The 56668-nt window shown below is 59.9% G+C and carries 55 protein-coding genes and 2 pseudogenes (2 of these 57 only partly in view); 16 read left to right on the top strand and 41 right to left on the bottom strand.

Features of this window, described 5'->3' with window-relative positions; all coding sequences use genetic code 11:
- The 5 genes from nirB to nasR all read right to left on the bottom strand — a co-directional run.
- Nucleotides 1–3244, bottom strand: the 5' portion of a protein-coding gene (nirB, locus tag R0140_RS09940; protein WP_110184951.1) for a nitrite reductase large subunit NirB. Its footprint begins 824 nt before the window's first position; the window shows 3244 of its 4068 coding nt (coding positions 1–3244); its start codon is at nt 3242–3244; its stop codon lies beyond the left edge, outside the window.
- A 10-nt stretch (nt 3245–3254) separates the two neighbouring features.
- The gene (locus R0140_RS09935; protein WP_004145418.1) at nt 3255–4043 is read right to left on the bottom strand and encodes an ABC transporter ATP-binding protein; all 789 of its coding nucleotides are present in this window, start codon (nt 4041–4043) and stop codon (nt 3255–3257) included.
- Nucleotides 4044–4052: 9 nt separating this feature from the next.
- The gene (ntrB, locus tag R0140_RS09930; protein ID WP_008804396.1) at nt 4053–4937 is read right to left on the bottom strand and encodes a nitrate ABC transporter permease; all 885 of its coding nucleotides are present in this window, start codon (nt 4935–4937) and stop codon (nt 4053–4055) included.
- Between the two features lies 1 nt (nt 4938).
- Nucleotides 4939–6195 carry a CmpA/NrtA family ABC transporter substrate-binding protein gene (locus tag R0140_RS09925; protein ID WP_032432117.1) on the bottom strand — a complete coding sequence of 419 codons (1257 nt, stop codon included), beginning with the start codon at nt 6193–6195 and terminating at the stop codon, nt 4939–4941.
- Between the two features lie 242 nt (nt 6196–6437).
- Nucleotides 6438–7619, bottom strand: a complete 1182-nt coding sequence (nasR, locus tag R0140_RS09920; protein WP_008804394.1) for a nitrate regulatory protein NasR — start codon at nt 7617–7619, stop codon at nt 6438–6440.
- 68 nt (nt 7620–7687) lie between these two features.
- Between nasR and R0140_RS09915 the strand changes: the two genes are divergently transcribed.
- On the top strand, nt 7688–8041 hold the full coding sequence (locus R0140_RS09915) for a DsrE/DsrF/TusD sulfur relay family protein (protein ID WP_012541343.1): 354 nt from the start codon (nt 7688–7690) through the stop codon (nt 8039–8041).
- 238 nt (nt 8042–8279) lie between these two features.
- Nucleotides 8280–8522 carry a DUF1883 domain-containing protein gene (locus R0140_RS09910; RefSeq protein WP_002910387.1) on the top strand — a complete coding sequence of 81 codons (243 nt, stop codon included), beginning with the start codon at nt 8280–8282 and terminating at the stop codon, nt 8520–8522.
- 217 nt (nt 8523–8739) lie between these two features.
- Here R0140_RS09910 and R0140_RS09905 read toward each other — a convergent pair whose 3' ends face one another.
- The gene (locus R0140_RS09905) at nt 8740–9420 is read right to left on the bottom strand and encodes a gamma-glutamylcyclotransferase (RefSeq protein ID WP_004203203.1); all 681 of its coding nucleotides are present in this window, start codon (nt 9418–9420) and stop codon (nt 8740–8742) included.
- 136 nt (nt 9421–9556) lie between these two features.
- The gene (gene chaB / locus R0140_RS09900) at nt 9557–9787 is read right to left on the bottom strand and encodes a putative cation transport regulator ChaB (protein ID WP_008804392.1); all 231 of its coding nucleotides are present in this window, start codon (nt 9785–9787) and stop codon (nt 9557–9559) included.
- A 263-nt stretch (nt 9788–10050) separates the two neighbouring features.
- On the opposite strand from chaB, the gene chaA reads away from it, so the two are divergent.
- Complete coding sequence (gene chaA, locus R0140_RS09895; protein WP_008804391.1) at nt 10051–11151, top strand: sodium-potassium/proton antiporter ChaA; 1101 nt, start codon at nt 10051–10053, stop codon at nt 11149–11151.
- Between the two features lie 87 nt (nt 11152–11238).
- Here chaA and kdsA read toward each other — a convergent pair whose 3' ends face one another.
- Genes kdsA through hemA form a run of 6 tightly spaced genes read right to left on the bottom strand, consistent with a single transcriptional unit; the run spans nt 11239 to nt 16570 of the window.
- A complete protein-coding gene (gene kdsA / locus R0140_RS09890) occupies nt 11239–12093 on the bottom strand; it encodes a 3-deoxy-8-phosphooctulonate synthase (protein WP_002910393.1) in 855 nt (284 codons plus the stop codon).
- Nucleotides 12094–12132: 39 nt separating this feature from the next.
- Nucleotides 12133–12945, bottom strand: coding sequence for an invasion regulator SirB1 (sirB1, locus tag R0140_RS09885; RefSeq protein WP_008804390.1), 813 nt, complete (start codon nt 12943–12945; stop codon nt 12133–12135).
- Between the two features lie 3 nt (nt 12946–12948).
- A complete protein-coding gene (sirB2, locus tag R0140_RS09880) occupies nt 12949–13341 on the bottom strand; it encodes an invasion regulator SirB2 (RefSeq protein ID WP_008804389.1) in 393 nt (130 codons plus the stop codon).
- Nucleotides 13341–14189: a peptide chain release factor N(5)-glutamine methyltransferase gene (gene prmC / locus R0140_RS09875; protein ID WP_012967811.1), complete on the bottom strand. Its 849-nt coding sequence runs from the start codon at nt 14187–14189 to the stop codon at nt 13341–13343. Before prmC ends, sirB2 begins: the two co-directional genes overlap by 1 nt.
- Nucleotides 14189–15271 carry a peptide chain release factor 1 gene (gene prfA / locus R0140_RS09870; protein WP_008804387.1) on the bottom strand — a complete coding sequence of 361 codons (1083 nt, stop codon included), beginning with the start codon at nt 15269–15271 and terminating at the stop codon, nt 14189–14191. Before prfA ends, prmC begins: the two co-directional genes overlap by 1 nt.
- 42 nt (nt 15272–15313) lie before the next feature.
- Nucleotides 15314–16570 (bottom strand): glutamyl-tRNA reductase, encoded by a 1257-nt coding sequence (gene hemA, locus R0140_RS09865; RefSeq protein WP_012541339.1) that lies wholly within the window; start codon nt 16568–16570, stop codon nt 15314–15316.
- A gap of 271 nt (nt 16571–16841) precedes the next feature.
- Between hemA and lolB the strand changes: the two genes are divergently transcribed.
- The 4 genes from lolB to dauA all read left to right on the top strand — a co-directional run bounded on the left by lolB (nt 16842) and on the right by dauA (nt 21362).
- Entirely contained in the window at nt 16842–17453 is a 612-nt protein-coding gene (lolB, locus tag R0140_RS09860; RefSeq protein ID WP_023340365.1) for a lipoprotein insertase outer membrane protein LolB, read from the top strand.
- Complete coding sequence (gene ispE, locus R0140_RS09855; RefSeq protein WP_012541338.1) at nt 17453–18301, top strand: 4-(cytidine 5'-diphospho)-2-C-methyl-D-erythritol kinase; 849 nt, start codon at nt 17453–17455, stop codon at nt 18299–18301. Before lolB ends, ispE begins: the two co-directional genes overlap by 1 nt.
- A gap of 183 nt (nt 18302–18484) precedes the next feature.
- Nucleotides 18485–19432, top strand: a complete 948-nt coding sequence (gene prs / locus R0140_RS09850) for a ribose-phosphate diphosphokinase (RefSeq protein ID WP_002910407.1) — start codon at nt 18485–18487, stop codon at nt 19430–19432.
- A gap of 250 nt (nt 19433–19682) precedes the next feature.
- Nucleotides 19683–21362, top strand: a complete 1680-nt coding sequence (gene dauA / locus R0140_RS09845) for a C4-dicarboxylic acid transporter DauA (protein ID WP_071787626.1) — start codon at nt 19683–19685, stop codon at nt 21360–21362.
- Here dauA and R0140_RS09840 read toward each other — a convergent pair whose 3' ends face one another.
- Nucleotides 21363–22409: a MerR family transcriptional regulator gene (locus R0140_RS09840; protein WP_012541336.1), complete on the bottom strand. Its 1047-nt coding sequence runs from the start codon at nt 22407–22409 to the stop codon at nt 21363–21365.
- A 220-nt stretch (nt 22410–22629) separates the two neighbouring features.
- Nucleotides 22630–22905, bottom strand: a complete 276-nt coding sequence (ychH, locus tag R0140_RS09835) for a stress-induced protein YchH (protein WP_002910437.1) — start codon at nt 22903–22905, stop codon at nt 22630–22632.
- 272 nt (nt 22906–23177) lie between these two features.
- Here ychH and pth point away from each other — a divergent pair, with 272 nt between their 5' ends.
- Nucleotides 23178–23762, top strand: a complete 585-nt coding sequence (gene pth, locus R0140_RS09830; RefSeq protein ID WP_032741182.1) for an aminoacyl-tRNA hydrolase — start codon at nt 23178–23180, stop codon at nt 23760–23762.
- A 117-nt stretch (nt 23763–23879) separates the two neighbouring features.
- Nucleotides 23880–24974, top strand: coding sequence for a redox-regulated ATPase YchF (gene ychF, locus R0140_RS09825; protein ID WP_008804380.1), 1095 nt, complete (start codon nt 23880–23882; stop codon nt 24972–24974).
- Between the two features lie 82 nt (nt 24975–25056).
- On the opposite strand, the gene R0140_RS09820 is transcribed toward ychF, so the two are convergent.
- The 5 genes and pseudogenes from R0140_RS09820 to R0140_RS09800 all read right to left on the bottom strand — a co-directional run.
- A complete protein-coding gene (locus R0140_RS09820) occupies nt 25057–25386 on the bottom strand; it encodes a DUF1869 domain-containing protein (protein ID WP_008804379.1) in 330 nt (109 codons plus the stop codon).
- 83 nt (nt 25387–25469) lie between these two features.
- Nucleotides 25470–26384, bottom strand: coding sequence for a sugar ABC transporter substrate-binding protein (locus tag R0140_RS09815; RefSeq protein ID WP_012541334.1), 915 nt, complete (start codon nt 26382–26384; stop codon nt 25470–25472).
- 131 nt (nt 26385–26515) lie between these two features.
- Nucleotides 26516–27918: pseudogene (locus R0140_RS09810) on the bottom strand (VasL domain-containing protein).
- A gap of 19 nt (nt 27919–27937) precedes the next feature.
- Nucleotides 27938–28381: a type VI secretion system baseplate subunit TssE gene (tssE, locus tag R0140_RS09805; RefSeq protein WP_004152261.1), complete on the bottom strand. Its 444-nt coding sequence runs from the start codon at nt 28379–28381 to the stop codon at nt 27938–27940.
- A gap of 2 nt (nt 28382–28383) precedes the next feature.
- A pseudogene (locus R0140_RS09800) lies at nt 28384–28500 on the bottom strand (type VI secretion system lipoprotein TssJ); the annotation flags it as partial.
- A 418-nt stretch (nt 28501–28918) separates the two neighbouring features.
- Here R0140_RS09800 and R0140_RS09795 point away from each other — a divergent pair.
- Nucleotides 28919–29248 (top strand): gamma-glutamylcyclotransferase family protein, encoded by a 330-nt coding sequence (locus tag R0140_RS09795; RefSeq protein WP_008804357.1) that lies wholly within the window; start codon nt 28919–28921, stop codon nt 29246–29248.
- A gap of 57 nt (nt 29249–29305) precedes the next feature.
- On the opposite strand, the gene R0140_RS09790 is transcribed toward R0140_RS09795, so the two are convergent.
- The 6 genes from R0140_RS09790 to dgoR all read right to left on the bottom strand — a co-directional run bounded on the left by R0140_RS09790 (nt 29306) and on the right by dgoR (nt 34968).
- Nucleotides 29306–30253, bottom strand: a complete 948-nt coding sequence (locus R0140_RS09790) for a 2-hydroxyacid dehydrogenase (protein ID WP_032741183.1) — start codon at nt 30251–30253, stop codon at nt 29306–29308.
- Nucleotides 30250–31563, bottom strand: coding sequence for an MFS transporter (locus R0140_RS09785; RefSeq protein ID WP_032741184.1), 1314 nt, complete (start codon nt 31561–31563; stop codon nt 30250–30252). The genes R0140_RS09790 and R0140_RS09785 overlap by 4 nt, the downstream gene beginning before the upstream one ends.
- Nucleotides 31564–31657: 94 nt before the next feature.
- Complete coding sequence (dgoD, locus tag R0140_RS09780; RefSeq protein WP_008804354.1) at nt 31658–32806, bottom strand: galactonate dehydratase; 1149 nt, start codon at nt 32804–32806, stop codon at nt 31658–31660.
- Nucleotides 32803–33420 (bottom strand): 2-dehydro-3-deoxy-6-phosphogalactonate aldolase, encoded by a 618-nt coding sequence (locus tag R0140_RS09775; RefSeq protein WP_012967806.1) that lies wholly within the window; start codon nt 33418–33420, stop codon nt 32803–32805. Before R0140_RS09775 ends, dgoD begins: the two co-directional genes overlap by 4 nt.
- The gene (locus R0140_RS09770) at nt 33365–34282 is read right to left on the bottom strand and encodes a 2-dehydro-3-deoxygalactonokinase (protein ID WP_012541312.1); all 918 of its coding nucleotides are present in this window, start codon (nt 34280–34282) and stop codon (nt 33365–33367) included. The genes R0140_RS09775 and R0140_RS09770 overlap by 56 nt, the downstream gene beginning before the upstream one ends.
- Complete coding sequence (gene dgoR / locus R0140_RS09765) at nt 34279–34968, bottom strand: D-galactonate utilization transcriptional regulator DgoR (RefSeq protein WP_022066201.1); 690 nt, start codon at nt 34966–34968, stop codon at nt 34279–34281. Before dgoR ends, R0140_RS09770 begins: the two co-directional genes overlap by 4 nt.
- A gap of 368 nt (nt 34969–35336) precedes the next feature.
- Between dgoR and R0140_RS09760 the strand changes: the two genes are divergently transcribed.
- The gene (locus tag R0140_RS09760; RefSeq protein WP_012967804.1) at nt 35337–35876 is read left to right on the top strand and encodes a DUF2058 domain-containing protein; all 540 of its coding nucleotides are present in this window, start codon (nt 35337–35339) and stop codon (nt 35874–35876) included.
- Nucleotides 35877–35900: 24 nt separating this feature from the next.
- Here R0140_RS09760 and R0140_RS09755 read toward each other — a convergent pair whose 3' ends face one another.
- A complete protein-coding gene (locus tag R0140_RS09755; protein ID WP_032741187.1) occupies nt 35901–36599 on the bottom strand; it encodes an RluA family pseudouridine synthase in 699 nt (232 codons plus the stop codon).
- 190 nt (nt 36600–36789) lie between these two features.
- Here R0140_RS09755 and R0140_RS09750 point away from each other — a divergent pair, with 190 nt between their 5' ends.
- On the top strand, nt 36790–37272 hold the full coding sequence (locus R0140_RS09750; protein ID WP_012541308.1) for a cold-shock protein: 483 nt from the start codon (nt 36790–36792) through the stop codon (nt 37270–37272).
- 112 nt (nt 37273–37384) lie between these two features.
- Nucleotides 37385–38284 (top strand): L-proline-binding transcription factor PsrA, encoded by a 900-nt coding sequence (locus R0140_RS09745; RefSeq protein ID WP_008804348.1) that lies wholly within the window; start codon nt 37385–37387, stop codon nt 38282–38284.
- On the opposite strand, the gene R0140_RS09740 is transcribed toward R0140_RS09745, so the two are convergent.
- From R0140_RS09740 to R0140_RS09730, 3 genes are all read right to left on the bottom strand, one after another.
- Nucleotides 38259–39068 (bottom strand): substrate-binding domain-containing protein, encoded by an 810-nt coding sequence (locus R0140_RS09740; RefSeq protein ID WP_162493243.1) that lies wholly within the window; start codon nt 39066–39068, stop codon nt 38259–38261. The two genes, R0140_RS09745 and R0140_RS09740, sit on opposite strands and share 26 nt — an antisense overlap.
- 11 nt (nt 39069–39079) lie before the next feature.
- Nucleotides 39080–40375: an MFS transporter gene (locus R0140_RS09735; RefSeq protein ID WP_032432118.1), complete on the bottom strand. Its 1296-nt coding sequence runs from the start codon at nt 40373–40375 to the stop codon at nt 39080–39082.
- Between the two features lie 305 nt (nt 40376–40680).
- Nucleotides 40681–41613: a LysR family transcriptional regulator gene (locus R0140_RS09730; protein ID WP_032741188.1), complete on the bottom strand. Its 933-nt coding sequence runs from the start codon at nt 41611–41613 to the stop codon at nt 40681–40683.
- Nucleotides 41614–41713: 100 nt separating this feature from the next.
- Between R0140_RS09730 and R0140_RS09725 the strand changes: the two genes are divergently transcribed.
- Complete coding sequence (locus R0140_RS09725; protein WP_012967800.1) at nt 41714–42190, top strand: GNAT family N-acetyltransferase; 477 nt, start codon at nt 41714–41716, stop codon at nt 42188–42190.
- Nucleotides 42191–42239: 49 nt separating this feature from the next.
- Here the strand turns inward: R0140_RS09725 and pckA are convergent, their stop codons facing one another.
- Nucleotides 42240–43883, bottom strand: a complete 1644-nt coding sequence (pckA, locus tag R0140_RS09720) for a phosphoenolpyruvate carboxykinase (ATP) (protein WP_012541305.1) — start codon at nt 43881–43883, stop codon at nt 42240–42242.
- A gap of 283 nt (nt 43884–44166) precedes the next feature.
- Here pckA and R0140_RS09715 point away from each other — a divergent pair, with 283 nt between their 5' ends.
- Nucleotides 44167–45060 carry a LysR substrate-binding domain-containing protein gene (locus R0140_RS09715; protein ID WP_008804342.1) on the top strand — a complete coding sequence of 298 codons (894 nt, stop codon included), beginning with the start codon at nt 44167–44169 and terminating at the stop codon, nt 45058–45060.
- Between the two features lie 5 nt (nt 45061–45065).
- Here the strand turns inward: R0140_RS09715 and R0140_RS09710 are convergent, their stop codons facing one another.
- From R0140_RS09710 to R0140_RS09690, 5 genes are all read right to left on the bottom strand, one after another.
- The gene (locus R0140_RS09710; RefSeq protein WP_023290181.1) at nt 45066–45785 is read right to left on the bottom strand and encodes an ABC transporter ATP-binding protein; all 720 of its coding nucleotides are present in this window, start codon (nt 45783–45785) and stop codon (nt 45066–45068) included.
- Nucleotides 45782–46657, bottom strand: a complete 876-nt coding sequence (locus R0140_RS09705) for an ABC transporter ATP-binding protein (RefSeq protein ID WP_032741190.1) — start codon at nt 46655–46657, stop codon at nt 45782–45784. The genes R0140_RS09710 and R0140_RS09705 overlap by 4 nt, the downstream gene beginning before the upstream one ends.
- The gene (gene livM / locus R0140_RS09700) at nt 46654–47940 is read right to left on the bottom strand and encodes a high-affinity branched-chain amino acid ABC transporter permease LivM (protein ID WP_012967797.1); all 1287 of its coding nucleotides are present in this window, start codon (nt 47938–47940) and stop codon (nt 46654–46656) included. The genes R0140_RS09705 and livM overlap by 4 nt, the downstream gene beginning before the upstream one ends.
- A gap of 9 nt (nt 47941–47949) precedes the next feature.
- Entirely contained in the window at nt 47950–48864 is a 915-nt protein-coding gene (locus R0140_RS09695) for an ABC transporter permease subunit (protein ID WP_008804338.1), read from the bottom strand.
- 109 nt (nt 48865–48973) lie between these two features.
- A complete protein-coding gene (locus tag R0140_RS09690) occupies nt 48974–50032 on the bottom strand; it encodes a branched-chain amino acid ABC transporter substrate-binding protein (RefSeq protein ID WP_174159664.1) in 1059 nt (352 codons plus the stop codon).
- A 289-nt stretch (nt 50033–50321) separates the two neighbouring features.
- Here R0140_RS09690 and R0140_RS09685 point away from each other — a divergent pair, with 289 nt between their 5' ends.
- The gene (locus tag R0140_RS09685) at nt 50322–50468 is read left to right on the top strand and encodes a hypothetical protein (RefSeq protein WP_004225356.1); all 147 of its coding nucleotides are present in this window, start codon (nt 50322–50324) and stop codon (nt 50466–50468) included.
- Nucleotides 50469–50519: 51 nt separating this feature from the next.
- On the opposite strand, the gene pflB is transcribed toward R0140_RS09685, so the two are convergent.
- From pflB to tdcA, 5 genes are all read right to left on the bottom strand, one after another.
- Complete coding sequence (pflB, locus tag R0140_RS09680; protein ID WP_012541300.1) at nt 50520–52814, bottom strand: formate C-acetyltransferase; 2295 nt, start codon at nt 52812–52814, stop codon at nt 50520–50522.
- A 28-nt stretch (nt 52815–52842) separates the two neighbouring features.
- Complete coding sequence (gene tdcD, locus R0140_RS09675; RefSeq protein ID WP_012967795.1) at nt 52843–54048, bottom strand: propionate kinase; 1206 nt, start codon at nt 54046–54048, stop codon at nt 52843–52845.
- Nucleotides 54049–54075: 27 nt separating this feature from the next.
- On the bottom strand, nt 54076–55407 hold the full coding sequence (tdcC, locus tag R0140_RS09670) for a threonine/serine transporter TdcC (RefSeq protein WP_004200322.1): 1332 nt from the start codon (nt 55405–55407) through the stop codon (nt 54076–54078).
- Between the two features lie 25 nt (nt 55408–55432).
- The gene (gene tdcB / locus R0140_RS09665) at nt 55433–56422 is read right to left on the bottom strand and encodes a bifunctional threonine ammonia-lyase/L-serine ammonia-lyase TdcB (protein WP_002910762.1); all 990 of its coding nucleotides are present in this window, start codon (nt 56420–56422) and stop codon (nt 55433–55435) included.
- 93 nt (nt 56423–56515) lie between these two features.
- Nucleotides 56516–56668, bottom strand: partial view of a transcriptional regulator TdcA gene (gene tdcA, locus R0140_RS09660; protein WP_008804334.1) — the 3' end only. It continues 786 nt past the right edge of the window; the window shows 153 of its 939 coding nt (coding positions 787–939); its start codon lies beyond the right edge, outside the window — the gene reads right to left on this strand; the stop codon is at nt 56516–56518.

Genomic DNA, 56668 nt, shown 5'->3' with positions numbered 1-56668 from the left:
CACATTCGCGGGTGCAGCCGGAGACCGCCATCTTGATTTTGTGCGGGGCGCGCAGCCCTTTATAGCGATGCTCGAGCCGCACGGCGAGCCCGGTGGAGTCCTGCACGCCGTAGCGACACCAGGTTGAGCCGACGCAGGATTTCACCGTGCGCAGCGACTTGCCGTAGGCGTGGCCGGTTTCAAACCCGGCGTCGGCCAGCTCGCGCCAGATAGCCGGCAGCTGTTCCAGCCGCGCGCCAAACAGATCGATACGCTGGCCGCCGGTCACTTTGCTGTAGAGCTGGTAACGTTTGGCGATCTGCCCGATAGCGATCAGCCCGTCCGGCGTCACTTCCCCCGCCGCCATCCGCGGCACCACCGAATAGGTTCCGTCCTTCTGAATGTTGGCGAAATAGCGGTCGTTGGTATCCTGCAGCGGCAGGTGCGCCGGCTTCAGCAGGTACTCGTTCCAGCAGGAAGCCAGCACCGAGGCCACCAGCGGTTTGCAGACATCACAGCCGTGCCCCTGGCCGTAGCGGCTAATGAGCTGCTCGAAGGTATGGATATGATTGACCCGTACCAGGTGGTAAATCTCCTGGCGCGACCACGGGAAATGCTCGCAGACGTCTTTTTTCACTTCGACGCCCTGCTCCGCCAGCTGGTACTCCATCACCTGTTTCACCAGCGCGCTGCAGCCGCCGCAGCCGGTGGCCGCTCTGGTGCAGCTTTTTATCGCCGCCATATCCCCCGCCCCATTGTTCACCGCCTGGCAGATATCGCCTTTGCTGACATTATGGCAGGAGCAGATCGGCGCGCTGTCGGGCAGCGCCGCGACGCCGAGCGCCTTCGGCGCGGCGCCCTCCAGCGCGGGCAGGATCAGGCTCTCCGGACGCGGCGGCAGCGCCATGCCGTTCAGCATCATCTGCAGCAGCGTGGCATAGTCGCTGGCCTCCCCCACCAGCACGCCGCCAAGCAGGGTTTTGCCGTCCTGACTGACGACGATTTTTTTGTACACCTGCTGCGGACCGTCGGTCCATTGATAGCTCTGGCAGCCCGGCGTGCGCCCCTGCGCATCGCCAAATGAGGCGACGTCCACCCCCAGCAGCTTCAGTTTGGTACTCATGTCGGCGCCGCTAAAGCAGGCGTCTTCTCCCGCGAGGGTGGCCGCGGCGATACGCGCCATCTGATAGCCCGGCGCCACCAGACCGTAAATTTTATTGTCCCACAGGGCGCATTCGCCTATCGCCAGCACGTCCGGGTCAGAGGTGCGGCACTGGCCGTCGATGTGAATGCCCCCGCGTTCGCCCACCTGCAGCATGCAACCGCGGGCCAGCGCGTCCTGCGGACGGATCCCCGCCGAGAAGACCACCATGTCGGTCCGCAGCGCGCCGCCGTCGGCAAAGTTCAGCCGCAGGCCGTCGGCCTCGCGCACGATGGCGGTGGTCGCTTTGCTGGTATGCACCCCCACGCCGAGGGCGACGATCTTCTCCCGCAGCATCGCCGCCCCGCCGTTATCCAGCTGGACGGCCATCAGGTTCGGGGCAAACTCCACTACGTGCGTGTCCAGCCCCAGCTGTTTCAGGGCGTTAGCCGCCTCCAGCCCGAGCAGGCCGCCGCCGATAACCACTCCGGTCTTCGCCGCGGCGGCATGGGCGGCGATACGGTCGAGATCGTCAAGAGTGCGGTAGACAAAGCACCCGTCGAGATCGTTGCCAGGGATCGGCGGAACAAAGGGATAGGAGCCGGTCGCCAGCACCAGTTTATCCCAGTGGGTTTCATGTCCCTCGGCGTCTCGCACCAGCCGCGCGTCGCGGTCGATCGTCGCCACCGCCTCGCCGAGGCGGAGTTCGATGCCGTGCTGGTGAAAGAAATCATCGGCCACCAGCGACAGCGATTGAGCGCTGCGCCCGGCGAAATATTCGGAGAGATGGACCCGGTCGTAGGCGGCGTAACGCTCTTCGCCAAACACCACGATTCGATATTGCTGATGCAGGTTGCGGCTCACGCATTGTTCGAGAAAATGGTGGCCGACCATGCCATGTCCCACCAGCACTAATACAGGTTTCGTCATCGTCATTATTCCTGCAGCCTGCGGCTGCGTTGAAGAGGGGTCAAAAAGCCAGTCCGCGGTGGCGGGCTCGTCGCTTTCCAGGCGCGCGGTGAGCGCGGCGGCGGCGGTGCAGTCGCCCATCAGCAGCACGCCGCGCAGGCGGCCGTCGCGCAGCAGCAGGCGACGGTAGTGGCGATCGATGGGGTCCCAGCTGGTATAGATGTCATCCTGTTCGCCGGCCTGCTGCTCCCCGACGCTAAAGAGTTCAATGCCGGTAACCTTCAGGCGGGTCCCGGCGTCCTGCCAGACAAAGCCCTCGCCGGGGGCGCCGCACAGGCGATCCGCCAGTACCTCGGCCTGGCGCAGGCAGGGAGCTACCAGCCCCCAGGTCTGGCCGTCAATTTCGCAACATTCCCCGACGGCGCTGATCCCCGGCAGCGAGGCGGCCATCTGGCGGTCAACCACGATCCCCCGCTGACACAGCACGCCGCTCTGCGCCGCCAGACGGCTGTTAGGCTGCACGCCGGCGGCCAGCACCACTCTGGCGGCACGGAAAGCGCGCCCGTCCGCCAGCCGCACGCCATCCTCTTCGATGGCGGCGATCCGGCATTCCAGCACACAGCGGATGCCGCGCGCTTCAAGCTGCTGCCTGAGCTCATCGGCGGCAAAAGCGTCGGTCAGCGGCGCCATTAATCCGCTGCCACGATGCAGAAGAGTGACCTCCCCGCCGTGGCGACGCAGCGCCGCCGCCGCTTCCACACCCAGAACCCCACCGCCAATCACCACCGCCGGCCCGGGTATCGCCAGAATACGTTCCACGTCCGCCAGGGTGCGGAAGGGGATAACCTGCGGACGATCACGGCCCGGCAGCGGCGGGATAAAGGGCCGCGAACCGGTGGCGAACACCAGCTCGTCCCACGGTAGCCAGGTTTCCGCGATGCGCAGCCGCCGTTGCTCAACATCGACTTCATCGACCGCCTCGCCGGACCGCAGGCACACCCCGTGCCGGGTGTACCACTCCGCCGGCAGCAACGGGAGCTGCGCCGCCGTTTTTTCGCCAGCCAGCAGCGGCGAGAGCTGAATGCGGTTATAGGCCGGATGCGGCTCGTCGCCGACGACAGTAATGGCAAACTGCGCGGGGTCGCGCTCAACCAGTCGCTGCACCAGTCGGGTGGCCGCCATGCCGTTACCGATCACCACCAGTCGCCGCGTCATGACCGCCTCCTCACGCCGCTTTCGGCTGTTTTTCATACAAAAAATGCAGAATCTGCTGGCGCAGATGGTGATACCGGCTGTCGTCCGCCAGCTGAACGCGGTGACGCGGACGCGGCAGATCGACCGCGAGGATCTCGCCCACCGTCGCCGCCGGACCGTTGGTCATCATCAGCACCCGATCCGAGAGCAGCACCGCTTCATCAACGTCGTGGGTGATCATGACGATGGTGGTATTAAGCTCCTGCTGAATATGCATCACCGTGTCCTGGAGGTGGGCGCGGGTCAGCGCGTCCAGGGCGCCGAAGGGCTCATCAAGCAACAGCACCTTCGGCTTCATCGCCAGCGCCCGGGCGATACCTACCCGCTGCTTCATACCGCCGGAGATCTCCCCGGGACGTTTGTGCAGCGCATGCCCCATCTGCACGCGCGCCAGGTTGTGTTCGATCCACTCCCGGCGCTCACTCTTGCTCATGGTGCGACGGAACACCTGATCCACCGCCAGCGCCACATTATCGAAACAGCTCAGCCACGGCAGTAGCGAGTGGTTCTGGAAAACCACCGCCCGCTCCGGCCCGGGCCCGGCGATTTCCCGGTTATCGCACAGCAGTCCGCCCTCGGTGGGCGTCGTGATCCCGGCGATCAGATTCAGCAGGGTCGATTTTCCGCAGCCCGAGTGGCCGATCAGACTGATGGTCTCCCCTTCGACGATATCGAAGGAAACATTCTGCAGCGCCAGGAACTCGCCGCTGGCGGTGTTAAAGCGCTGGCTGACGGCCTGCACCTGAATTAATGGTTTCATGTTGGCTCCTTATTTGTCCTGCCAGCTAAAGCGGCGGGCGAGCAGCATCAGACCCTGCTCCAGCAGCAGGCCGACGACGCCGATAATGACGATGGCGATGATGATGTTTTCCACATTGAGGTTGTTCCACTCGTTCCAGATCCAGAAGCCGATCCCCAACCCGCCGGTGAGCATTTCCGCCGCCACGATCACCAGCCAGGCGATGCCGATGGAGAGACGCACGCCGGTGAGCACCGCCGGCAGCACCGCCGGAAAGAGAATTTTGCGCATCACCGTCCACTCTGAGAGCTGGAGGACGCGGGCGACGTTGAGATAGTCCTGCGGGATCCGCCGCACGCCTTCCGCGGTGTTGATCACCATCGGCCAGATGGAGCAGATAAAAATGGTCCAGCTGGAGGCCGGCTCCGCCTTCTGGAACAGCAGCAGGCCAATCGGCAGCCAGGCCAGCGGGCTGACCGGGCGCAGCAGGGCAATCAGCGGATTAAACATGCGGGCGAAGAACAGCGAACGGCCGATCAAAAACCCCAGCGGAATGCCCGCCAGCGCCGCCAGGCCGAAGCCCACCGCCACGCGCTGCAGGGAGGCCAGCACGTTCCAGCCGATGCCCATGTCATTGGGCCCGTCCTGATAGAACGGATCGGCAAACAGCGTCAGCGCCGAGTCCAGCGTGCTCAGCGGCGTGGGAAAACCTTTGCTGTGCATCGCCGCCAGCTGCCAGGCCAGCAGCAGCACCCCCAACCCCAACAGCGGGGGCAGCAGGCGCTGAATGAGCTCACGCAGCCAGCGCGTGACGGTTGGCGTGGTGCGCCGGACCTGCACCGGCGGCAGGATAATCACTTCGCCAGGCGCGTTCTCCACGCTGACGACCGGTTGCTTACGTTGTGCCTGCTTCATCTCATGCCCCCTTACGTTGAATGGCAAAATGGCGGGCGTAGCCTTCCGGGTCAGACCCGTTCCAGACCGTACCGTCCATCAGTGTGCTGTTACGCATCGTGGCTGCCGGGGTGCTGATCCCGCCGACCGCCTGGGCGGCAGCCTGCCAGACGTCGATGCGGTTAATGCGCGACGCCACCGCGAGGTAATCCGGAGCCTGCTTCAGCAACCCCCAGCGGCGGAACTGGGTGAGGAACCACATTCCGTCCGACAGCCAGGGGAAACTCACCTCGCCCCCGGCCCAGAAGCGCATCGGATGGGCATCCTGCCAGCGGCGGCCGAGACCGTTGTCATACTCCCCAAGCATCCGGCCGGTGAGGTACTGTTCCTTGGTATTGAGCCAGCCGCGTCTGGCGAGCAGGCGGGCCGTCTCCTGAGTGTTCTCCGGCGAGGCGGCGATCCAGCGCTGCGCCTCCATCAGGGCCGCCACCAGCGCGCGGGCGGTGTTCGGGTTGCGTTCCACCCAGTCGCGACGGGTGCCCAGCACCTTTTCCGGATGCTCGGGCCAGATATCCTGGGAAGTGGCCGCGGTGAAGCCAATGCGGTCGTTAATGGCGCGCGCGTTCCACGGCTCGCCGACGCAAAAGCCGCTCATATTGCCGATGCGCATGTTCATCACCATCTGCGGCGGCGGCACCACGACGGTGCGCACATCGTTAAAGGGATCGATGCCGGCGCTCGCCAGCCAGTAGTAGAGCCACATGGCATGGGTGCCGGTGGGAAAGGTATGGGCGAAGGTGTAGCTGCCCGGCGCGCTGCGGTCGATCAGCCGTTTCAGCCCGCCGAGGTCGGTTACCCCTTTCTCCTGCAATTCACCGGAGAGGGTGATGGCCTGACCATTGCGGTTGAGGGTCATCAGATTAGCCATCGCCTGCGGCTTGCTGGCGATCCCCAGTTCAAGACCGTACAGCAGGCCGTAGAGAATATGCGCCGCGTCCAGCTCGCCGGCCACCAGCTTGTCGCGCACCGCCGCCCAGCTGGCTTCCTTACTCGCCACCAGGGTGATGCCATACTTTTTGTCAAACCCCTTCGCCGCGGCGATAGCCAGCGGCGCGCAATCGGTCAGCGGAATAAATCCGACCCGCACGCGGGTTTGCTCCGGTTTGTCCGATCCGCCGGCCCATGCGGCCTGCATCACCCCCGGCAGCAGCATCGCGCCGCCCAGCGCGGCCCCTGCCTGCAGCAAGCGCCGCCGGGAAATTGAAAACTTGTCGCTCATATCCGCTCCACCACGCGCAAAAAAAAAGCGTCCGACAGTGCATACGCACTGCAGGACGCCTTTATCCACGGACACCCGAACCGCCATTGGTTCGTTGTCCGGACTTTTATTCACTCAATAAGTAATGCAAACGGGATGCCAGCTTTGGCAATGGCGCGCTGGCGGGCTTTTTCCCAACGTTGGCCGGTTTTTCACGTAAAAGTGCACCGCCGGCAGGCAGAGAATGCCCATCGATTGTGCATCTACTCCTTTGGTGTTAGCGGCCAAATCGCCTTCACCATCAGCAGCGCGCGGGCTATCTCAACCATGCGCTGGTTTTTGTCCATGGCCATCTTGCGCAGCGTCTGCCAGGCCTGCTCCTCCTGCATTCCCTGGTGCGTCATCAGCAGGCTTTTCGCTTTTTCGATCAGCTTGCGTTCTTCGAGCGCGTCTTTCAGCGAGGCCAGCTGGCTGGAGAGCTGCTGTAGCTCATAGGCCTGCTGGCGCACCAGCGGCAGCAGCTGTTTATCCAGATGCGGCGTCAGAGTATCGACCTCCTCGCCGGCCAGCCAGCCAGGCGCGTCGTCCACTAACAGCGCGTCGGTGGCGTTCAGTAGATCGTCGATCAATTGCTCTTCCACTTCGCGCAGGTGTTCAAGCCGCTGGGTTTGCAGGCCAAACCAGCGCAGCGCCGTTTCCCCGCCGTCGGCGGCCGGCTGGCGGGTGCAGGCGATCCGCCGCAGCTGCTCAATGTCCAGGCCGGCCTGGCATTGGGTGATAAACAGCTGGACGGTCGCCGGGCTGCCCAGCGCCTGAAAGCTGTCGAAGCAGGGCTGCTGACCGTCAATACGGTCCACCAGCTGCTGGCGCAGGCTGTCGCTGAACTCGCCGCGGGTAAAGCCCAGAGCGCCCAGCGCGCGCTCCTGACCCACCAGCTCTTTACCCTGCATAAAGCTGTACAGCGCGACCATGCGGCCGGCCACCGGCGGATCGTCAATGCTGTCATTGAGCTGCGGGACGATATTCAGCAGATGGCGGATGACACGGCTGAACTGCTCCGTCGCGGCTTCCGCGGCAATCTGCCGGCGGGCGATCTGCTCACGCAGCGCCGGAAGCTGCAGCAGATCGCCAACCGCCCTGGCAATGCGCCAGCACAGCGCGCTGCCGGCGACCGTACGTGCCCGTTCGAGGCTGGCATAGAACAGCGCTAACCGCTCATCAACCAGCGCCCCGCCCGCCCGACACTCCGCCGCATACAGTTGGCCGCCCGAGCAAAGAAAAATATTCGACGCCCCGCGCTCACACTGCAGCATATGCACCAGCGCGCTGAGCTGGCTGGCCAGTTCTCCCAGTTGGCTAAGCTGCTGAAGCTGTTGTTTTTGCAGGCGACGCGCCAGCTGCAGCCAGGCCGTCTCATCGTGCGCGTGACCAGTCGTATTATTCATACCCCTCCTCCGGGTTAACGCTTTATACTGCGGTAAAGCAATAACCGTGCCTTTAAGAAGGAGTTTGTATGCAACGTATTGTGATTATCGCCAACGGCGCCGCCTATGGCAGCGAATCCCTGTTCAACAGCCTGCGCCTGGCCATTGCCCTGCGCGAGCAACAGTCCGACCTCGATCTCAAGCTGTTTCTGATGTCCGACGCCGTCACCGCCGGGCTGCGCGGGCAGAAGCCGGCGGAAGGATACAATGTGCAGCAGATGCTGGAGATCCTCACCGCCCAGCAGGTGCCGGTGAAGTTGTGCAAAACCTGCGCGGACGGCCGCGGCGTCAGCGCGCTACCGCTGATTGACGGCGTGGAGGTCGGTACTCTGGTTGAGCTGGCCCAGTGGACGCTGGCGGCAGATAAAGTGCTGACCTTCTGAATGTAGGCCGTCGAACGGGATGAAATGTCACGTATTGGCGCTTGAAGAGACAAAAAAAACGTTAGCTGAATGCTTTCAGGAACAACGTCATTTTTGTTTAATCTTTATCCCTTTTTTTGATCAAAATCAGCATCCCGGCCCGCGCCGTTTGGTGTGATGCACAGAGCAAAGTGTGAACAATATCACGCGAGGACTGGGTGGGCAGGATGCTGTAGCGGGACAGAAACGGGGTACAAAAATGGCGATGGTTAAAGCAAGTTTGACGTTATTTGGTGGTGACACACTGGTGGTGCGGTGTTCAGAGCGCTGCCATATTCATCTAATGAGCGCGAAGGTCCCGGGCGATAGCCATGCGGATATTCTGAGCGTGCAGGATCGGGATAGCGCCTATCTGACGGTGCCCTACAGCGGCACCTGGAACGTGCTTATCGACAGTCACAGCCAGTCACTGGAGCACTCCATCAGCTACGTGCCAGCCTGACAGTTACTATCAGAACATACGCCCGGCCGTGCCGGGCGTGAGATTCATGACAAACCTCATGCAATCATTGTGCTTGCAGATTGCACCAGAAAAATAACAGGGAAAATCAATTTATTGATTATCGGCTGATAACCACCAGTAAGGAAAAACCACGCTTTTTCCTTACTGGTCAGCAATCGGACGCCCGGCCATGCCGGGCGTTTTCTTTTGCGCGCGCTCAGGCCAGGCCCGGCGTCGGACTCTCGCCCAACAGCGCGCGTACGCTGGCCACCAGGTCATCGAGACTGGCGTCGTGCATCCCCAACTTGCTTAGCGCCTGTTCCAGCGAAAACAGATACTGGGCGTTGGTGCCGAGCGGCCCGCTGGCCCGGGCGATCAGCGGGGCGATAACCTGGGCGCTGGTATCCGGTTCAAACAGTGGGTGGCGCGGATCCATAATAAACACCAGGGCATTCACCGTCCGTCCGTCATCCAGCTCCAGCTTGCACCAGGTAGGCAGATAGCAGCCGGTGATCATCTCCCGCTTCCACAGCAGGGTCAGTTCTTCTTCCAGCGTGTCGTCAGGCAAACGATAGGCGACGCCGGTGGTTCGGCCGCCCTCTTTGAGAGCCAGCATGCGGCCCGGCTGGCAGGCGCTACCGCGCCCGGCGGTCAACCGCAGGCAAAACGCACGATGCCAGCCCGGCAGCGTCCCGGTGCAGGATTCGCGATAATTGAGCGCCGGGTTCCAGATAAGCGAACCGTAGCCAAAGATCCATACTGAGCCATCATCCGGGCGGCAGGCCAGCGTCGCCGCCAGCGAGGCTGCACGTTGTTCTGCCGACCAGAGTAGCGATTCCTCAATAGCGCCAAACGCTGTCTTACAATCCGCATTCATTAAGAAATCACGAGTTAACACTGTTTACTACCTCCGCCACTGCCCGCTTCCCGGCGTTCGTCTCATGCATCCGTCAATATTGCTGAAATATTATCCAGCTTTATCCTTCAATAAGCAATCAGCGGGGCGCTGGCAAGCATAAAAGCGGCGTCAGCAATTATTTTTTCTTATGCCACTTATCATCATCGCCTTTCTCGTAACTGTTCTTCACCGCCGCCCAGGCGACTTTGTGCGCCGTCTCTTCGCGGCTGGCGTCATCGCGCCGCTCATCTTTATCTTTATATTGATCCCAGGCGCTGTTAAACGCTTCTTTATAAATTTCCTGCGCATGAGCAGGCAGAACATGCTGAACGCTGTCGGGGAGTTCTTGTTTATTGCGATAGGGCATACTGACCTCCTGTTTGAGCATTAAATTTAAGTCTGGTACGCAAGCGGCTGGCTATCAAGGTCAAAATGAGTAGAAAAATTATTTTAGTAATTATCTGAATAGTAAGAACTAAATAGTGGTAAACATAAATTATAATAAACTAATCAAGATATCACTCGATACCCGTAAATTTAAGTAAAAAACCAGCGGTAATTTATCAAAATCTGTTACTTTACCGCCCTACGTTTTTATAATTATAACACCTGCATAAATGGAGATGGTTCATGACCCATGCACATGAGGCGGTAAAAACCCGCCATAAGGAGTCTTCCCTCGTCTTTCCGGTGCTGGCGCTGGCGGTGCTGTTTTTCTGGGGCAGCAGCCAGTCACTGCCAGTGGTTATCGCAATTAATATCCTCGCGCTGGTCGGTATTTTAAGCAGCGCCTTCAGCGTGGTCCGCCACGCCGACGTCCTCGCCCACCGCCTGGGCGAACCCTATGGCTCCCTGATCCTCAGTCTGTCGGTGGTTATCCTTGAGGTCAGTCTGATCTCCGCCTTAATGGCCACCGGCGACGCCGCGCCGACCCTGATGCGTGATACGCTCTACTCCATTATTATGATCGTCACCGGCGGTCTGGTCGGTTTCTCTCTGCTGCTGGGCGGGCGTAAATTTGCCACCCAATATATGAATCTGTTCGGCATTAAGCAGTATCTTATCGCCCTGTTTCCGCTGGCGATTATCGTGCTGGTGTTTCCGATGGCCCTGCCGGGCGCAAACTTCAGCACCGGGCAATCGCTGCTGGTGGCGGTGATCTCGGCGGCCATGTACGGCGTTTTCCTGCTGATTCAAACCAAAACCCATCAGAGTCTGTTTGTTTATGAGCATGAAGACGACAGCGACGATGACGACCCGCACCACGGTAAACCGTCTGCCCACAGCAGCGGGTGGCATACCGCCTGGCTGCTGGTGCACCTGGTGGCAGTGATCGCGGTCACCAAAATGAACGCCAATCCGCTGGAAACGCTGTTGACCAGCATGAACGCCCCGGTGGCCTTTACCGGCTTCCTGGTGGCCCTGCTGATCCTGTCGCCGGAAGGCCTTGGCGCCCTCAAAGCGGTGCTCAACAATCAGGTACAGCGGGCGATGAACCTGTTTTTCGGCTCCGTACTGGCCACCATCTCGCTGACGGTCCCGGTGGTCACCCTCATCGCCTTCCTGACCGGCAATGAGCTGCGCTTTGGCCTTGGCGCCCCGGAGATGGTGGTGATGGTCGCCTCGCTGGTGCTGTGCCATATCTCCTTCTCCACCGGGCGCACCAATGTGCTGAACGGCGCGGCCCACCTGGCGCTGTTCGCCGCCTATCTGATGACCATTTTCGCCTGACCCCGCTTACCCGCCCGGCGGAGTCCGGGCGAAAAAAAAGCCTGCCGGTGTTAACACCGGCAGGCTTTTTCAGTGATGCGGTCAGGCTTACTTGCTGGTATCCAGCTCGTCGAAGCTTTTCACCAGATCGTCAATCGCTTTCATCTGCTTGAGGAACGGCTCCAGTTTATCCAGCGGCAGCGCGGACGGGCCGTCGCATTTCGCGTGGTCCGGATCCGGATGCGCTTCGATAAACAGACCGGCGATACCTACCGCCATACCGGCGCGGGCCAGCTCGCTCACCTGCGCGCGGCGACCGCCGGAGGCAGCGCCAAACGGGTCGCGGCACTGCAGCGCGTGGGTGACGTCGAAGATAACCGGCGAGTTGTTGGAGGCTTTCTTCATCACGCCGAAGCCGAGCATATCCACGACCAGGTTGTCGTAACCGAAGTTAGCGCCGCGGTCGCAGAGGATCACTTTGTCGTTACCGCCTTCGATAAACTTATCGACGATATTGCCCATCTGACCCGGGCTGACGAACTGCGGCTTCTTGACGTTGATCACCGCCCCGGTTTTGGCCATCGCTTCCACCAGGTCAGTCTGGCGCGCGAGGAAGGCCGGAAGCTGGATCACGTCCACCACGTCAGCCACCGGCTGCGCCTGGCTGGCTTCATGAACGTCGGTGATGATTTTCACGCCAAAGGTCTGCTTCAGCTCCTGGAAAATCTTCATCCCTTCTTCCAGACCCGGACCACGATAGGAGTGGATGGAGGAACGGTTGGCTTTATCAAAGGAGGCTTTGAAGACGTAGGGGATGCCAAGCTTCTGCGTAACGGTGACGTAATGTTCACAGATGCGCATCGCCAGATCGCGCGACTCCAGCACGTTCATCCCGCCGAACAGCACGAACGGCAGGTCGTTCGCTACGTTGATATCACCAATGCTAACCACTTTTTGTTTCATAAGTTCGCCTTATCAGGGTGTAACCGGAATGGTTCCAGACTAATGCAATGTAATTTGTTTGTGCGAAATCGTGTTGATCTGCGCGCGGATCATCTCACTGATCGGATCCTCCGGGCACTGCTCAACGAAATAGCTCAGATCCAACAGCGCCACGTGATCGCAGTCCAACTGGGCGTATATCAGCCCGCGGTCGCGGATCTCATACGGATCTTCCGGGTTAAACTGCAGCAGCGCTTCGCTGGCGCGCAGAGCCAGCTCCATCTGCCGCTCTTCCATCAGCGCCGACTTCAGGGTGTCCAGCAGCTTGCGGATCACCTCGGCGTTATCCGCTTCGTCGAGATCTTCATTAAACAGTTCCGCCACCGGCCCGATGTTGCCCTTCAGCCATACCTCCAGGGTATGTTCGTCGAGGGTCTCGCCGTTAAACGGATTAATCAGCCACATCTCTTCGCTGGTTTCCGGATCCGCACGCAACAGCATTTGGGTCGGGAAGATCACCGGCACCACCGGCAGCGCCAGGCGCTGGGCGATCCACAGCAGGATCGCGCCTAACGACACCGCGCTCCCCTGACGGTTGACCAGCACTTTATCCAGCCATAACGCGTCGGAAAGACGATAAATGCCCTGCGACGCGCCAAAGCCCCACTCGTCGTAAAACAGCGCCAGCAGGCGTTCTATCTGGCGTTCCTGGTCCCACGACGGCGCAATCTCCTCCTGCGCGAGGCGCAGCAGCCGCTGCAGCTCTTCCTCGACAAAACGCGACGGAAAATCGTCGCGGACCTGTTCAGAAATGAGGACCATGCCATCACACAATGGCGCTTTGTTAAATTCGAAATCCGCTAATGACCCCATGCCCTACCCCAGTATCGGTATTCTTGTGATGGCGAGTTGAATGATAATAAACAACACCACCAGCGCCAGCAGGAACGCGATAAAACGGCTCTGCTGGCTGCGCGGACGACGGCGGCCCAGCGCGATAAAACCTAATGCGATGTAAATGATAACGCCAAACAGCTTTTCAGTCAGCCATGCGCCGTCTTCGGTGAACGGCAGGTAGTGCGTTATCGCCATTAAACCCGCACCGCTGAGAAACAGCAGCGTATCGCTGCAGTGCGGCGCAATTCGCACCCACCGCTGGTTCAGCAGCGGGCTCTGATGATACATCCACCAGTAACGTAAAACGAACAATCCTACCGACACCACCACGCTGGCGATGTGCAGGTAGAGGACAGCCGTGAATAAGTTCATCAGCCAACGTTCTCCATGTCGGGTAAACGTCCGAGAGTCAGACGTTCATTGTCGCCATAGTCGCGACAGGTCGCGACGTCGAGATAGCCCGCTTCGCGGAACAGGGCGCGAACCGCCTCGCCCTGGGTCCAGCCATGCTCCAGCAGCATCCAGCCGCCGGGCAGCAGATACTGCCGTCCCTCGCGGATAATCTGCGCCAGATCCGCCAGCCCCTGATCGGCAGCGACCAGCGCCGTCAACGGCTCAAAGCGCACATCGCCCTCGGCGAGATGCGGGTCGGCGGCGTCGATATAGGGTGGATTACTGACGATCATGGCAAAACGCTGCCCGGCCAGCGCGCTAAACCAGTCGCTTTGCCGTATCGTCACGTTAGCGATGTCCAGATGAGCGGCATTGCGCAATGCCAGCGCCACGGCGTCCGGCATCACATCCACCGCGGTGACCTCGCAATCCGGACGCTCGCTGGCCAGCGCCAGAGCAATGGCGCCGGTCCCGGTGCCGAGGTCGAGAATACGGCACGGCACGGCAGGCAGTCGCGCCAGCGCCTGCTCCACCAGACACTCGGTATCCGGTCGGGGGATCAGCGTCGCCGGGGAGACGAACAGCGGCAGCGACCAGAACTCACGCTGCCCAACCAGGTGGGCAATGGGTTCTCCGCGCTGACGTCGCTGCAGGAGCGCCTCCAGCGTCGTCGCCTCGTCAGCGGACAGCGTCGTTTCGCCGAAGGCCAAAATCCAGGTGCGCGCCCGGCCGGTAACATGTCCCAGCAGGATCTCGGCATCGCGTCGCGGGCTGTCGCTTTCACGCAGTCGGGCGATCGCCTGCTGCAGCCAGGCCTGAAAGGTCATCATTCCTGCTCGGACAGCGCCGCCAGCTGATCGGCCTGATATTCCTGAACAATTGGCTCAATCAGCATATCGAGTTTGCCTTCCATGGTTTCATCCAGACGATAAAGCGTCAGGTTGATGCGGTGGTCGGTCACGCGCCCCTGTGGGAAATTGTAAGTGCGGTTACGGTCGCTACGATCGCCGCTGCCCAGCAGGTTACGGCGCGTGGAGGCTTCCGCCTGCTGACGCTTGGCCACTTCGGCGGCGCGGATACGCGCCCCCAGCACTGACAACGCCTTGGCTTTGTTTTTATGTTGGGAACGTTCGTCCTGACACTCCACCACGATGCCGGTCGGCAGGTGAGTAATACGGATAGCCGAGTCGGTGGTGTTGACGTGCTGACCGCCCGCGCCGGAGGAGCGGAAAGTATCGATGCGCAGATCCGCCGGGTTAATGTCCGGCATTTCGGCTTCCGGCAGCTCCGGCATCACCGCCACGGTGCAGGCGGAGGTATGAATACGCCCCTGCGATTCGGTGGCCGGCACACGCTGCACGCGATGGCCGCCGGATTCAAATTTCAGCCGACCGTAAACGCCGTCGCCGCTGAATTTGGCGATCACCTCTTTGAAACCGCCGTGTTCACCTTCGTTGGCGCTGAGGATCTCCACCTGCCAGCGACGCGATTCCGCATAGCGGCTGTACATGCGGAACAGATCGCCGGCAAACAGCGCCGCTTCGTCACCGCCGGTTCCGGCGCGCACTTCCACGAAAGCGTTACGCTCGTCATCGGGATCTTTCGGCAACAGCAGCACCTGCAGCTGTTGCTCCAGCTGGTCGCCTTTTTCTTTGGCGTCACGCAGCTCTTCCTGCGCCATTTCGCGCATCTCCGGATCGTCGAGCATCATCTGCGCAGTTTCGATATCCTCCTGCACCTGACGCCAGTCGGTATAGCAGCGCGCCACATCGCTCAGTTGAGCATATTCCCGCGACAGCGCGCGGAATTTATCCTGATCGGCAATCGTCGCGGCATCGCCGAGCAGCGCCTGCACTTCTTCATGGCGCTCGTACAACGCTTCCAGTTTGGCAACAATAGAAGACTTCATAGGCGTGAATTCACCCTGTCCTGAAAATAAGAGAAAGGTGCGCTATTCCAGCCCGAGGCTGTTGCGCAGAATATGCAGGCGTTCGTCGTCCCCGTCACGGGCGGCCTGCTGAAGAGATTTGGTTGGCGCGTGGATCAGGCGGTTGGTCAGCTTGCGGGCCAGATCCTGCATAATTTCCTGGGCATCACCGCCCTGCTCCAGCGCGGCCAGCGCCTTCGCGGTCAGCTCCTCACGGACCTGCTCAGACTGAGAACGGTATTCGCGAATCGTCTCGCTGGCGCTCTGCGCGCGCAGCCAGGCCATAAATTCGCTGGTCTCCTGCTCGACGATCGATTCCGCCTGCACCGCCGCGGCTTTACGCTGCGCCAGGTTATGCTGAATGATGTTTTGCAGATCGTCGACGCTGTAGAGGTAGGCGTTGGCCAGCTTGCCGACCTCCGGTTCGACATCGCGCGGGACGGCGATATCCACCAGCAGCATCGGCTGGTTACGCCGCGCCTTGAGCGCGCGCTCCACCATACCTTTGCCGATAATCGGCAGCGGACTGGCGGTGGAGCTGATAATAATGTCGGCCTCTTTCAGCCGTTCGTCGATATCGCTGAGGGCAATCACCTCGGCGCCCACTTCGTCCGCAAGCGCCTGGGCGCGTTCGCGGGTGCGGTTGGCAATCACCATTTTGCGCACGTGATGTTCGCGAAGATGGCGCGCCACCAGTTCGATGGTTTCACCGGCGCCGACCAGTAACACGGTGACGCTGGAGAGCGATTCAAAGATTTGCCGCGCCAGGGTACAGGCGGCGAACGCGACGGAAACGGCGCTGGCGCCGATATCGGTTTCGGTACGCACACGCTTTGCCACCGAGAACGACTTCTGGAACATCCGCTCCAGTTCGCTGACGTTCAGATGACCGCGGCTGGAATCAGCAAACGCTTTTTTCACCTGGCCGAGGATCTGCGGCTCGCCCAGCACCAGCGAATCGAGGCCGCTGGCGACGCGCATCAGATGGCTGACGGCGTCATTATCCTGGTGCCAGTAGAGGCTCTTACGCAGGTCTTCTTCGTTGAGGCCGTGATAGTTGCACAGCCAGCGGATCAGCGCTTCCTGCAGATTGTCCTGCTCTTCGACGCTGAGATAGAGTTCCGTGCGGTTGCAGGTCGACAGCACTACCCCACCCTGCACCATCGGCTGAGCCAGCAAGCTCTCCAGCGCCTGATCGAGCGTTTCCGGCGAAAACGTCACGCGTTCTCGCAGGTCGACCGGCGCTGTTTTGTGATTGATGCCAAGAGCTAAAAGGGTCATTGTGAGGGAGTAGTACCAGCGTTGCTAAGGTTAGTCTGAGTGCATCATACAGGATGCGCGTAATCAATAAAAGAGAGGCTCCCCTTTTGGAGTAATAGCCAAAGCAAGACCGCCATTAACGTTAATTTTTTGATTTCAGACAACTTGAACGTAGACGCTATCACCCGGCGACGCTAGCATTAAGGGTTATAAATGTAACCTGCTACACAAATCGGCCCGCTATTCCCCTGCCGCCGTTTTTCCCTGTAGACATCAAGGATTTGTCATCATTATGAATCGACTGTTCCGCTTGCTGCCGCTGGCCAGCCTCGTCCTCACCGCCTGTTCTCTTCATACGCCGCAAGGGCCTGGCAAAAGCCCGGATTCGCCGCAGTGGCGTCAGCACCAGCAGGCTGTTCGCAGCCTCAACCAGTTCCAGACTCGCGGGGCGTTTGCCTATCTTTCCGATGAGCAAAAAGTCTATGCTCGCTTCTTCTGGCAACAGACCGGCCAGGACCGCTATCGCCTGCTGCTGACCAACCCGCTGGGCAGCACCGAGCTGTCGCTGACCGCGCAGCCAGGCAGCGTGCAGCTGATCGATAACAAAGGCCAGACCTACACCGCCTCCGATGCCGAAGAGATGATCGGCCGCCTGACCGGGATGCCGATCCCGCTGAACAGCCTGCGCCAGTGGATCATCGGCCTGCCGGGCGACGCCACCGACTATTCGCTGGACGATCAGTACCGTCTGCGTGAACTTAACTACACGCAAAATGGCAAAACCTGGCACGTCACCTACGGCGGCTACACCAGCGATACCCAGCCAGCCCTGCCGTCTAATGTCGAGCTGAACAATGGCGCTCAGCGCATCAAGCTGAAGATGGATAACTGGATCGTGAAATGATGAGCCGCTGGCCCTCTCCTGCAAAACTGAATCTGTTTTTATATATCACCGGCCAGCGGGCCGATGGTTACCATACCCTGCAGACGCTGTTTCAGTTTCTCGACTATGGCGACACCTTGACCATCGAACCGCGAACTGACGGTCAACTGCGCCTGCTGACGCCGGTGGCCGGCGTGCCGGACGAGGAGAACCTGATCGTTCGCGCCGCGCGTCTGCTGATGCGTGCCGCCAGCGAAAGCGACCGCCTTCCGGCGGGTAGCGGCGCCGATATCAGTGTCGACAAGCGCCTGCCGATGGGCGGCGGCCTGGGCGGCGGCTCATCCAATGCCGCCACCGTGCTGGTGGCGCTCAACCATCTCTGGGGCTGCGGTCTCTCGGAAGAGGAGCTGGCGACCCTGGGCCTTCAGCTGGGGGCCGATGTGCCGGTCTTCGTGCGCGGTCATGCCGCCTTTGCCGAAGGGGTCGGCGAAATTCTGACGCCGGTGGAGCCCGAGGAAAAATGGTACCTGGTGGCGCACCCGGGGGTCAGTATTCCGACGCCAGTCATTTTTCGCGATCCGGAGCTACCACGAAATACCCCGCGCCGGTCAATTAATACGTTATTAAATTGTGAATTCAGCAACGATTGCGAGCTTATCGCAAGAAAACGTTTTCGCGAGGTTGATGCAGCGCTTTCCTGGCTGTTAGAATATGCGCCGTCACGCCTGACCGGCACAGGGGCCTGTGTGTTTGCTGAATTTAACACCGAATCCGCTGCCCGTCAGGTGCTGGACACTGCCCCGGCATGGCTAAACGGCTTTGTGGCGCGCGGAGTTAACCTTTCGCCGCTCAAGCAGGCCCTGCTCTGAATCCTGCGCCGTGATGGCGCAACGATGACGAGTCAACCGGGGAAATTGAGTTACGGTGACAACGTCACCCTGTTCCAGACGTTGCATCGTGCTCTTTAAATACACCGACTGGATCGAATGGCGCCAGCCCGCACATTATTGGCCCACTCATCCACCACTGGACGCATGCCTGAGGTTCTTCTCGTGCCTGATATGAAGCTTTTTGCTGGTAACGCCACCCCGGAACTAGCACAACGTATTGCCAACCGCCTGTACACTTCTCTTGGCGACGCCGCTGTAGGTCGTTTTAGCGACGGCGAAGTCAGCGTACAAATCAATGAAAACGTACGCGGTGGTGATATTTTCATCATCCAGTCCACTTGTGCTCCCACCAATGACAACCTGATGGAACTGGTTGTTATGGTTGATGCTCTGCGTCGTGCTTCGGCAGGTCGTATCACCGCCGTTATCCCTTACTTCGGTTATGCTCGCCAGGACCGTCGTGTTCGTTCTGCTCGTGTGCCAATCACCGCGAAAGTGGTGGCAGATTTCCTGTCCAGCGTCGGCGTTGACCGCGTGCTGACCGTTGACCTGCACGCAGAACAGATCCAGGGCTTCTTCGATGTGCCAGTTGATAACGTGTTCGGCAGCCCAATCCTGCTGGAAGATATGCTGCAGCTGAACCTGGACAACCCGATTGTGGTTTCTCCGGACATCGGCGGCGTCGTGCGTGCCCGCGCTATCGCTAAACTGCTGAATGATACCGATATGGCTATCATCGACAAGCGCCGTCCGCGCGCCAACGTCTCCCAGGTGATGCATATCATCGGCGACGTGGCTGGTCGTGACTGCGTGATGGTCGACGATATGATCGACACCGGCGGCACCCTGTGTAAAGCGGCAGAAGCGCTGAAAGAGCGTGGCGCGAAACGCGTATTCGCTTACGCAACGCACCCGATCTTCTCCGGTAACGCTATCCAGAACATCAAAAACTCTGTGATTGATGAATTTGTCGTTTGCGATACCATTCCGCTGGCACCCGAAATTAAAGCGCTGGATAAAGTGCGTACTCTGACGCTCTCCGGTATGCTGGCTGAAGCTATTCGCCGTATCAGCAATGAAGAATCTATCTCTGCTATGTTCGAACATTAATCGAGCCGAGCATAAAAACCCGCTGCGGCGGGTTTTTTTGTCTCTGAATTTTTAATTCTTCCACAAAATCATTCGGCATGCGTCAAGGCGGCAAGTGAATGAATCCCCGGGAGCGTACAGGCAGTACGTGACCGGGGTAAATGAACGCAGCCAACACAGAGGCATCCCGAAGGATGACGTGGAAATGACCAATGCCTCCTTCACCTGCCATTTAGTTGACAGATGATGCGCTCATGGATGAAACATTATTGTGAACAGATTATTTTCCTCACATGTGATGCCTTTCCGCGCCCTCATCGACGCTTGTTGGAAAGAAAAGTACACCACCGCCCGCTTTACCCGCGATCTGATCGCCGGGATCACCGTCGGGATCATTGCGATTCCGCTGGCGATGGCGCTGGCGATTGGCAGCGGTGTGCCGCCGCAGTACGGCCTCTATACCTCAGCGGTGGCAGGGATTGTGATCGCCTTAACCGGCGGGTCGCGCTTTAGCGTTTCCGGCCCGACCGCTGCCTTTGTGGTGATCCTCTATCCGGTTTCCCAGCAGTTTGGTCTGGCGGGGCTACTGGTGGCGACGCTGATGTCGGGGATCTTTTTAATTCTCTTTGGTCTGGCGCGCTTTGGCCGTCTGATCGAATATATCCCGCTGTCGGTCACCCTCGGTTTCACCTCCGGGATCGGTATCACCATCGGTACCATGCAGATTAAAGATTTCCTCGGCCTGCAGATGCCCCATGTGCCGGAGCATTACCTGCAGAAAGTGGCGGCGCTGGCGATGGCCCTGCCAACGATTAACCCCGGCGATGCCGCCATCGGCGTCGTCACCCTTGGCACCTTGATCCTCTGGCCGCGGCTGGGTATCCGTCTGCCGGGCCACCTTCCGGCGCTGCTGGCTGGCTGCGCGGTGATGCTGGTGGTTAATTTGCTCGGCGGCGATGTCGCCACAATTGGCTCGCAGTTCCACTATCAGCTGGCAGACGGCACTCAGGGCAACGGTATTCCACAGCTGCTGCCGCAGCTGGTACTCCCCTGGGATATGCCGGGCTCAAACTTTACCCTGAGCTGGGCCTCGCTGCAGGCCCTGCTGCCTGCCGCCTTCTCCATGGCGATGCTCGGCGCCATTGAGTCTCTGCTGTGCGCGGTGGTGCTCGATGGCATGACCGGTACCAAGCATAAAGCCAATAGCGAGCTGATTGGCCAGGGGCTGGGCAACATCGTTGCGCCGTTCTTCGGCGGGATCACTGCCACCGCGGCGATTGCCCGCTCGGCGGCGAACGTCCGCGCCGGCGCCACATCGCCGGTTGCCGCCGTGATCCACGCCCTGCTGGTGATCCTGGCGCTGCTGATCCTCGCCCCGCTGCTCTCCTGGCTGCCGCTGTCGGCGATGGCCGCCCTGCTGCTGATGGTGGCATGGAATATGAGCGAGGCGCATAAAGTGATCAACCTGCTGCGCCACGCACCGAAAGACGACATCGTGGTGATGCTGATGTGCATGTCGCTGACGGTGCTGTTTGATATGGTGATTGCCATCAGCGTCGGGATCGTGCTGGCCTCGCTGTTGTTTATGCGCCGTATCGCGCGCATGACCCATCTGGCGCCGGTCAACGTCGAGGTGCCAGACGATGTGCTGGTGCTGCGGGTGATTGGGCCGCTGTTCTTTGCCGCCGCCGAAGGCTTGTTCAACGACCTGGAGACCCGGATCGCCGGCAAGCGCATCGTGGTGCTGAAATGGGACGCGGTGCCGGTTCTCGACGCCGGTGGTCTGGATGCCTTCCAGCGCTTTGTGAACAAGCTGCCGGAAGGCTGTGAATTGCGCGTATCTAACCTCGAGTTTCAGCCGCTGCGCACGTTAGCGCGCGCCGGCGTCAAGCCGCTGCCCGGACGCCTGAGCTTCTACCCCGATCGTCAGGCCGCGCTGGCTGACCTGTGATCACCCGGCGGCAGGCCCCTGCGCCTGCCGCATCAAGGCTCCGGTCGCCTGCTGCAGCCAGCTCAGCACCGCCGGCGTCATCCAGGTGCCCTTCATCAAATGCGGCTCCTGCTCCATTGCCCGACGAAACTTCTGCAACGTCTGCGGCCGGGTACCGGCATAGGACTGAAACAGTTCAAGCCACGCCCGGGCCAGCGCCTGACCCGACGCCGAGTCCGGCGCTACGCCCTCCCGGCACGCCTGATGCAGCTTCGCCACCAGCGCAGGCCACTCCTGTAGCCGGTCGAAATAGTGCCGGCGGGTGAACGCCATCTCCTCGTCGTCGAGGTAACGCGCCCAGATGGCCAGTTTGCTTTCGGCAAAGGCCTCGGTGATAAAGGCGATGATGGCCGGGGTGACGCCAGTCTGTTCAACCATTTGCGGCTCGGCGGCATGCATCTCGTTCAGGCGGGTCAGAAACTCCGGGCGCCCTGCCGTATCCTGCTCCAGGCGCTCCATCCAGCGCGTCGCCAGACTCATCGCCTGCGGGCTGTCCGTCGGGCAGCCGCTCGCCATCAGCGTCTGCACCTCCTCTGTTAGCTCGCGCCACGCCTGCGCGCGCTGTTCATCCTGTGCCGCAAACGGCAGCGCGGCTAACTCCTGTTGACTAAACCAACGATCGTACATTTTCATTAACTCCAGCGTCTGTAGCCAGGACTCCAGATCGGGTTCATTGCCGCCCGCCAGCGCCTCGCGCAGCACCAACAGCCGGTCGCGCAGCCTGCCGACATCGCGCAATTGGGCGTTGAGCGTCTCTATCTGCTGCGTCAGCAGCTCGGGTAGCGACAGCGTTTGCCGATCGAGATAGTCCTTGATGGTGGCGAGCGTCAGCCCGGCCTGCGCCAGCGCCTTTATCATATGCAGGCGCTGAACCGCGGACAGGTTATAGAGCCGATAGCCCGCCTCGCTTCTGGCCGAAGGCGTTAACAGCCCCGTCTGTTCATAATGATGCAGCGTACGCACCGTCATTCCGGCGCGCTTCGCCAGCTCTCCCACCTGAATTAACATGACTGCTCCTCTCTGTGGCCAGGTCCGCTACTCTGCTGCCTCACGTAACGTTAGGGTCAAGCGAAAACCTCATTTGCTATTCATTTTGGCAGCAACCTTAGCAGCACGGAGGTCAGGACGGAATGGGGTCGTATGGTGATGGGGAAAAGAGGAGGAAATAACGAGAGTCACAGGAAAACGCATCGGCCTTCAGGGGCCGATGCGGGAAATCATGCTACGGTTAGCTGTGGCGATGCTGATTACGACGGCAGCGTTTATCATAGTGGCGCACCCACCAGTAGCGGTCGCTGACCTGCTCGTGGCCGCCAATACGGGCACCGGCCAGCCAGAGCACGGCGCCAACGAAGATGCTTAAGATTGCGCCATGTGCAAAGAATTGCGGCAGGTTAAGCTGCGGAAGCTGGTTCAGAATGGAGTAACCTACCCCCACAACCATCACCACCAACCCTAACCCCATGAGTACGTTACCGAGTAACGAAGCGTTTTTGCGTTTCATGTGTCACCTCCGGACTTTGGGTTGCCAGGGAATATCCCCAAATCTTATAGGTGTAGTATAGACAGGGTCCCTGCCCTAGAGTGCGCCCACGATCACATTAGTGAACACCGATTAGACAAATATTTACAAATAAGCCTCTGAACAATATCAAATTCTAATGATTCAGGTGGGTAATCATCAATGCTGGTATTGTCTCGTGGGCAGAACTTTGTCAAGCGCGCCCGCAGACAGTACACTACGCGGCAGAGAATGCCCCATGCAGGAAAGAAAACGTGACCATTAAACTGATTGTCGGCCTGGCCAACCCCGGTGCGGAATATGCCGCCACCCGGCACAACGCTGGCGCCTGGTATGTAGATTTACTGGCGGATCGCCATCGTGCGCCGCTGCGCGAAGAGAGCAAGTTCTTCGGCTACACCTCGCGCATCAATCTGGCGGGCGAAGACGTTCGCCTGCTGGTTCCTACGACGTTTATGAACCTCAGCGGTAAAGCAGTGGCTGCAATGGCGACCTTTTATCGCATTAACCCGGATGAAATTCTGGTCGCCCATGATGAGCTGGATTTGCCGCCCGGGGTGGCGAAATTCAAGCTTGGCGGTGGCCATGGCGGCCACAACGGCCTGAAGGACATCATCAGTAAGCTCGGCAATAACCCGAACTTTCACCGCTTACGCGTCGGGATCGGCCATCCGGGTGACAAAAACAAGGTTGTCGGCTTTGTACTCGGCAAACCGCCGGCCAGCGAGCAGAAACTGATTGATGATGCTGTCGACGAAGCGGCGCGCTGCACCGAAATCTGGTTAAAGGACGGGCTGACCAAAGCCACCAACCGCTTACATTCCTTTAAGGCGCAATAAGCCGTTGTCGTGCGGCATTTTTGCCGCGCACCGTGTATAATAGGCAAAGCTATTCAATTTTCTGCAATCTGTTGCTTATAACAGATTGATTATCCAAAGATTAAGGTGATTTAAATCATGGGATTCAAATGCGGTATCGTCGGTTTGCCCAACGTCGGCAAATCCACCCTGTTCAATGCGCTCACCAAAGCGGGTATTGAAGCGGCCAACTTCCCCTTCTGTACCATTGAGCCGAACACCGGTGTCGTACCGATGCCCGATCCGCGTCTGGACAAGCTGGCTGAAATCGTCAAACCGCAGCGCATCCTGCCGACGACGATGGAATTCGTTGATATCGCGGGCCTGGTGAAAGGCGCGTCCAAAGGTGAAGGTCTCGGCAACCAGTTTCTGACCAACATCCGTGAAACCGAAGCCATCGGCCACGTAGTTCGCTGCTTTGAAAATGACAACATTATCCACGTTAACAACAAAGTGGATCCGGCTGACGACATCGACGTTATCAACACCGAGCTGGCACTCTCCGATCTGGACACCTGCGAGCGCGCTATCCACCGTGTGCAGAAGAAAGCTAAAGGCGGCGATAAAGACGCTAAAGCTGAGCTGGCGGCGCTGGAAAAATGCCTGCCGCAGCTGGAAAATGCCGGCATGCTGCGTTCACTGAAAAACCTGACCGACGAAGACAAAGCAGCGATTAAATACCTCAGTTTCCTGACGCTGAAGCCGACCATGTATATCGCCAACGTCAATGAAGACGGTTTTGAGAATAACCCTTATCTCGATAAAGTCCGTGAAATTGCCGCCGCCGAAGGTTCTGTGGTCGTCGCCGTTTGCGCCGCCGTTGAGTCCGATATTGCCGAGCTGGACGACGCTGACCGCGACGAGTTTATGGCCGAGCTGGGTCTCGAAGAGCCAGGCCTCAACCGCGTGATCCGCGCCGGTTACGAGCTGCTGAATCTGCAGACCTACTTCACCGCTGGGGTGAAGGAAGTTCGCGCATGGACCATCCCGGTCGGGGCAACCGCGCCGCAGGCAGCCGGTAAGATCCACACTGACTTCGAAAAAGGTTTTATCCGCGCGCAGACCATCGCCTATGAAGACTTTATTACCTACAAAGGCGAACAGGGTGCAAAAGAAGCCGGTAAAATGCGTGCTGAAGGTAAAGACTACATCGTGAAAGATGGCGATGTGATGAACTTCCTGTTCAACGTCTGATCCCGCTGGCTGGCGTTTTCGCCACCATCGCGCCATAAAAAATCCACGCAGCGGCGTGGATTTTTTTTACCCGGACGACACGCTACTCCACAATATGGGTCTCTTCAGCCGCCTCATAGCCATCAACGATCTGCACAATTTTCTTTAATTCGCCCTCGATGAAAGCCGGGGTGGCGCTTTCCCCTGAGGCCGGGTGATGAAGCTCGACCGAGATGCCGCTGGCGGCATTGGTCAGTGACAGGCTGATCTCCTGCTGGCTCGCTGCGGACGATGGTCGCCCGATTTGCTGCACGATGGCCGCCGCCGCCGCGCGCGTATCAACGTCTGCGAGATGCCCCCACCTCATTTCAACATGTCCCTGCTGCCCTGCCTTTATCACCTGCAGCGTATAGCCGCTTCTTGCCGTTGCCATGTCTTTTCCTCCGGTTTCGTTGCCCGGGCGTCACATTATCAGCCCGGTTTTATCAGCAAAGTTCGTTCACGTGCGCCTTGCCGTTAATGACTCTTTTCCACATAGGTCTGCATGTTTTCTTTGGTCACTAACTCAAACGGGATCCAGACATGAGACTCGACCTTTTCTCCTTTAATCAGCTTCAGCGCTACCGCTAAGGCCGTTTTGCCCTGACCGACGGCGTCCTGGAAGACCGTCACCTGGATCTTATCGCTGGCCAGGGCTTTCAGCCCGTCCGGCGTGGCGTCGATCCCACCGATCAACAGCTTCTTCTGGCTCTTCTCCAGCGCCATCGCCGCGCCAATCGCCATCTCGTCGTTGTTCGCCGCCACAATATCAATCGCTTCCCCGTTGCCTGTCCAGTTCTGCATCAGATCCATTCCCTCGCTGCGGGAATAGTTGGCCGGCTGTTTCTGCACCACTTTCATTGCCGGATACTTGGCCACCACCTGCTCCACGTCTTTGGTGCGCTGCAGCGCGCCGGCGTCAGTGAGATTGCCGATCATGATGGCGACATTGCCTTTGTAGTTCGCCAGCTTCGCCAGCGCCTCCATCTGCAATGTGCCGGACTCCCGCTCGTCCGAACCGACAAACACCACGCCAGGCGGTAACGTTTTATCCCCCGGCGTCCGGTTCACATACACCAGCGGCATTTTGGCCTGCTGTGCCATCTTCGTCAGCTGCGGGGTGCTGGCGGAGTCCACCGGGTCGACGATGATCGCGTCCACGCCGGAGGCGATAAAGCTCTGCACCTGATCGGCCTGACGTCCGGTGTCGCCGCGGGCGTCTTCAAACTGCACGTCGACGTGGCGGGCTTGAGCTTCTTTCTCAATGGACTGGCGGATAATGGTGAGAAAGTTTTGATCGAAGTAGGCCATTGAGACGCCGATCTTCTCCGCCAAAGCCGAGGCGGAACAGGCCAGTAACCCCACTAACAGGATGATTTTACAGTGCTTCATAGCATGCCCTCAGAGGTTGAAATAAAATTTTCAATATAAACACAAATGGTATATTTAAATCATTTTCAGACTACGAAGGGCGTTCGGTTCTTGCAATCATGATGTAAAGAAAATGTTGCCATGCGCACACTTTATTTCACCGCCTCACTCACTGAGGGCTTACCGGTAGGGGGATCTCAGCGGGCGGCGACTGCTTTCGCTTCAGCAGGGCATACTCCACGATCAGTTGTTGCAGATGCAGCTCCGCGAGGCTTCCCCGGGCGGCGGGCCAGGGTTGCTCAACGGGAAGCACGGCCAGCTGGCGTAGCTCCTCCTCCAGCGGAACGGCGCGGTTAAACGACTGCATGATGGCAAACACTGCGGTTTTCAGTTCGCTCACCGTGAGGTATCTCCCCTTCTGCTCGTCGAGGGCATTGAGCTGGCCGGCGAGCCGCTGCAGCTGCTGCATTCCCTCGGACCAGCCGGTGAGGTTTTCCGCGGGCAGTGCGGCAGCGCTCAACTGCTGCCGCCACTGCTGCGCCAGCGGTTGTGCTTGATCCGGCCAGCGACTCAGGGCCTGCCGGACCAGCTGGTCGCCGTAGCTTACCGCCCAGTCCGGCGCCAGGCGGGCGAGCTCGCCAAGCTGGCGCTGCGTCTGAGGCAGATCCACCGGCATCAGGGGAGATGCCCCCGGCAGGCCCGGTATCACATTTTGGGTCACCGAAATGGGCGGTAAATCGGACTGACGCAACGCCAGCCATCCACCGACGGCGATGCCCGTCACCGCCAGCATGGTGACCATCCCGGCGACAAACGGCTTCCAGCGCGGCGCGGTTGCCGGAGAAGACGCCACCACTGGCGCGGGCCGCTTTGCAGGTAAAGGCGGCGCCAGCGGCTCAGCCTTTGGTCTACGTTTTAGTTCTGGCACTGGTTCAACCTTCGCCGCATCCTCTTCGCTGACCAGAGCGCCGGGAAGTTCCGCGTCAGACACCGCCACCGGCGGCGCGGTGGGGAGCGCTGGCGCAGGGTCGAGATTCTCGAAGCGGCTTACCGTGCTGTGCAACAGCGCCCGCAGGTCGCTCAGCGAGTTTTCAGGCGCGATCTCAAGGCGCTGGAGCACTGCGTCGAAGCTTTGCAGCGAACGTTCAGCCTGACCAAGCGATTCGAGATCCGCCGGGGCGAGACTCAGAGTGCGGATCACCTGCCGCAGCCGCTTGCTCAGGGTGCGGAAGATCTCTGTCCGGGCCGGGAGCGCCTGCGGCCACAGGTTTTTACCCTGGTGGGCCAGCAGCGACTCCATTAGCGACAGCCCCTCGTGGATCCCTGCCAGCCCGCCCAGCCTGGCGCGGGCCAGCGTATACCAGGCGACAGTCTGCAGATCCGCGCCGTGATGCTCCAGCAGCGAGCGGGCAAGCTGCTCGGCATACGGCCAGTTAATATCCGGCCGCGCCGGGTGGCTGAGCTTGTTCATTTCCGCACGCAGGGCAATAAAATCAGCCAGCGTGCGCGGGTCGCCACCGGTTTTATAGTGGCGTTCGTCGTGTGTTGTCATCATGATGTCTTTCAGCGAGAGTTTAGAGGGCGGAGCGGGCGTCAAGATACTGCTGGCGTTTGAGGTGGCGGATCAACACCCTGCCCTCGGGCATAAACTCTGTGCCGTAACGCACCAGGCCAATATCCTTCAGCTCCGCATCAATGGCATAGCGCAGTTCGCCGGGCGCATGCTGATCGAGCATCACCACCGCGATCCGCTGCAGGCGCGGTTCGTATTTCAGCAACACCGCCGATAACGTGCTCATCAGCTGATGCGCCGACGCCGGCATCCCCTGGAGGATAGCGGTCATATCCGGCAGGCCGTAGTCCGGCAGATGCGCCAGCGTTCCAGCCCGACAGTTGAGGATGCGCTGCATGTTATCGAGCACCGACAGGATGACCTGATCCGTTTCGCTGACAGTATTCAGGTCAAGCCCGCCGGCGAAGTTGCCGTACAGGATGTCATACAGGGAGGGACGAGGCATTTTCACTTCTCCTTAAGCGGGTGCAGCGTCAGTTGATTTTGGCTGGCTTCGATAATGCGCGGCCTCGCCGGGTCATGATCGTCCCGGGTGAGTACCAGCCGCCAGCTGTTTTGCGTCAGATGGAAACATCATGTTATTTTTCACTGGCTACTTATCATAAAGGGAAAAATTAGGAGCTGGTAATATCCAGGGGTAAATAATATCTGAATTCAAATCTTACCGTCGTTCATTACCCACGAGAAGGCTGCTAAAAAGAAAATTCATCATATCCTCTCTTTTAATTCCCCATTGAATTTAATTAGCAAATTAATCCCTCCGTCAGGCTTATTTATATTGATCTTAAATATAAATAATAATAAAAATATCATCGCAATCGATATACCTTCATTAGCGCCGAGGCCAAAGCCTCCCCCGGCATCAGAGAGATGCCCGGAGGAGTGCCCCGCCCCACCCGGCCATTGCCAGGCGCTGAATTACCCCGTATTTTGGTTTTCCGCTCCGCTGTGGGCGGGTATCAGGGCGAACGAGAGAGAGAAAATGAAACCGCTATTTGTCTATGGGACGCTCTGTCCCGGTCGCAGCAATGCGCACATTCTGGAGGCGATCGGGGGCGAGTGGCGTCCCGGCTACGTCACTGGCACCTTTTACGCGCGCGGCTGGGGCGCAGCCGCCGATTTTCCGGGGATCGTCCTCAACGCTCACGGCCCACGGGTCAACGGCTATCTGTTCCTGTCCGATCGTCTGGCGGCGCACTGGCCCATGCTGGACGACTTTGAGGAGGGGTACGATCGGGTGCCGGTGGAGGTGACCACCGACGATGGACAACAGGTCAGCGCCTGGATTTATCAGCTTCAGCCCCGGGAGTAATCCCCGCCGCGAACGCGCTGTACAATACAGCAGCCCAGCGCGTTCACGGCTTTGCGGTCAGTCCGCCAGGCTTTCCGCCACTGGAGTCACCAGCGCCTTCTTCTCAGCCCAGCAGGCAACGTTATCGAGCACCAGTTGCGCCATCGCCGCGCGGGTACTCCAGGTGGCGCTGGCCATATGCGGTGTGACGACCACATTACTGCGCTGCAGCAGCCCGGCCGGTACCGCCGGTTCATGGCTGAAGACATCCAGCCCCGCCCCGGCGATAATCCCGCTCTCCAGCGCGGCAACCAGCGCGGGCTCATCAATCACGCTGCCGCGCGAGATATTGATGAGGATCCCTTTCTCCCCCAGCGCCGCCAGCACCGGCTGGTTAATGAGCCCCTGGTTTGCCGCCGTTCCCGGCGTGCAGATAACCAGAAAATCACTCTCCGCGGCCAGGGTCAGCAGATCTTCCCGCCAGGCATAATTTAGCGCCGGGAGACGCTTGCGGTCATGATAAGCAATCTGCATGGCGAACCCCTCGCAGCGCCGGGCGATGGCCTGGCCGATGCGCCCCATGCCCACGATGCCGACCCGCGAACCGGAGACTTTTTGCGTCCACGGAAAACCGCCCGCCGCCCACTCGCCCGCTTCGATAAACTTGTGGGCGGCGACGATCTGCCGCGAGGTCGCCAGCATCAGGCCCAGCGCCAGATCCGCCACATCGTCGGTTAACACCCCCGGCGTATGGCTGACCCGCACCTGGTGCTCAGCGGCCGCCTGCACATCCACGCCGTCATAGCCGACGCCAAAGACGGCGATCAGCTCCAGCGCGGGCAGGCTGGCGATCAGCTCTCGCGTCACGGTGGCTTCGCCGTTGGTGATGAGCATGGTAAAGGTGCCAGCCAGCGCGCGAAAGTCGGCATCGGTGAGTGCGGTCAGCTCCACGAGGTGATAGCGTCGCGCCAGTTCCGCAGTCAGGGCATCCGGGAGCGAAGCCTGTTTTAACACGTTCAGTTTCATAGCTTATCTTCTTTCAGAGTGTGGAAGGCGGAGGGTTTCTGGCCGCTCCGGGAGACGATGATGCCGATAATCCCGCCAAGGGCCAGCGCCACGGCGACGATCAGCAGTCCGGAGTGATAGCTGTTGGTCAGGTCCTTAATCTTCCCGAGCAGCGGCGGCAAGCCTAAGCCGACAAAATTGGCGATGGTGTTGATAAATGCAATGGAGGCCGCGGCCGCCACGCCCGCCAGCTTCTCGGTGGTCACCGCCCAGAACACCGGCGTTAGCGCGAAATTAAAGCCCACGGTGAGCACCAGCAGCAGATAGGCAACCAGCAGGTTGCCGGCATAGATGGCGACAGCCAGCGAGAGACCGGCCAGAATCAGCGGCAATCCCATATGCCATGCCCGCTCGCCGGTCAGATCCGAATGACGGCCATTGAGGTACATAAACAGGCAGGCGAAAATAAACGGCACCGCGGACAGCAGACTAATAATCACATCGCTCTGCTCGCTGACCATACTTTTGAGGATCAGCGGTAAGAAAAGCGTGATGCCGATGGAGCCGAACGCCTGCAGAAACCAGACCAGACTCAGCAGGAGTACCACTTTATTTTTCAGCGCACTGAACCAGGAGGCGTGTTGATTGACTACCGCGCCGCGGTTATCAGCGGCAATCTGCGCCGTCAGCCAGCCTTTCTCCGCCTCAGAGAGCCATGCCGCCTTTTGCGGGCTGGAAGGTAGCAGCCAGAGCACCAGCGCCCCCAGCACGATGGCGGGAACCCCTTCAATGGCGAACAACCAGCGCCAGCCGGCGACATCGGCAATGCCATGCATATTTAAAATCAGCCCCGAGACGGGCAGCCCGATGATCGACGCCAGCACCGATCCCATATAAAAGAACGACATCGCCCGCGCCCGGTTGCGCTTCGGAAACCAGCAGGAGATATAGTAAATAATCCCTGGGGTGAATCCCGCCTCCGCCATGCCGAGTAAAAAACGCATAATATAGAGCTGGGTCGGCGTCTGGACGAACGCCATGCCGGCGCTCACCATTCCCCAGGTGATCATTATTCTGGCGATCCAGATCCGCGCCCCCACCCGGGTCATGATCAGGTTGCTGGGAATTTCGAAAATAATATAGGAAATATAAAACATGCCGACCCCAAGGCCGTACATGCTGGCCGTTAATCCCAGATCGGCGTTCATTTGCAGCGCGGCAATGGAAATATTGGTTTTATCAAGATTGGCGACAAAATAGCAGATAATAATAAAGGGGATGATTTTGCTGTTTAGCTTTTTTAATGTAGAAGTACAGAGTTCAATGCTCATAATAATAACCCCATGACTTTGCCTCGGGCAGGGGAAGACCGCCCGCGCCAGGCAAAGATTGATATTAAGAATCGCAGCAGGTATTAACCGGGGACTACCACTCGGCGACCACGCCATCGGCAAGGCGCCAGACGGGGTTCCGCCAGTCAGGAGCGCGTCGGCTCATCTCAATCACTTTCTCTTCGTCGATATCGACCCCCAGCCCCGGCTTCATTAACGGCTTAAAGTACCCCCCCTCCATATTGAAATCGGCTTTGTTTTTCACGAAGTCGAGTAACTCGGCGCCCTGGTTATAGTGGATCCCCATGCTCTGCTCCTGGAAGACAGCGTTGTAGGAAACAAAGTCCACGTGCAGACAGGCGGCCAGCGCGATGGGGCCTAACGGGCAGTGCGGAGCCAGCGACACGTCCGCCGCTTCCGCCATACCGGCGATTTTGAAGCATTCGGTGATGCCGCCAGCGTGAGAGAGATCGGGCTGCAGAATAGCCAGGCCGCCGGCCTCCAGCACCCGCTTGAACTCAAAGCGCGAGAACATGCGCTCGCCGGCGGCCAGCGGGATCGCGGTTTGCGCCGCCAGCCGCGGGTAGTACTCCGCCTGCTCGGCCAGCACCGGCTCTTCGATAAACAGCGGCCGATAGGGTTCCAGCTCTTTAATCAGCAGTTTCGCCATCGGCGCGCTGACGCGGCCATGAAAATCGAGGCCAAATTCAATGTCGTTGCCAAATGCTTCGCGGATCTGCGCCACCGTGTTCACCGCCGCATCCACCGTGCGCGAACTGTCAATCATCCCCATTTCCTGACAGCCGTTGAGTTTGAAGGTATCAAACCCCATACCGCGCAGCGTGTTAATCCCGGCAATGACCTCGGCAGGTCTGTCTCCTCCCACCCAGCTGTAGGCTTTGATTTTATCGCGCACCAGGCCGCCCAGCAGCTGCCAGACCGGCGCATTCAACGCCTTCCCTTTGATGTCCCACAGCGCCTGGTCAATACCGGCGATCGCGCTCATCAGGATCGGCCCGCCGCGATAAAAGCCGGCGCGGTACATGACCTGCCACAGATCGTTGATCCGCGCCGGATCCTGGCCAATCAGATAGTCCCCCAGCTCATGTACCGCCGCCTCCACGGTGCGCGCCCGGCCTTCGACAATCGGCTCGCCCCAGCCGACTATCCCCTCGTCGGTTTCAATCTTGAGGAACATCCAGCGCGGGGGTAAACGCCAGGTGGTCAGTTTGGTTATTTTCATTTCACAGCCTCTTGATACGCCCTAACAAATGCGGCGGCCTGCTCTGCGGTCCGCGCTACCGGCTGACCGGCGCGATAGAGATCGCTGCCCAGCCCTGCGCCCGCACAACCGGCCTCGATCCATTGCGCCAGGTTTTCCGGCGTGACGCCGCCGACGGCAAATACCGGCACCGACGCGGGCAAAACCGCTTTCAGCGCCCTGATGTAGTCGGGGCCAAACGCCGAAGAGGGAAAAATCTTCAGCGCCTGCGCCCCGGCTTCCAGCGCGGTAAACGCCTCGCTTGCCGTCGCGCAGCCGGCGCAGACGGTCATCCCGTGCCCGACGGCCCGGCGGATCACCGCCGGCTGCACATTGGGGGTCACCACCAGCCGCGCCCCAAGCTGCGCCAGCCGATCGACCTGCGCTTCCTGCAGCACCGTTCCGGCGCCAATCAGCGCCTGCGCGCCGTAGGCCCCGACCACGGCCGGGATGCTCTGCTGCCATTGCGGTGAATTGAGCGGGATCTCCACGGTGTCGAACCCGGCGGCGATCGCCGCGCCGACGTGCGCCAGCGCCTCGTCAGGGGTGATGCCGCGCAGAATAGCGATCAGCGGAAGTGAGGTTTGCCACTGCATGTACGATGCTCCTTATACCAGCCAGAAAGGCATCGTCGCCCGACACTGTCGTCACCTGGCGGCCCAGCAGCTGAAATGCCTGCTGATAGCGCGCGGAGAGGGACGGGCCGGCAACGATCGCGATAGCCTGTTCGTCGGCAATGAAGGCGCGCATGCTGGCCACCTCCGCGCCAATTAACAGGCCGGATAGATACTCGCTCACCTGCTCCCGGGCCAGCGCCCCCAACAGGTGCGCGGCGCGGGTCTCAAAAAGCTGTGGCAACACCGCGGGCGCGGCCAGGCCGCGCGCCAGCCCGGCGTGAAACGCCGCCGGCGCAGCCTGCTGCTCGGGTAATCCCGCACCGATCAGGGAGTGCGTCAGCAGCAGATGGTGCAGTTCGCCGGTCATCACCGTGCGAAAGTCCTCAATCCGCCGGCCGTCGGTTTTGACCCATTTGCAATGGGTGCCGGGCATGACGTACACCGCCGCAGGGGCCAGCAGGCGTGCGCCGAGGAGCTGTGTCTCTTCGCCGCGCATGACGTTGTGGTGGTCTTCGCGGGAAGTGCAAAGCCCGGGGACAATCCAGATCCCTTCATCTACGGCGGTCAACTGGTTGCCAATGGCCGTGAAATCGGCGGGAAGCGGTAAATAGGGCGCGTTCTTCCAGCCCACGTTGCTGCCTACCATTCCCGCCATGACCACTGGGGTACGCCCCTCGCGCCAGCCATGGATTTGTGTCGCTAACACCGCTGCCGGCGATTGACCGTTCAGGCGGGCGATCCCCGCCGCCGACTGTCGGCTGTCGAGGCAGCGTTCGCCCTCAAACAGCCAGGCGCGAAAATTGGTCGATCCCCAGTCAACAGCGATGTAGCGAGATGTCATGTGATTTCCTTCAGTCTTCGTGTCGAGCTGGCGATCATGGTGAGCGCCGCCTGCTCTGCCGCGTTGCTGTCCTGATGGCGAATCGCATCGAACAGCGCTTTATGTTCCTGGAGCGTTTGCGGCATGTTGGCCTCATCCCCCATCCAGGTCCGTTCAAATATCGCGCGCTGCAGCGAGCTAATCGCCACGCTGAGCTGCTGCAGCACCGGGTTATGCACTGACGCCAGCACCGCTTCGTGATAGCGAATGTCGGCTTCATTAAAGGCATCGCGCTGCTGGTTGTTGGCGATCATGTCATTCAGCGCCGCCTCAATCTGCGCCAGATCGCTGGAGGTGGCCCGCTCTGCCGCCCAGCGGGCTATCGCCGGCTCCACCAGATTACGCACTTCGCTCATCGCCGCGATGAGCCCCGGGTCTTCATCCTGTTCCAGCGCCCATTGCAATACGTCGCTGTCGAGGAAATTCCACTGGCTGCGCGGCGCGACGAAGGCGCCGCGATAGCGTTTCATCTCAATCAAGCGCTTCGCCTCCAGCGAGCGAAAGACTTCGCGGATGATGTTGCGGGAGGTGGCAAACTCCTCGCACAGGTCAGCCTCCGCCGGCAGCGCCGCGCCGGGAAGATATTTGCCGCTCACAATCTGGCGGCCCAGGGTCACCATCAGCCGATCGGTTTTAGTCAGGTTCATAGCGTGTCCTTAACGGGGTTATGCCCGGTTACTTTACTCCGTTCAGCGCGTTTCCACCCAGTCTGGTAGTACAAACGTGAACCTGTTCATCCTTGCCTGTGACACATAGTAGTACTATTAATAAAAATTGTACTACAATCCAGATCACAAAAAAGACAATCCATCACAAAAAAGGATCGTCGACATGCCAAAAATGGTGGCGACGATCCTTCGCCGGGGACGGGAAAGATGGGCCTGCGAGGCTGGGTTAACGCGGCTTCGGCGGGGGGCTGTCAGGCTAATCGGGGTAACGAACAGTGGGTAGTCTGGCGTCGTTTCGGCCAATGCAGGTATACTGGGCAGATGTTTCCTCAGTTTCAGACACGCAGATGACAAAACTCACCTTACAAGAGCAGATGCTCAAAGCCGGCCTGGTCAGCAGCAAAAAAATGGCTAAAGTCCAGAGGACGGCAAAAAAATCCCGCGTTCAGGCCCGTGAGGCCCGGGAAGCGGTGGAAGAAAATAAAAAAGCTCAGCTGGAGCGCGATAAGCAGCTCAGCGAGCAGCAAAAGCAGGCGGTGCTGGCGAAAGAGTATAAAGCCCAGGTGAAGCAGCTGATCGAGATGAACCGCATTACGGTCGCCCGGGGCGATATCGGCTTTAACTTCACCGATAATAATCTGATCAAAAAAATCATGGTCGACAAGACCACCCAGACCCAGCTGATTAACGGCCGTCTGGCGATTGCCCGCCTGGCGGTGGATAACAAGCCCGAAGGTGAATATGCGATTATTCCGGCGGTGGTGGCCGAGAAAATCGCCCAGCGCGACGCCAGCAGCATCGTGTTGCACAGCGCCCTGAGTCAGGATGAGCAGGATGAAGACGATCCGTACGCCGACTTTAAGGTGCCCGACGATCTGATGTGGTAACCCCGGTTCTCTCGCCGCGGGCAATCAAAACGGGCTCGCCTGCTGGATATGCATCGGCTCATGGCTGACGGGGTGGACAAAGCGCAGTTCGCTGGCGTGCAGCATCAGCCGCGGAGCCTGTTCCGTGCCGGGCAGCTCCCGGCCACCGTACAGATCGCAGCCAAAGATCGGATAGCCCAGCAGCTGGCAGTGAATACGCAGCTGATGGGTGCGCCCGGTCTCCGGGGTGAGCGCCACCCGGGTTAACGCCAGCGCCCTCTCCCCATCCCGTGACTGATACAGGCGGTCAATGACCCGATAGCGCGAACGCGCCGGTTTGCCGTGCCGGGCGCAGAGCGACATGCGCGGGAAACGGGCCGGATCTTTGGCGATTGCCGCCTCCACTATCCCCTCATCTTCCGCCAGGTGGCCGCACAGCAGCGCCGTATAGACCTTTGCCACCGTGCGCTGGCTGAACTGTTGGCACAGCAAGGCGTTAACGTCTTTGTTGCGGGCTACCACCATCAGACCGGAGGTACCGAAGTCCAGGCGGTGCACCAGGGTGCAGCCCGGAAAGCGCTGAACCAGCCGGTGATGCACGGAGTCAAGGTTGCGCGGATCTTTGCCCGACAGGCTCAGCAGCCCGGCGGGTTTATTGATCAACAGCAGGTGTTCGTCCTGATACAAGAGGGTGATCTGTTCGCGGCACGGCGGCGCGACAAAGGTATCGATAATGGTGGACATCAGGCGGCCCGAAGAAGGAGTGGCTGGCGATAGTACCCCATTTTGGCCGCCGGCACGATGCTGGCGCACAATCCGCCCTCGCGGCGGCGTCATTTATCACCCACACTTATCGCAAAGGCATGGCCTGCACAGGCAATGTGCTTTACACTGCGCGCTGCAAAATTTGTGTTAACCAACGAGTAATACGGTAATGGCGATGAACGGAACAATCACAACGTGGTTTAAAGATAAAGGTTTTGGATTTATCAAAGATGAAAACGGCGAAAATCGTTATTTTCACGTGATTAAGGTCGCCAATCCTGATCTTATCAAGAAAGACGCGGCGGTGACTTTCGAACCTACCACCAACAATAAAGGGCTGTCGGCCTACGCGGTGAAGGTCATTCCGGAGAGCAAATATATCTATATTGCCGGCGAGCGGCTGAAGCTGACCTCCATTAAATCCTATGTGGTGTACCATGAGGAGGAGCCGGTCGAGACCCGCGTCGATAAAGAAAACGCGGTGCTGTCGGTCGGGCTGCTGATGAACAGCATCCGGCCAAAATCCACAGTGCAGCCGGGAGAGATGCGTTCGGTGAAAAAGCTGGCGATCACCACCTTTCAGGGGACAACCCTGATCTTCTCGGAAGACGAAATCGATATCGATGCCACGGTAAAACTGCTTAAGGTGTAAGCCCCGGCGCGCGGTTTCCCGCGCGCCCGAAGACCTGCCCGATAGACTACCCGCCATCGCCCCTCGCCGGACGGGGCGATGGCGCCAGACAGCCGATAAGGATGCCGCCGCCATGCCCGTAAATTTTGACTTCAACGATCTCTACGCCTTTCGCGCCCTGATGGAATATGGCAGTTTTCGGCTGGCCGCTGAATCCATCTGCCTGTCGCAGTCGGCCCTTAGCCGACGCATCGAAAAGCTGGAGACGGCGCTGGGCAACCGGCTGTTCGAACGTACCACCCGGCGGGTGACCCTCACGCTGTATGGGCAAAATTTTGCCGAACGTTCGGAGCAACTGCTGGCCCATGTCGAGACGGTGCTGGCGGATATCAGCCAGGTCAGCAAGGCGCGCACCGGGCTGGTGACGGTGGCGACGGTGCCCTCCGCCGCCTACTACTTTATGCCGGAAATCATCCGCAGCTTTCAGGCGCGTTATCCCCAGGTGCGCATCCGGTTGATTGACAGCAGCGTCGGGAATGTGATCGAGGCGGTCAGCAGCGGACAGGCTGACTTTGGCCTCTGTTTTGCCAAAAACCTGCCAGCCAGTCTCGAATTCACGCCTCTTGCCGACGACCGCTATGTGGCCGCCTGTCGGTACGATCATCCGCTGGCGCGCAAGACGCACCTCAGCTGGCAGGCGTATTTTGAACAGGATTATATTGGCCTGGATCGGGTCTCGGGCAACCGGACGCTGCTCGACCGGGAGCTGGCGCATCTGACGCCGGCGCGGCCAAGTATCTGCGAAACCCGCCACGTCACCACGATGCTGGGGATGGTGGAAGCGGGCATCGGCATTGCCGCCGTGCCCGCGATGTCGATGCCCGCCGGGGAGCATTCCGTTCTCCGCGCTGTGCCGCTCACCGACCCGGTGGTCACGCGTACGGTAGGCCTGATCCGCCTCAGCGGCCGTATTCAGTCCTACGTGGCGGCAGAGCTGGAGAAGCTGATTATTGAACAGTATCCTTCTGGCTGACCGGCGTGGTGGCGGCCACGCTTCGCATGCCGGTGGCGTGGATAGTCTCCTGCGCCGCCGGTGAGGCCAGATACGCCAGCAGCGCCTTGCCTTCCTGCGGGTGGTCGGCGCTGATAGTCACCGCCCCGGCAAAGCGGGTGATGTACTGCAGGTTATCCGGCAGTTCGCCAACGAAGGTCACGCCGGGTACCGGCAGCAGTTCGCTCACCTGCTGAAAACCGATCGCATACCGTCCCTTCGCCACTTCCGAGGCTACCGGAATGCGCTCCACCATCTGCGCTTTGCTCTGCATCGCGTCATCAATGCCCAGGGTGTGGAACAGCGTCGAGCTAACATAGCGTCCGCTGGCGCTGTCGGAGTACGCGACCGACGGCGCCGCCAGCAGCGTCGCCCGCAGCTGGTCTGCGCTATGGATAGCCGGCAGCGGCGCCCCCGCCTTCACCACCACGCCGATCGGCGAGTCGGCCAGCTCCCGACGCGAACCCGGTTGCGTACGGCCCGCTTTTTCGAGGCTGGTTAGCGCATCCCCGACCATAATCACCACGTCCGCGTGTTCGCCCCGCGCCAGGCGGTTAGGGATCGCCTGCGGCGTTTTCCCCATCGACGGGCCGGGGATCACCACGAGGTGGTTGCCAGTTTGTTTTTCCCACGCCGGGGCCAGCTTTTCCAGCGCCGCTTTGAAGCCGCCGGAGATCATCACGGTGACCTCTGCGGCCAGCGCGCTGCCGCCGCTGGCGGCCAGCAGCAGCGTGGCCAGCAGGGTTCCTGTCGTTTTACGCATCATCTTCTCCCTGATTAACGTGCCGTCTGCAGCGCAACGGCGCTACGGCGATAGAGGTAGCAAGTGGCCAGCAGGCCGCAGATGGCGGCAAAGCTCATCCAGTAGCCGGGAGACGCTTTATCACCGGTATACTCGATCAGCGCCGTGGAAATCACCGGCGTGAAGCCGCCAAATACCGCGGTCGCCAGGCTGTAGGCCAGCGAGAAACCTGCCACGCGCACTTCGGCAGGCATAATTTCGGTCAGCGCCGGGATCATCGCCCCGTTGTACATGCCGTAGATAAACGACAGCCACAGCAGCACGCTCAGCATCATCAAAAAGCTCGGCGCGTTCGCCAGCAGGGTCAGTGCAGGCCAGGCGGTAGCCAGCGCCAGCAGGGTCATGGCAATCAGCACCGGTCGGCGGCCAAAGCGGTCAGACAGCGCCCCGCCCACCGGCAGCCAGAAGAAGTTGGAAATCGCCACCAGCAGCGTAACCAGCAGGCTGTCAGAGGCGCTGAGCATCAGCACCTTTTTACCAAAGGTCGGCGCATAGACGGTGATCAGGTAGAACGCGGTGGTGGTCATCGCCACCATCATCATCCCGGCGATAACCACCTGCCAGTTCGCCAGCAGCGTGGCGAACACCTGGCGCATCGCCAGATGATGGCGGCGGGCGGTAAACTCCTGGGTCTCCTCCAGCTTACGGCGCAGGATGAAAATGAACGGAACGATCAGGCAGCCGAAGACGAACGGAATGCGCCAGCCCCAGTCGCTGATGGCGCTCTGCTCCAGCACCGCGTTGAGGGCAAAGCCCATCGCGGCCGCCACCATGATGGCAACCTGCTGACTGCCCGACTGCCAGCTAGTGTAAAAGCCTTTGCGGCCCGGCGTGGCGATCTCGGCCAGATAGACCGACACCCCGCCCAGCTCGGCGCCAGCGGAAAAGCCCTGCAGCAGACGGCCGATCAGCACCAGCAGCGGCGCCCACAGGCCAATAGTCTGGTAAGAGGGGATCAGCACGATCAGGAAGGTGCCGGTGGCCATGATCGACAGGGTGACGATCAGCCCCTTGCGCCGCCCCACCTTGTCGATGTAGGCGCCAAGCACGATAGCGCCGATGGGGCGCATCAAAAAGCCGGCGCCAAAGACCGCGAAGGTCATCATCAGCGAGGCGAATTCACTGCTCGCCGGAAAAAAGGTATGTGCGATGTAGGTGGCATAGAACCCGAACAGGAAAAAGTCGAACTGTTCGAGAAAGTTACCGGACGTGACGCGCAGGATGGCGCCGATCCGGTCACGGGTACTCATCAGTGAGGTTGTCGAATGCATGCAGGTCTCCAGTTTGTTATCCACGCGTTGTCGCGCGCCTGTTGCTGAAGACTGAAACAGAACCGGGAACGAAATAAGCGTAATAAACGCATCCATTAATGCATTTTACGCATGAATAACATTTAACTAATTAACATTACTTTTGCATACAATCATTTAACACATACCGTGCTAACCACGCTGCGGGTGACGGCGAAAAAGTCAGTTTTCCGTTTTGTGACCGAGGCCAGGGTACGTCGCCGTGGGTTGACGGCATAAAAACCCTGGCCTGGGGTGAGGATACACGCTGCCGGCCGCAAAGCGCGTCAGGAAGCGGAAGCGGCGGACTCCCCCACCAGCCTCTGCAACAGAGCGATCAGCCAGCGGGTAGCCTCGCGTTTCCCGCTGCGTTGGTGGGCGTAAATCTTGACGTCAAACGGCGGAACCGGAAACGGCAGCGGGAAAATGGTCAGCCGGGCGGCGCGGGCCATCGTCTCCGCCGCTCGCCGGGGCAGCGCCATCAACAGGTCGCTCTGCTCAATAATGAAGGGCGCGCTCAGCATCGAGGGGGTTTTCATCGCCACCTGCCGCGAATAGCCCTGCCGCTCCAGCTCACAGTCCAGCACCCCCTGCTGCTCATTCCACGGGGTCACCACCAGATGACGGGCAGCAAGGTAGGCGTCCAGGGTCAGCGCCGTCCGGTCGGCCTGGCTGATGACCACATATTCGTCCCGCAGCCAGTTAATCTCCTCAAGATCGGGATGGGCTGGCTCGTCAGGGGTATTGAACCCGAGGGCCAGGTCGACCTCGCCCGCCAGCAGCTCGGTCAGCGCCGGGCTGTGGGGCAGATAACGGAGTTCAAACCGCAGCCCGGGCGCCTCACGCTGCAGGTGGTGCATCAGCGTCGGAAAGACGCAGAACGCGGTGAAATCGGTGATCGCAATCTGCATGCAGTCGGTGCTGGCGGCCGGCACAAACGCCGCCGGCGGCGTCAGCTCCTGGTTGAGAAACTTCAGCGCCGAAGCAATAGAGGGCGCCAGCTGGCTGGCATAGACGCTGGGGCACATCCGGTGCCCTTCGCGATAGAACAGCGGATCGTTGAGGGCGCTGCGCAGCCGGGAAAGCGCATGGCTCAGCGCCGAGGTGCTCATTGCCAGCTCTTCCGCCGCCAGGCGCACCGAGCGGGAGCGATAGACCGCGTCAAAGACCGGCAGCAGGTTGAGATCAATCCGGCGCAGGACAGGATGCATAATATTCATCGTTTGCTGATTTCATTGCACTTAATTCTTTTCACAATACCGCTTATCCTCTGGGTCAGCAATTTTGCTCTCTCTTTTGACTATTGATACAGGACGCCCCATGAGCATCACGATCCGCCAGGCCACCCCGGACGACGCCACCGCTATTTACGATATGATTTATGAACTCGCGGTCTACGAGAAAGCCCCCGAAGAGGTGGTGACGACGGCAGAGGAGATCAGAGAGACGCTGTTTGGCAACGGCAGCAAAACCGAAGCGCTGATCTGCGAGGTGGCGGGCAAAGCGGTGGGCTACGCGGTGTTCTTCACCAGCTACTCCACCTGGCTTGGACGCAATGGTATCTATATGGAGGATCTGTACGTGACCCCCGACTATCGCGGGATCGGCGCCGGAAAAGCGCTGCTGAAAACCATCGCGCAATATGCTGTACAGCGTCAGTGCGGGCGTCTGGAGTGGAGCGTGCTCGACTGGAACCAGCCGGCGATTGATTTCTATCTGAGCATTGGCGCGCAGCCGCAGGATGAGTGGGTGCGTTATCGCCTCACGGGCGATGCGCTGCGGGCCTTTGCGGAGTAAAGCGGCTCGCCAGCAGGTCGGCGCAAGGCGTCGACCTGCTGGCCGCGGATCAGGCTTCGACCGCGCTATTCTGCAGCTGCGGACCGGCCAGCGCCAGACGCGCGCCCGCTTCGGTATCGCTGTACTGCTTAAAGTTATCCATAAACAGCTGAGCCAGGCTCTCGGCCTTCTCCTGCCACTTATCCGCTGAGCTCCAGCCATTACGCGGATCCAACACCGCGCTGTCTACCCCTGGAATGCTCTGCGGGATCGCAAGACCGAACACCGGGATGGCCTCATCGCGCAGCGGGCCGGTAGTGCCGTTGAGGATCGCGCTAATGATGCTGCGGGTATCGCGCAGCGACAGGCGTTTGCCCTCGCCGTTCCAGCCGGTGTTGACCAGCCAGGCTTCCGCACCGGATTCCGCCATCTTCGCCGCCAGGACGCTGGCGTACTGGGTCGGGTGAAGCAGCAGGAACGCCGCGCCATAGCAGGCGGAGAAGGTCGGCGTCGGCTGGGTAATGCCGCGCTCGGTGCCCGCCAGCTTCGAGGTGAAACCCGACAGGAAATGGTACTGCATCTGCTCGGTGGTCAGACGGGAGACCGGCGGCAGGACGCCAAACGCGTCGGCGGCAAGGAAAATCACCTTCGACGGATGGCCCGCACGGGACACCGGCTTGACGATATTGTCGATATGCGACAGCGGATAGGAGACGCGGGTGTTTTCGGTTTTGCTGCCGTCGGCATAATCCACGCTGCCGTCAGCGCGCACCACCACATTTTCCAGCAGCGCATTGCGGCGGATGGCGCCATAAATCTCCGGCTCCGCCTGCGGGTCGAGATTGATGGTCTTGGCGTAGCAGCCGCCTTCAAAGTTAAACACGCCGTCATCGTCCCAGCCGTGCTCGTCATCGCCAATCAGCTGACGATGCGGATCGGTCGACAGGGTGGTTTTACCGGTACCGGAGAGGCCGAAGAACAGCGCCACATCCCCTGCTTCGCCACGGTTGGCCGAGCAGTGCATCGACGCGATGCCTTTCTGCGGCAGCAGGTAGTTCATGACCGAGAACAGCCCTTTCTTCATTTCGCCGCCGTACCAGGTGCCGCCGATGAGCTGAATACGCTCGCTGAGATTAAAGGCGACGAAGTTCTCGGAGTTCATCCCCTGCGCCTGCCAGTTGGCATTGGTGCAGCCCGCGCCGTTGAGCACCACGAAGTCTGGCGTAAAGCTGGCCAGCTCGTCGGCGCTCGGCACGATAAACATGTTCTTGACAAAGTGGGCCTGCCACGCCACCTCGGTGACGAAGCGTACGCCAAGACGGGTGTCCGGGCTGGCGCCGCACCAGGCGTCGATGACGTACAGTTTTTTGCCGCTCAGCTGGCCCGCGACCAGGCTTTTCAGGCTGCGCCACACGTCTGGCGATAACGGTTTGTTGTCATTGCGGCCGAGGCCGGAGTCTGCCCACCAGACGGTATCACGCGTCTGTTCGTCGCGGACGATGTATTTATCGCGCGGTGAACGGCCGGTGAAGATCCCGGTATCAACAGCCACAGCGCCAGAGTCGGTCATCACGCCGCGGGCCGCGCCGGTCAGTTCAGGAGCGGTTTCATGTGCAATAAGCAAATCGTAATCAGGGTTGTAAAAGAATTCGCCGCTTGCATTAATCCCCAGCTCCTGCAGAGCCATTTTAACTGATTCAATTTGTTGTGACATGGAACTCCTGACAAACTATTTAAGGTAAGAGGCCTGGGTTATTCATTGCTTTCGTCATCGTCGCCGGCGATTTAATAAGATAAGTCCTGGACAATAAAATAAAGCAATAAATAACCGTGAGTCGCGATTTCATATCGTGCTCATGTAGGGTCGCCGATATGCATTCATAAATCTCAACTTTCCAAAAAATGTTAACACCTGTCGATAATTATGTTAATTGCATAGTTTCTATGCGCTATGCTAAAATTGCATAGCCTTTATTGCGTTTTTGAGGACTGGATCGGTGTTGGCAAATCTGGAAGTAAAATGGCTGTATGATGTGATTGCCCTTGAGGAGTCGCGCAGCTTTACCCTGGCGGCTAAAGCCCGCAACATCTCTCAGTCCTCGTTCAGTCGACGCATCCAGTCGCTGGAGGCCTCCCTCGGATTCAGCATCTTCGATCGTAGCGCCAACCCCCTGCAATTGACCAACCGCGGGAAAATTTTTGTCGGCTATGCGCGAAATATGCTCGATGACATGGATTTTCAGATCAGTCGTATTAAGGGTTTAAATAACACGACCCAGAAAATAAGAATCGACGCGGCCCCTTCGCTGTCGGTGTTATTACTGCCGGAAATCATCGCCGGTTACACCGACCGTAAAAATAAGACTTTTCATGTTGAATCGATTAACGTCAACGACGCCGTATTTAACCTGAAAGAGGGAAAAAGCGATTTTATCCTCTCCTTCTATAATGAAGAATTAATGAACTATCCGTTTATTAATCATAAAATTTTTGATTCTTACCTGCACCTGGTCTCCCCCTGCGACGAACATGGCCGCCCGCTGTTTCATTTACATCGCGGCGTGCTGCCGCTGATGAAATACGCCAACGACAGCTATATGGGGCGCCAGGTAAACCAGGTGATCGACCGTACGCCGGAGATCACCTTCTCCCTTACGTTTGTCTCTTCCATGAGCGAGTTGCTCAAGCGCATGATCCTCAATGGCGACGGCGTGGGCTGGCTGCCGCAATACTCTATTCAGCGCGAGCTGGACGAAGGCCGACTGACGATCCTCGATGACCGCCTGTCGCTGCCGATCGGCGCCTGGCTCTACCGCTCCGGCTCGCGGCTTAACCAGGCCGCCGAACGTTTCTGGCAGCACATTAAAACCCGTAACGAACCGCGGGAATAACCCCCTCAGCCGCTGATCCCCAGATATGCCTTACGCACCTCCGGGTCGTTGAGCAGCGCCTGGCCGCTGCCGCTCAGGCGGATCTGGCCGTTCACCATCACATAGGCGCGGTCCGACAGGTTAAGGGCATGGCGGGCATTCTGCTCCACCAGAAACAGCGTCATCCCCTGGGCCGTCAGCTCGCGCAGGATCTGAAAAATCTGCTTCACCACCAGCGGCGCCAGCCCCAGGCTTGGCTCATCCAGCAGCAGCAGGCGCGGTCGGCTCATCAGCGCCCGGGCGATGGCCAGCATCTGCTGCTCGCCGCCGGAGAGGGTCATCGCCCGCTGTCCCCGCCGTTCTTCCAGCCGGGGGAACAGCTGATACATCCGCGCCTTGTCTTCGGCCTGATAGCGGTTGCCAATAGCAATGGTCCCCATCAGCAGGTTCTCTTCGACGGTCATATCGGGAAAGATGCGCCGCCCTTCCGGGGCCTGGGCGATGCCGTTGCTGGCGATAAAGTGGGTCGATTTCCGGCTGATCGCCTCCCCGCGATAGAAAATCTCCCCGCCGGCAATGCGCGGCTGGCCGAAGACCGACATCAGCAGCGTTGATTTACCGGCGCCGTTGGCGCCGATCAGCGCCACCGTCTCCCCCTCGTTGACGGTGAGGGAGACCTGCTTCAGGGCCTGGATCGGCCCATAGAAGACATCCACCTCATCAAAGGCAAGCAATGGCTGGCTCATCGGCGCGTCTCCTCTTCCTCAGCGCCAAGATAGGCGGCAATCACGCTGGAGTTGGCCTGGATCGCCTGCGGCGCGCCGCGGGCGATGACGTCCCCGTGATCGAGGACGATGATATGATCCGAAATCTCCATCACCATCCCCATATCATGCTCGATCAGTAGCACCGTGATGCCGTGCTGCTGGCGCAGAAAGCGAATAATCCGGCTCAGCGCCTGGGTTTCCACCGGGTTGAGGCCGGCGGCCGGCTCGTCCAGACAGATCATCTCCGGGCGGGTACACATGGCGCGGGCGATCTCCAGCCGCCGCTGCTGTCCATAGGAGAGGGTCCCCGCCAGACGGTTGGCGCAGTCCACCATCTCCACCACCTCCAGCCAGTAAAAAGCGCGATCCAGCGCCTGACTCTCCGCCTGCCGATACCCACGAGTATTGAGGATCCCGGCCAGCAGATGGCGGTTAACCTGGGTATGCTGGGCCACCAGCAGGTTCTCAATCACCGACATCTCGCGGAATAAACGTATATTCTGGAAGGTGCGCGCCAGGCCAGCGCGGTTCACCAGATGGGTGCCACCGAACATCTTGTAATAGATCCGCCGCCCCAGCTGCGCCGGGTGGAGAAAATCGTCCGGGTGAAGCTTCTGCCCCAGCACCTGAATGACATCGGTAACCTTTTCCCGCGCCCGCAGCACGATGCTCCCCCCCGTCGCCCGGTAAAAACCGGTCAGGCAGTTAAACACCGTGGTCTTGCCCGCGCCGTTGGGGCCGATCAGGGCGGTGATCGACCCCCGCTCCACCTCCAGATTGACATCATTCAGCGCTTTGATGCCGCCGAAATGCATCATCAGATGCTCAACGCGTAAGATGCTGTCGGTCATGGCGCGACTCCTTTTCGCAACGCAACCCCGCTGCGGCTGGTGCGCACCAGGCCGCGCGGCCGCCAGATCATCATCACCACCATCAGCACGCCGAACAGCAGCACCCGATATTCGTCAAAACCGCGCAGCAGCTCCGGGGTGACCGTCAGGACAAACGCCGCCAGCACCACTCCCAGGGTGGAGCCCATTCCCCCGAGCACCACAATCGCCAGGATCAGCGCCGACTCAAAAAAGGTGAACGACGTCGGGTTAACAAACCCCTGATAGCTGGCGAAGAACACCCCGGCGATGCCGGCGGTCGACGCGCCGAGCATAAACGCCGAGAGCTTCACCAGCACGTGGTTGAGCCCCATCGCCCGACAGGCGATCTCATCCTCGCGCAGCGCCTCCCAGGCGCGGCCGATGGGCATCCGCGTCAGACGATGTTTCACCAGCAGCACCAGCATCACCACCAGGCACAGCACGGCGTAGAGAAAGATGAATTTCAGGTTGGGGTTGTAGCTGACGTGGAAAAACTCATGGATGGGGATGCCGCCATCCCTGGCCCGGCGGGTAAACTCGAGGCCAAACAGCGTGGGCGACGGCACCGGTACGCCGTTGGGCCCCCCGGTGAAGCTCACCCAGTTGTTAAGCACCAGGCGAATGATTTCGCCAAAGCCGAGGGTGACGATGGCCAGGTAGTCGCCATGCATGCGCAGCACCGGAAAGCCCAGCAACGCCCCGGCGAGGGCCGCCATCACCGCCCCCAGCGGCAGCATCGCCCAGAAGCCGAGGCCCAAGTACTGGTAGCCCAGCGCCAGGCCGTAGGCGCCGATGGCGTAGAACGCCACATAGCCCAGATCGAGCAGGCCCGCGAGGCCCACCACAATGTTCAGCCCCAGGCCGAGCAGAACGTAGATCAGGCCGAGGATCGCCACGGTCAGCAGGTATTTGCTGGCGAGAAATGGAAAGGCAATGGCCAGGACCGCCAGCAGCGGCATTATCCAGCGCAGCCGCGAGCGGTATCCCGGCGGCCGGACGTACACCCCGTCATCCGCCCCCTCAAAGCGGGCAATAAAGGCTTTTCCCCGACGGCTCTGCAGCAGCAGGCTGAGCGCCAGCCTGCCGGCCATCACCACCGCCACGAGGATCGCCACCCGCGCGGGCGCGAGGGTAAAACCATACCCTTTGAGCACCACGCCGACGATCGGGCCAAAGACAATTAACGCGCAAAGACCGGCCAGCACGCTGTCGATCAGCGCGCTTTTGATATCCCGCGCAGGCTGGCGCGTAAATTCACCCATAAAGCCTCCTTAGACCTTGGCCACCAGCGGACGTCCCAGCAGCCCCTGCGGGCGAAAAATCAGGATCGCCACCAGCAGCGCAAAGGAAAAGACATCTTTGTAATCCGAATTCACCAGCCCGGCGAACTGGGCTTCGGCCACCCCGAGCAGCAGTCCGCCCAGCATCGCGCCAGGCAGCGAGCCGATCCCGCCCAGCACCGCGGCGGTGAAGGCTTTGATGCCGATAATAAATCCGATATAGAAGTCGAAGGTGCCGTAGTTCATGGTCACCAGCACGCCGGCCAGACCGGCCATCGCCGCGCCGATGACAAACACCAGGGAGATCACCCGGTCGGTATTGATGCCAAGGATCGCCGCCATACGCCGGTCCTGCTGGGTAGCGCGACAGATGCGCCCCAGCCGGGTGTACTGGATAATCCAGGTCAGGGTCAGCATCCCCACCAGCGCCGCGACGAGAATAAACACTTTGGTCCAGGTGATCTGCACCACCCCATCGCCCACCGTCATGCGCAGCGCGCCGCTGAGCAGCGTCGGGATCCCCTGCTGGTTCGGCCCCTGGCTCAGCTGGACATAGTTCTGCAGGATCAGCGACATCCCGATAGCCGAGATCAGCGGCGCCAGTCGCGTCGAGTTGCGCAGCGGCCGGTAGGCGATGCGCTCGATCGCCCAGCCATATACGCCAGTGACCACGATGGTGAACACCAGGGTGGCGAAAATCAGCAGCGGAAAGGAGTGGATCCCGAAGAAAGAGAGCAGCGCCAGGCCGATGGCGCACAGATAGGCGGAGACCATATACACCTCGCCGTGGGCGAAGTTGATCATGCCGATGATCCCATACACCATGGTGTAGCCGATGGCGATTAAGCCGTACACTGCGCCCAGCGTCAGCCCATTGATCAGTTGTTGCAGAAAAAACGCCGTCATAGCCCCTCCAGCCGCCAGGCAGACGGCCGCCGGGTTCCGTTCCCGGTCGACCGCCGTGATGTGACGATTCGCAAGTCAAAAGGACAGAGCGTCCTCAGGTCGTGGCCGATCAGAGCTGATGATATTTGCCCTTGTCGTCCCACTGATAGACCACGTAGTCGGACACCTTGAGGTCGCCTTTGCCATCCCAGGCTTTCTTACCCATTACCGTATCGACGTCGTGGCTCTTCAGCCAGTCGCTGGCGACGGCGTTATCGGTACCCACGGCGTTCCAGGCCGCGGCAATGGCCTGAATGGAGGCGTAGGCGTAGAGGGTATAGCCTTCTGGTTCAAAGCCGCTGGCGCGGAACTTCTCGATCACCGCTTTGCCTTCCGGGAGAGTGCGCGGGTCCTGACCAAAGGTCATCAGCACGCCGTTGGTGAACTGCGGCCCGCCGGCGGCCGTCACCAGCTCCTCGGTGACGATACAGTCGCCGGAGAAGAATTTAGCCTGCACCCCCTGCTCGCGCATCTGACGCACCAGCGGGCCCGCTTCCGGATGACAGCCGCCAAAGTAGACCACGTCCGGCTTGAGGGCGCCGATCTTGGTCACCAGGGCGTTAAAGTCTTTTTCACCGCGGGAGAGGCCTTCGTACAACACTTCTTTGGTGCCCCGCTTCGCCAGCGCCGCGCGGGTGGCATCGGCCAGCCCCTGACCATAGGTGTCTTTATCGTGGATGACGGCAATTTTCTTCGCCTTCAGCACGTCCAGCATATAGTTGGCGGCAATCGCCCCCTGCTGATCGTCACGACCACACATGCGGAAAAGGTCCTTCATGCCGCGCTCGGTGATCTGCGGGTTGGTCGAGCCGGGGGTAATGGTCAGGATCCCGGCTTCGTCATATACCTCGGAGGCCGGCATCGTTGAGGAAGAGCAAAAGTGCCCCACCACGGCGGAGACTTTCGCTTCATCCACCAGCCGGTTGGCCACCGCCACCGCCTGCTTCGGTTCGCACGCGTCATCCCCCTGCACCAGCACAATCTTTTCGCCTTTGATACCGCCGGCGGCATTGATATCGGCCACCGCCTGTGAAGCCCCTTTCCAGTACTGGGCGCCGTAGGTGGCGTTGGGTCCGGTAAAGGGCCCGGCGACGCCGATCTTCACGTCTGCCTGGGCGTAAAAGGCCATGCTCATACAACCTGCTATCACAACATGAAGCGTCATTGTTTTCAGTTTCAAAGACATTCGGATATTCCTCAGCGATGTAAAGCCTGGCGTCATGGAATGACGCAGAAAATATCACTTACCGTGTGGTGCCGACGTTGGCGCAGCGCCAGGACGGCCAGGGTGGAAGAAGCAAAAATCCCGCCAGGTAGAGAGGTCGCGCCAGAGAGCGGACGCCCCGGTCAGTGCGCACGCGACGGCAACCCGTGCCGCATCCGGCAAGGGCGCATTCCCTTTCAGGTCAGGAGATCGGTTGCCATCACGTGGCGAGCCGGACAACGCGGTATCCGTACCGGCCCGTGAGCTAAACATAGATGCAGTTAGCGGTCGCTGCGCGCCAGCGTGGTGCAAAAATGCGAATATGATCAACAGTGGTGATTATTTTGTTGCGGTAATGTGAAGATGATAACAGGAGAGCCCGTTAAAGGCTCTCCCGTGGCCTGGCGGCCGCTCAGAGTTGGCTGGTGAACGTTCGGGAGATCACATCCTGCTGCTGCTCGCGGGTCAGCGCGTTAAAGCGGACCGCATAGCCGGAGACGCGGATCGTCAGATTCGGATACTGCTCCGGGTGTTCTATCGCATCGAGCAGCTTTTCCCGGTTCAGTACATTGACGTTGAGATGCTGTCCCCCCTCCACCGTCTCCTCGTGATGGAAGTAGCCGTCCAGCAGCCCCACCAGGTTGTTTTCCTGCGCCGACGGGGCTTTGCCGAGGGCCGCCGGCACGATGGAGAAGGTATACGAGATGCCATCTTTGGCGTAGGTAAACGGCAGTTTCGCCACCGAGGTCAGCGACGCCACCGCCCCTTTGCGGTCGCGGCCATGCATCGGATTGGCCCCCGGGGCGAACGGCGTCCCCGCCCGACGTCCGTCCGGCGTATTGCCGGTTTTCTGTCCGTATACCACGTTGGAGGTGATGGTCAGGATCGACTGGGTCGGCACCGCCTGGCGCCAGGTGGGGAGCGCCTGAATTTTGCGCATAAAGCGCTCCACCAGGTCGCAGGCGATGGCATCGACCCGATCGTCGTTGTTGCCGTACTGCGGATAATCGCCCTCAATGACAAAGTCCACCGCCAGCCCGTGGTGATCGCGCACCGGCTTCACCCGGGCGTACTTTATCGCCGACAGCGAATCCGCCGCCACCGACAGGCCGGCGATGCCGCAGGCCATCGTGCGGTAGACGTCGCGGTCGTGCAGGGCCATCAGCGCCGCCTCGTAGCTGTACTTATCATGCATACAATGGATGATGTTCAGCGCGCTGATGTACTGCACCGCCAGCCAGTCCATAAAGTGGTCGAGGCTGGCCATCACGGTGTCATAGTCCAGCACCTCATCACGCAGAGGGTCGGTTTTCGGCCCCACCTGGATCTTCAGTTTCTCATCCACCCCGCCGTTAATCGCGTAGAGCAGCGTTTTGGCGAGATTGGCGCGGGCGCCGAAGAACTGCATCTGCTTGCCGATCACCATCGGGCTAACGCAGCAGGCGATGGCGTAGTCGTCGCTGTGAAAATCGCTGCGCATCAGATCGTCGTTCTCATACTGCAGCGACGAGGTGGCGATAGAGACCCGGGCGGCATATTTTTTAAACGCCACCGGCAGCGCCTGCGACCAGAGCACGGTCAGGTTCGGCTCCGGCGCCGGTCCCATGGTGTGCAGGGTATGCAGGTAACGGAAGGTGGTTTTACTGACCAGGGTGCGGCCATCCAGCCCCATACCGCCCAGCACCTCCGTCGCCCAGATGGGATCCCCGGAGAACAGCGTGTCAAATTCCGGGGTGCGCAGGAAACGCACCATGCGGATCTTCATGATGAAGTGGTCAATGAGCTCCTGGGCCTGCTGTTCATTGAGCCGACCCGCCCGCAGATCGCGTTCGATATAGATGTCGAGGAAGGTGGCCGTGCGCCCCAGCGACATGGCACCGCCGTTCTGCGACTTCACCGCCGCCAGGTAGGCGAAGTACAGCCACTGCACCGCCTCCCGGGCAGTGCGCGCCGGGTGGGCGATATCGCAGCCGTAGCGGGCCGCCATCTCCTGCATCTGCTGCAGCGCGCGCCGCTGTTCGGCCAGCTCTTCGCGCAGGCGCAGGGTGGCCTCCAGCGCCTCGCCGCGCTCAAGGGCTGGCTGCAGGTCGGCAAACTGCAGCTCACGTTCGCGAACCAGATAGCGGATGCCGTACAGCGCGACGCGGCGGTAATCGCCGATGATCCGTCCGCGACCATAGCCGTCCGGCAGCCCGGTCAGCACCCCCGACTTGCGACAGCGCAGCATATCCGGGGAATAGACGTCAAATACCCCCTGATTGTGGGTCTTGCGCAGCGCCGTAAACTGATACTCAAAGGCGGGATCCATTTCGCGGCCATAGGCCTCGAAGGCGCTTTTGATCATATTGATGCCGCCAAAAGGATGCAGGGCGCGCTTCAGCGGCTGGTCCGTTTGCAGGCCGACGATCTTTTCCAGCGGCTGGTTGATATAGCCCGCCGCGTGGGCGGTGATGGAGGTGGCGACATTGGTGTCGAAATCCACCGGCGCATGGGTGGCGTTCTCGACGCGGATCCCGGCCATCACCTGCTCCCAGAGGGCGGTGGTCGCTGGCGTCGCGTCGGCGAGGAAAGACTCATCGCCCTCGTAAGGGGTGTAGTTATGCTGAATAAAGTCGCGGACGTCGATCTGCGTTTGCCACGCCGTACCGCGAAAGCCCTGCCAGGCCTCGGCGTATCGTACATCCTGGGTATCGATATCTACTTTCATGAACATCGTCTCTCTACAGAATAAAAAGTCAGGCCAGCGCCGCCGTGTGGATCCGCCCTAAGCGGATCGCATCTAGGGCAATCATGCGCTCTTCATTGGTAGGTATAACCGCGCAGCGCACCCGGCTGGCGTCGGCGGAGATCAGGCGTTCGCCGACCGAATTCGGCTGTTGGTTGCGGGCGACGTCCATCTCAAGGCCAAAGACCGCCAGCCGCTCGCTCACCAGCCGACGGATTAGCACCGAGTTCTCGCCAATCCCGCCGGTGAAAATAATGCCGTCGAGACGCTGCAGCGCCGCGGCGTGACCGGCAATATGACGGGCGATGCGATGGACAAAGGTTTTAATTGCCAGGCGGGCGCGGGCATGGCCCTCATGCCACGCCTGCTCCAGCACCCGCAGGTCGGAGGAAAGGCCGGAGATCCCCAGCAGGCCGGAGGCGGTGTTGGCCACCCGCTCCAGGTCGCTGAGGGTCTGCCGGGTCTCCCCGGCAATCCACGCCATGGCGCCGAAGTCGACATCGCCGCTGCGGGTGCCCATCATCAGCCCCTCCAGCGGCGTCATTCCCATCGAGGTGTCCACGCTGCGGCCGTTGCGCACCGCGCAGATCGAGGCGCCATTGCCCAGGTGGGCGATCACCAGGCCGCTCTCCTGCTCCGGCAACCCGAGCAGCGCCAGGGCGCGCCGGGACACATAGCGGTGCGAGGTACCGTGGAAACCGTAGCGGCGTACCCCGAGGTTCTGGTAATACTCCCACGGCAGACCATAGAGAAAAGCTTCCGGGGCCAGGGTCTGGTGAAAGCTGGTATCAAAGACCGCCACCTGCATCACTTGCGGGAACAACCGCTGCGCCGAGGCGATGCCGCTGAGACTGGCGTAGTTATGCAGCGGGGCCAGGGACGATACCTGGCGAATGTTATTGATAACCTCCTCGCTAATAATGACCGACTCGGTGAAGAGGTCGCCGCCGTGGGCAACGCGGTGGCCAATCAGGGCCACGCTGTCGATGAGGTCGCGTTGGGCTAATGCCCCGGCAATCGCCTGCAGGGCGCCTTCATAGCCGCGCTGCGCCAGCGCCACCGGCTCGCCGCCGTTGAGCGAGAGAAACGCCCGTTCCGCGTTGATGCCCTCGGCCACGCCGTTCAGCAGGCAGTCGCAGCTGGCGGCGTCCAGGACGGAAAATTTGATCGACGACGAGCCGCAGTTGATCACCAGTACTACCGGAAATTCAGTCATGTTGTACTCCGCGTGGCCTGAGCCGGATTAGAACAGTTTGTAAACGATGTTGAGGATGGTCAGCAGACCAATGGCGGTCACAAAGAGGTTATCGAGACGTCCACGGTATTTGGCCAGCGAAGGCGCTTTACGAATGGCGTACATCGGCAGCAGGCACAGCAGCGAGGCGATAATCGGCGCGCCCATGGCCTCAATCAGGTCGAGGATATTGGGGTTGGCATACGCCACCACCCAGGTCGAGCCCATGATGAACACCATGCTCAGGGTATTGAGCTTGCCGCTGGAGACCCGGGTTTTATCCCCTTTATAGCCGAAGCGCAGGATCAGACCGTTCAGCCCCTCGAGGGTGCCGAGATAGTGGCCGAAGAACGATTTGAAGATGGCCACCAGGGCGATGATCGACGCGCCATACTCCAGCAGGGTGGCAAACGTGGATTTGGTGCCCGACATCGAGGCAAAGTGGTTCGCCAGATAGGAGAGCACCGGGATATTTTGCGCCTTGGCGTCCGCCATGTTCTGCGGCGAGAGGGTAAACAGGCAGCTGAAGGCGAAGAACATCACCACCGCCACCATCAGCATGCTGGCCCGGGAGATGATCTGTGAGCATTTGCGTTCGGTATACTCCCGGCCAAACTGCGCTTCATACTCTTCGCGTTTGGAGACCACAAATGAGGAGACGATCGGCGAGAAGTTAAAGGAGAACACCATGATGGAGATGCCCAGCCATACCGTCACCAGAATGCCGTCGTGACCGGTTAAGGCGATATCGCTGAGGTTGACCTGGTCAATCACCGCGCTATTCCAGTAAGGGATCAGGGACAGGGAGATCACCACCAGGCTGGCGATAAACGGCCACACCAGATAGCTCATCACCTTGACCATCAGGTCTTTACCAAACCAGATGACAAACGCCATCAGCAGCAGCAGGAGCAGCGCCACCACCCCGCGGTTGAGGGCCGGCATCTGCAGCTGGTTCTCCCAGAAGGTCATGAAGGTATTGGTGATCGTGACGCCATAAATCCACAGCAGCGGGCAGATGGCGAAGAAGTACAGAAAGGTGATCACCACCCCGCCGGTTTTGCCAAAATGCTCTTCCACCGTTTCGGTGATATTGCCGGAGGGGTTAGCCCCCGACAGGCATAGCCGGGCCAGCGCCCGATGGCAATAGAAGGCGATGGGATAGGCCAGCACCAGCATCACCAGGATCGGGATCAGCCCGCCGAAGCCGGCGCGGATCGGGAAAAACAGCACCCCGGCGCCGATAGCGGTGCCAAACAGGCCCAGGGTCCAGGTGGTGTCAGATTTACGCCAGGACGAAAGGCTTGTCTGGCTGGATGCAATGCTCTCAGTCGTACTCATATCCTGTCCTCACTTATGTATTGAATTAAGCGTCAACAAAACCCGTAATTTGCGATACCCGGGAGAGATCGATATTGCCCCCGGAAATCAGGCTGACCGTTTTGCGGTTCTGGATATAGCTGTCTAGTTTGCCGCTTAATAACGCGGCGCAGGCCAACGCCCCGGCCCCTTCGGTGATCACTTTATTGCGCTGAATTAAGGCGACCATGCTCTGGCGAATGTCGTCCTCACTGACCAGGACGATGTCATCCACCAGCTGGCGGGCGATTTCATAAGTCAGTTTCCCTGGCCGGGCGACATCGCAACCATCGGCTAAGGTGCCGGCGTGGCGATGGCTGGTGATCTCCCCGGCATACCAGGAGGCGGCCATCCCGTGAACATTTTCTGACTGCACGCCAATAATGCGGATCGTCGGGTTAATGGATTTAATCGCAATCGCGATGCCGGCAATTAATCCCCCGCCGCCAATCGGCACGATGACATTATCCACGTCATACAGATCTTCTAATATTTCGAGACCAATCGTTCCCTGCCCGGCAATAACCTGCGGGTCGTCATAGGGGGGAATAAAAATACGGCCCTCAAGTTCAACAATATCGCTGGCTTTGGCGAGGGTATCGTTAAAGTTATCGCCATGCAGGACTACCTCTGCCGAATAATCGCAGGTGGCGGCGACTTTCGATTTCGGCGCCCCTTTCGGCATCACCACTTTCCCGTCAATGCCGAGCATGGCGCAGGAGAGCGAGACCCCCTGCGCATGGTTGCCCGCCGAACAGGCCACCACCCCTTTGCGTTTTTCCGCCGCGGTTAAACCGCAGAGCTTATTAAACGCGCCGCGAATTTTAAATGAGCCCGTGCGCTGCATATTTTCGAATTTAAGGAATATTTCCCCCTGGCAGCGTTCGCTAAAATAATTCGAGCGGGGCATGCCCGTTTTATATATTTTTCCCGCCAGGCGTTGCTTCGCCTCGAGAATATCGTCAATGGATACCGGAAGATCGTAGGTAATATGCATGATGGCCTCTGTATCTTAATATAAAGTCAATGACCGGGCGTCATCCTGCTGATAACAGCGAGGACGTGTGTTGGGTTATTTAATCAATATCAGTCAGGCAATTTCTATTGGCTGCCAGTGGCGGTTTCCCTGCCCCGAAGAGTACTGTTTCGCCATCTCCACCAGCGACGCCGCCGCGGTTTTAAGCCGATAATTCTTCGACCATACCGCCGCATAGCGCGCCACCGGCAAGGCCTCTTTAATGGG

Origin of the sequence: Klebsiella sp. w6 (assembly GCF_033100215.1) — a bacterium.
GTDB lineage: Bacteria > Pseudomonadota > Gammaproteobacteria > Enterobacterales > Enterobacteriaceae > Klebsiella > Klebsiella variicola.
Note: the sequence above shows the minus strand (reverse complement) of the source record. Positions and strands in the feature narration are given on the sequence as shown.

Coding starts and splice junctions, on each gene's coding strand:
- R0140_RS09935 (WP_004145418.1), bottom strand. CDS start 4,043: ATGAAACCATTAATTCAGGTGCAGGCCGTCAGCCAGCGCTTTAACACC.
- ntrB (WP_008804396.1), bottom strand. CDS start 4,937: ATGAAGCAGGCACAACGTAAGCAACCGGTCGTCAGCGTGGAGAACGCG.
- R0140_RS09925 (WP_032432117.1), bottom strand. CDS start 6,195: ATGAGCGACAAGTTTTCAATTTCCCGGCGGCGCTTGCTGCAGGCAGGG.
- nasR (WP_008804394.1), bottom strand. CDS start 7,619: ATGAATAATACGACTGGTCACGCGCACGATGAGACGGCCTGGCTGCAG.
- R0140_RS09915 (WP_012541343.1), top strand. CDS start 7,688: ATGCAACGTATTGTGATTATCGCCAACGGCGCCGCCTATGGCAGCGAA.
- R0140_RS09910 (WP_002910387.1), top strand. CDS start 8,280: ATGGCGATGGTTAAAGCAAGTTTGACGTTATTTGGTGGTGACACACTG.
- chaB (WP_008804392.1), bottom strand. CDS start 9,787: ATGCCCTATCGCAATAAACAAGAACTCCCCGACAGCGTTCAGCATGTT.
- chaA (WP_008804391.1), top strand. CDS start 10,051: ATGACCCATGCACATGAGGCGGTAAAAACCCGCCATAAGGAGTCTTCC.
- kdsA (WP_002910393.1), bottom strand. CDS start 12,093: ATGAAACAAAAAGTGGTTAGCATTGGTGATATCAACGTAGCGAACGAC.
- sirB1 (WP_008804390.1), bottom strand. CDS start 12,945: ATGGGGTCATTAGCGGATTTCGAATTTAACAAAGCGCCATTGTGTGAT.
- sirB2 (WP_008804389.1), bottom strand. CDS start 13,341: ATGAACTTATTCACGGCTGTCCTCTACCTGCACATCGCCAGCGTGGTG.
- prmC (WP_012967811.1), bottom strand. CDS start 14,189: ATGACCTTTCAGGCCTGGCTGCAGCAGGCGATCGCCCGACTGCGTGAA.
- prfA (WP_008804387.1), bottom strand. CDS start 15,271: ATGAAGTCTTCTATTGTTGCCAAACTGGAAGCGTTGTACGAGCGCCAT.
- hemA (WP_012541339.1), bottom strand. CDS start 16,570: ATGACCCTTTTAGCTCTTGGCATCAATCACAAAACAGCGCCGGTCGAC.
- lolB (WP_023340365.1), top strand. CDS start 16,842: ATGAATCGACTGTTCCGCTTGCTGCCGCTGGCCAGCCTCGTCCTCACC.
- ispE (WP_012541338.1), top strand. CDS start 17,453: ATGAGCCGCTGGCCCTCTCCTGCAAAACTGAATCTGTTTTTATATATC.
- R0140_RS09840 (WP_012541336.1), bottom strand. CDS start 22,409: ATGTTAATTCAGGTGGGAGAGCTGGCGAAGCGCGCCGGAATGACGGTG.
- ychH (WP_002910437.1), bottom strand. CDS start 22,905: ATGAAACGCAAAAACGCTTCGTTACTCGGTAACGTACTCATGGGGTTA.
- ychF (WP_008804380.1), top strand. CDS start 23,880: ATGGGATTCAAATGCGGTATCGTCGGTTTGCCCAACGTCGGCAAATCC.
- R0140_RS09820 (WP_008804379.1), bottom strand. CDS start 25,386: ATGGCAACGGCAAGAAGCGGCTATACGCTGCAGGTGATAAAGGCAGGG.
- R0140_RS09815 (WP_012541334.1), bottom strand. CDS start 26,384: ATGAAGCACTGTAAAATCATCCTGTTAGTGGGGTTACTGGCCTGTTCC.
- tssE (WP_004152261.1), bottom strand. CDS start 28,381: ATGCCTCGTCCCTCCCTGTATGACATCCTGTACGGCAACTTCGCCGGC.
- R0140_RS09795 (WP_008804357.1), top strand. CDS start 28,919: ATGAAACCGCTATTTGTCTATGGGACGCTCTGTCCCGGTCGCAGCAAT.
- R0140_RS09790 (WP_032741183.1), bottom strand. CDS start 30,253: ATGAAACTGAACGTGTTAAAACAGGCTTCGCTCCCGGATGCCCTGACT.
- R0140_RS09785 (WP_032741184.1), bottom strand. CDS start 31,563: ATGAGCATTGAACTCTGTACTTCTACATTAAAAAAGCTAAACAGCAAA.
- dgoD (WP_008804354.1), bottom strand. CDS start 32,806: ATGAAAATAACCAAACTGACCACCTGGCGTTTACCCCCGCGCTGGATG.
- R0140_RS09775 (WP_012967806.1), bottom strand. CDS start 33,420: ATGCAGTGGCAAACCTCACTTCCGCTGATCGCTATTCTGCGCGGCATC.
- R0140_RS09770 (WP_012541312.1), bottom strand. CDS start 34,282: ATGACATCTCGCTACATCGCTGTTGACTGGGGATCGACCAATTTTCGC.
- dgoR (WP_022066201.1), bottom strand. CDS start 34,968: ATGAACCTGACTAAAACCGATCGGCTGATGGTGACCCTGGGCCGCCAG.
- R0140_RS09760 (WP_012967804.1), top strand. CDS start 35,337: ATGACAAAACTCACCTTACAAGAGCAGATGCTCAAAGCCGGCCTGGTC.
- R0140_RS09755 (WP_032741187.1), bottom strand. CDS start 36,599: ATGTCCACCATTATCGATACCTTTGTCGCGCCGCCGTGCCGCGAACAG.
- R0140_RS09750 (WP_012541308.1), top strand. CDS start 36,790: ATGGCGATGAACGGAACAATCACAACGTGGTTTAAAGATAAAGGTTTT.
- R0140_RS09745 (WP_008804348.1), top strand. CDS start 37,385: ATGCCCGTAAATTTTGACTTCAACGATCTCTACGCCTTTCGCGCCCTG.
- R0140_RS09740 (WP_162493243.1), bottom strand. CDS start 39,068: ATGATGCGTAAAACGACAGGAACCCTGCTGGCCACGCTGCTGCTGGCC.
- R0140_RS09735 (WP_032432118.1), bottom strand. CDS start 40,375: ATGCATTCGACAACCTCACTGATGAGTACCCGTGACCGGATCGGCGCC.
- R0140_RS09730 (WP_032741188.1), bottom strand. CDS start 41,613: ATGAATATTATGCATCCTGTCCTGCGCCGGATTGATCTCAACCTGCTG.
- R0140_RS09725 (WP_012967800.1), top strand. CDS start 41,714: ATGAGCATCACGATCCGCCAGGCCACCCCGGACGACGCCACCGCTATT.
- pckA (WP_012541305.1), bottom strand. CDS start 43,883: ATGTCACAACAAATTGAATCAGTTAAAATGGCTCTGCAGGAGCTGGGG.
- R0140_RS09710 (WP_023290181.1), bottom strand. CDS start 45,785: ATGAGCCAGCCATTGCTTGCCTTTGATGAGGTGGATGTCTTCTATGGG.
- R0140_RS09705 (WP_032741190.1), bottom strand. CDS start 46,657: ATGACCGACAGCATCTTACGCGTTGAGCATCTGATGATGCATTTCGGC.
- livM (WP_012967797.1), bottom strand. CDS start 47,940: ATGGGTGAATTTACGCGCCAGCCTGCGCGGGATATCAAAAGCGCGCTG.
- R0140_RS09695 (WP_008804338.1), bottom strand. CDS start 48,864: ATGACGGCGTTTTTTCTGCAACAACTGATCAATGGGCTGACGCTGGGC.
- R0140_RS09690 (WP_174159664.1), bottom strand. CDS start 50,032: ATGGCCTTTTACGCCCAGGCAGACGTGAAGATCGGCGTCGCCGGGCCC.
- pflB (WP_012541300.1), bottom strand. CDS start 52,814: ATGAAAGTAGATATCGATACCCAGGATGTACGATACGCCGAGGCCTGG.
- tdcD (WP_012967795.1), bottom strand. CDS start 54,048: ATGACTGAATTTCCGGTAGTACTGGTGATCAACTGCGGCTCGTCGTCG.
- tdcC (WP_004200322.1), bottom strand. CDS start 55,407: ATGAGTACGACTGAGAGCATTGCATCCAGCCAGACAAGCCTTTCGTCC.
- tdcB (WP_002910762.1), bottom strand. CDS start 56,422: ATGCATATTACCTACGATCTTCCGGTATCCATTGACGATATTCTCGAG.